The 56,302-nt window shown below is 69.8% G+C and carries 53 protein-coding genes (2 of these 53 only partly in view); 26 read left to right on the top strand and 27 right to left on the bottom strand.

Translation table 11 applies throughout. From position 1 onward, the window contains the following. Positions 1-465, bottom strand: partial view of an esterase-like activity of phytase family protein gene (locus tag AC3EO4_RS36145; RefSeq protein ID WP_431899920.1) — the 5' end (the start) only. The gene continues 654 nt to the left of window position 1, outside the view; the window shows 465 of its 1,119 coding nt (coding positions 1-465); it begins with the start codon at positions 463-465; its stop codon lies off the left edge, out of view. Positions 466-834: 369 nt separating this feature from the next. On the opposite strand from AC3EO4_RS36145, the gene AC3EO4_RS36150 reads away from it, so the two are divergent. Next, positions 835-1,797, top strand: coding sequence for an NAD(P)H-dependent flavin oxidoreductase (locus tag AC3EO4_RS36150; protein WP_431899921.1), 963 nt, complete (start codon positions 835-837; stop codon positions 1,795-1,797). A gap of 325 nt (positions 1,798-2,122) precedes the next feature. Beyond that, the gene (locus tag AC3EO4_RS36155; protein ID WP_379573251.1) at positions 2,123-2,596 is read left to right on the top strand and encodes a hypothetical protein; all 474 of its coding nucleotides are present in this window, start codon (positions 2,123-2,125) and stop codon (positions 2,594-2,596) included. 356 nt (positions 2,597-2,952) lie between these two features. Here the strand turns inward: AC3EO4_RS36155 and AC3EO4_RS36160 are convergent, their stop codons facing one another. After that, entirely contained in the window at positions 2,953-3,561 is a 609-nt protein-coding gene (locus AC3EO4_RS36160) for a cysteine hydrolase family protein (RefSeq protein WP_379573250.1), read from the bottom strand. A gap of 69 nt (positions 3,562-3,630) precedes the next feature. Further along, positions 3,631-4,614 (bottom strand): GlxA family transcriptional regulator, encoded by a 984-nt coding sequence (locus tag AC3EO4_RS36165; RefSeq protein ID WP_379573249.1) that lies wholly within the window; start codon positions 4,612-4,614, stop codon positions 3,631-3,633. A gap of 173 nt (positions 4,615-4,787) precedes the next feature. Between AC3EO4_RS36165 and AC3EO4_RS36170 the strand changes: the two genes are divergently transcribed. Next, positions 4,788-5,591, top strand: a complete 804-nt coding sequence (locus AC3EO4_RS36170) for a metallophosphoesterase (RefSeq protein WP_431899924.1) — start codon at positions 4,788-4,790, stop codon at positions 5,589-5,591. A gap of 93 nt (positions 5,592-5,684) precedes the next feature. Here AC3EO4_RS36170 and AC3EO4_RS36175 read toward each other — a convergent pair whose 3' ends face one another. Continuing rightward, complete coding sequence (locus AC3EO4_RS36175) at positions 5,685-6,122, bottom strand: hypothetical protein (RefSeq protein WP_431899926.1); 438 nt, start codon at positions 6,120-6,122, stop codon at positions 5,685-5,687. Between AC3EO4_RS36175 and AC3EO4_RS36180 the strand changes: the two genes are divergently transcribed. Then, complete coding sequence (locus tag AC3EO4_RS36180; RefSeq protein ID WP_431899927.1) at positions 6,102-6,821, top strand: Gfo/Idh/MocA family protein; 720 nt, start codon at positions 6,102-6,104, stop codon at positions 6,819-6,821. The two genes, AC3EO4_RS36175 and AC3EO4_RS36180, sit on opposite strands and share 21 nt — an antisense overlap. A gap of 164 nt (positions 6,822-6,985) precedes the next feature. Here AC3EO4_RS36180 and AC3EO4_RS36185 read toward each other — a convergent pair whose 3' ends face one another. Together AC3EO4_RS36185 and AC3EO4_RS36190 are read right to left on the bottom strand one after the other, a co-directional pair. Beyond that, positions 6,986-8,536: a carboxylesterase/lipase family protein gene (locus tag AC3EO4_RS36185; RefSeq protein WP_379573245.1), complete on the bottom strand. Its 1,551-nt coding sequence runs from the start codon at positions 8,534-8,536 to the stop codon at positions 6,986-6,988. 262 nt (positions 8,537-8,798) lie between these two features. Continuing rightward, complete coding sequence (locus AC3EO4_RS36190; protein WP_431899929.1) at positions 8,799-9,809, bottom strand: helix-turn-helix transcriptional regulator; 1,011 nt, start codon at positions 9,807-9,809, stop codon at positions 8,799-8,801. A gap of 62 nt (positions 9,810-9,871) precedes the next feature. Between AC3EO4_RS36190 and AC3EO4_RS36195 the strand changes: the two genes are divergently transcribed. The 4 genes from AC3EO4_RS36195 to AC3EO4_RS36210 all read left to right on the top strand — a co-directional run bounded on the left by AC3EO4_RS36195 (position 9,872) and on the right by AC3EO4_RS36210 (position 13,688). Next, complete coding sequence (locus tag AC3EO4_RS36195) at positions 9,872-10,315, top strand: mycothiol transferase (RefSeq protein WP_431899930.1); 444 nt, start codon at positions 9,872-9,874, stop codon at positions 10,313-10,315. Next, entirely contained in the window at positions 10,312-11,412 is a 1,101-nt protein-coding gene (locus AC3EO4_RS36200) for a winged helix DNA-binding domain-containing protein (RefSeq protein WP_431899932.1), read from the top strand. Before AC3EO4_RS36195 ends, AC3EO4_RS36200 begins: the two co-directional genes overlap by 4 nt. A 244-nt stretch (positions 11,413-11,656) precedes the next feature. Next, entirely contained in the window at positions 11,657-12,691 is a 1,035-nt protein-coding gene (locus AC3EO4_RS36205; RefSeq protein ID WP_431899934.1) for a hypothetical protein, read from the top strand. A gap of 160 nt (positions 12,692-12,851) precedes the next feature. Further along, positions 12,852-13,688, top strand: a complete 837-nt coding sequence (locus tag AC3EO4_RS36210; RefSeq protein WP_379573240.1) for a class II glutamine amidotransferase — start codon at positions 12,852-12,854, stop codon at positions 13,686-13,688. Positions 13,689-13,719: 31 nt separating this feature from the next. On the opposite strand, the gene AC3EO4_RS36215 is transcribed toward AC3EO4_RS36210, so the two are convergent. Then, positions 13,720-14,634, bottom strand: coding sequence for an SDR family oxidoreductase (locus AC3EO4_RS36215; protein WP_379573466.1), 915 nt, complete (start codon positions 14,632-14,634; stop codon positions 13,720-13,722). Positions 14,635-14,871: 237 nt separating this feature from the next. Between AC3EO4_RS36215 and AC3EO4_RS36220 the strand changes: the two genes are divergently transcribed. The 4 genes from AC3EO4_RS36220 (at position 14,872) to AC3EO4_RS36235 (ending at position 20,651) form a co-directional block, all read left to right on the top strand. After that, positions 14,872-15,036: a hypothetical protein gene (locus tag AC3EO4_RS36220; protein ID WP_379575450.1), complete on the top strand. Its 165-nt coding sequence runs from the start codon at positions 14,872-14,874 to the stop codon at positions 15,034-15,036. 704 nt (positions 15,037-15,740) lie between these two features. Further along, the gene (locus tag AC3EO4_RS36225) at positions 15,741-18,257 is read left to right on the top strand and encodes a proprotein convertase P-domain-containing protein (protein WP_431899936.1); all 2,517 of its coding nucleotides are present in this window, start codon (positions 15,741-15,743) and stop codon (positions 18,255-18,257) included. 88 nt (positions 18,258-18,345) lie between these two features. After that, positions 18,346-19,617 carry an MFS transporter gene (locus AC3EO4_RS36230; RefSeq protein WP_431899938.1) on the top strand — a complete coding sequence of 424 codons (1,272 nt, stop codon included), beginning with the start codon at positions 18,346-18,348 and terminating at the stop codon, positions 19,615-19,617. Continuing rightward, positions 19,614-20,651, top strand: coding sequence for a TolB family protein (locus AC3EO4_RS36235; protein WP_431899939.1), 1,038 nt, complete (start codon positions 19,614-19,616; stop codon positions 20,649-20,651). Before AC3EO4_RS36230 ends, AC3EO4_RS36235 begins: the two co-directional genes overlap by 4 nt. On the opposite strand, the gene AC3EO4_RS36240 is transcribed toward AC3EO4_RS36235, so the two are convergent. Both AC3EO4_RS36240 and AC3EO4_RS36245 read right to left on the bottom strand, forming a co-directional pair. Beyond that, on the bottom strand, positions 20,624-21,574 hold the full coding sequence (locus AC3EO4_RS36240; protein WP_431899941.1) for a hypothetical protein: 951 nt from the start codon (positions 21,572-21,574) through the stop codon (positions 20,624-20,626). The two genes, AC3EO4_RS36235 and AC3EO4_RS36240, sit on opposite strands and share 28 nt — an antisense overlap. Before the next feature lie 27 nt (positions 21,575-21,601). Beyond that, positions 21,602-22,489 (bottom strand): TrmB family transcriptional regulator, encoded by an 888-nt coding sequence (locus AC3EO4_RS36245; RefSeq protein WP_379575451.1) that lies wholly within the window; start codon positions 22,487-22,489, stop codon positions 21,602-21,604. A gap of 925 nt (positions 22,490-23,414) precedes the next feature. Between AC3EO4_RS36245 and AC3EO4_RS36250 the strand changes: the two genes are divergently transcribed. The 3 genes from AC3EO4_RS36250 (at position 23,415) to AC3EO4_RS36260 (ending at position 25,747) form a co-directional block, all read left to right on the top strand. Beyond that, positions 23,415-23,609, top strand: a complete 195-nt coding sequence (locus AC3EO4_RS36250) for a helix-turn-helix transcriptional regulator (RefSeq protein WP_379575452.1) — start codon at positions 23,415-23,417, stop codon at positions 23,607-23,609. Further along, positions 23,599-23,979, top strand: a complete 381-nt coding sequence (locus AC3EO4_RS36255) for a hypothetical protein (protein WP_431899942.1) — start codon at positions 23,599-23,601, stop codon at positions 23,977-23,979. The genes AC3EO4_RS36250 and AC3EO4_RS36255 overlap by 11 nt, the downstream gene beginning before the upstream one ends. Positions 23,980-24,283: 304 nt before the next feature. Beyond that, the gene (locus AC3EO4_RS36260; RefSeq protein WP_431899944.1) at positions 24,284-25,747 is read left to right on the top strand and encodes a serine hydrolase domain-containing protein; all 1,464 of its coding nucleotides are present in this window, start codon (positions 24,284-24,286) and stop codon (positions 25,745-25,747) included. Between the two features lie 810 nt (positions 25,748-26,557). Here AC3EO4_RS36260 and AC3EO4_RS36265 read toward each other — a convergent pair. From AC3EO4_RS36265 to AC3EO4_RS36290, 6 genes are all read right to left on the bottom strand, one after another. Then, the gene (locus AC3EO4_RS36265; RefSeq protein ID WP_431899945.1) at positions 26,558-27,568 is read right to left on the bottom strand and encodes a TerC/Alx family metal homeostasis membrane protein; all 1,011 of its coding nucleotides are present in this window, start codon (positions 27,566-27,568) and stop codon (positions 26,558-26,560) included. 862 nt (positions 27,569-28,430) lie between these two features. Continuing rightward, positions 28,431-28,964 carry a hypothetical protein gene (locus AC3EO4_RS36270; protein ID WP_431899946.1) on the bottom strand — a complete coding sequence of 178 codons (534 nt, stop codon included), beginning with the start codon at positions 28,962-28,964 and terminating at the stop codon, positions 28,431-28,433. A gap of 194 nt (positions 28,965-29,158) precedes the next feature. Continuing rightward, a complete protein-coding gene (locus AC3EO4_RS36275) occupies positions 29,159-30,316 on the bottom strand; it encodes an alpha/beta hydrolase family protein (RefSeq protein WP_431899947.1) in 1,158 nt (385 codons plus the stop codon). 12 nt (positions 30,317-30,328) lie between these two features. After that, entirely contained in the window at positions 30,329-31,750 is a 1,422-nt protein-coding gene (locus AC3EO4_RS36280) for a S41 family peptidase (protein WP_431899948.1), read from the bottom strand. After that, complete coding sequence (locus tag AC3EO4_RS36285) at positions 31,747-32,808, bottom strand: ABC transporter permease (RefSeq protein ID WP_431899950.1); 1,062 nt, start codon at positions 32,806-32,808, stop codon at positions 31,747-31,749. Before AC3EO4_RS36285 ends, AC3EO4_RS36280 begins: the two co-directional genes overlap by 4 nt. Then, the gene (locus AC3EO4_RS36290) at positions 32,805-33,695 is read right to left on the bottom strand and encodes an ABC transporter ATP-binding protein (RefSeq protein WP_431899952.1); all 891 of its coding nucleotides are present in this window, start codon (positions 33,693-33,695) and stop codon (positions 32,805-32,807) included. The genes AC3EO4_RS36285 and AC3EO4_RS36290 overlap by 4 nt, the downstream gene beginning before the upstream one ends. Before the next feature lie 176 nt (positions 33,696-33,871). Between AC3EO4_RS36290 and AC3EO4_RS36295 the strand changes: the two genes are divergently transcribed. Then, positions 33,872-34,528, top strand: a complete 657-nt coding sequence (locus AC3EO4_RS36295) for a response regulator transcription factor (RefSeq protein ID WP_431899953.1) — start codon at positions 33,872-33,874, stop codon at positions 34,526-34,528. Positions 34,529-34,531: 3 nt separating this feature from the next. Beyond that, on the top strand, positions 34,532-35,749 hold the full coding sequence (locus AC3EO4_RS36300; protein WP_431899955.1) for a sensor histidine kinase: 1,218 nt from the start codon (positions 34,532-34,534) through the stop codon (positions 35,747-35,749). A 1,283-nt stretch (positions 35,750-37,032) separates the two neighbouring features. Here AC3EO4_RS36300 and AC3EO4_RS36305 read toward each other — a convergent pair. The 4 genes from AC3EO4_RS36305 to AC3EO4_RS36320 all read right to left on the bottom strand — a co-directional run bounded on the left by AC3EO4_RS36305 (position 37,033) and on the right by AC3EO4_RS36320 (position 41,244). Next, complete coding sequence (locus AC3EO4_RS36305; RefSeq protein WP_431900012.1) at positions 37,033-37,626, bottom strand: LuxR C-terminal-related transcriptional regulator; 594 nt, start codon at positions 37,624-37,626, stop codon at positions 37,033-37,035. A gap of 53 nt (positions 37,627-37,679) precedes the next feature. Beyond that, positions 37,680-38,837 (bottom strand): sensor histidine kinase, encoded by a 1,158-nt coding sequence (locus tag AC3EO4_RS36310; RefSeq protein ID WP_379575702.1) that lies wholly within the window; start codon positions 38,835-38,837, stop codon positions 37,680-37,682. Further along, a complete protein-coding gene (locus tag AC3EO4_RS36315) occupies positions 38,837-39,658 on the bottom strand; it encodes a hypothetical protein (protein WP_379575459.1) in 822 nt (273 codons plus the stop codon). Before AC3EO4_RS36315 ends, AC3EO4_RS36310 begins: the two co-directional genes overlap by 1 nt. Before the next feature lie 716 nt (positions 39,659-40,374). Continuing rightward, positions 40,375-41,244 (bottom strand): LysR family transcriptional regulator, encoded by an 870-nt coding sequence (locus AC3EO4_RS36320; RefSeq protein WP_431899957.1) that lies wholly within the window; start codon positions 41,242-41,244, stop codon positions 40,375-40,377. A gap of 75 nt (positions 41,245-41,319) precedes the next feature. On the opposite strand from AC3EO4_RS36320, the gene AC3EO4_RS36325 reads away from it, so the two are divergent. From AC3EO4_RS36325 to AC3EO4_RS36335, 3 genes are read left to right on the top strand one after another with little or no spacing between them, the layout of a single operon-like run. Further along, positions 41,320-41,967 (top strand): hypothetical protein, encoded by a 648-nt coding sequence (locus tag AC3EO4_RS36325; protein WP_379575461.1) that lies wholly within the window; start codon positions 41,320-41,322, stop codon positions 41,965-41,967. Beyond that, a complete protein-coding gene (locus AC3EO4_RS36330) occupies positions 41,964-42,467 on the top strand; it encodes a hypothetical protein (protein ID WP_431899959.1) in 504 nt (167 codons plus the stop codon). Before AC3EO4_RS36325 ends, AC3EO4_RS36330 begins: the two co-directional genes overlap by 4 nt. Before the next feature lie 54 nt (positions 42,468-42,521). Beyond that, entirely contained in the window at positions 42,522-42,821 is a 300-nt protein-coding gene (locus tag AC3EO4_RS36335) for a hypothetical protein (protein ID WP_431899960.1), read from the top strand. A 93-nt stretch (positions 42,822-42,914) separates the two neighbouring features. Here the strand turns inward: AC3EO4_RS36335 and AC3EO4_RS36340 are convergent, their stop codons facing one another. Together AC3EO4_RS36340 and AC3EO4_RS36345 are read right to left on the bottom strand one after the other, a co-directional pair. Further along, positions 42,915-43,037: a hypothetical protein gene (locus AC3EO4_RS36340; RefSeq protein ID WP_431899962.1), complete on the bottom strand. Its 123-nt coding sequence runs from the start codon at positions 43,035-43,037 to the stop codon at positions 42,915-42,917. Between the two features lie 323 nt (positions 43,038-43,360). Next, positions 43,361-44,230 carry an SDR family oxidoreductase gene (locus AC3EO4_RS36345; RefSeq protein WP_431899963.1) on the bottom strand — a complete coding sequence of 290 codons (870 nt, stop codon included), beginning with the start codon at positions 44,228-44,230 and terminating at the stop codon, positions 43,361-43,363. A gap of 77 nt (positions 44,231-44,307) precedes the next feature. Here AC3EO4_RS36345 and AC3EO4_RS36350 point away from each other — a divergent pair, with 77 nt between their 5' ends. Both AC3EO4_RS36350 and AC3EO4_RS36355 read left to right on the top strand, forming a co-directional pair. Continuing rightward, on the top strand, positions 44,308-44,886 hold the full coding sequence (locus AC3EO4_RS36350) for a TetR/AcrR family transcriptional regulator (protein ID WP_431899965.1): 579 nt from the start codon (positions 44,308-44,310) through the stop codon (positions 44,884-44,886). 532 nt (positions 44,887-45,418) lie between these two features. Further along, complete coding sequence (locus AC3EO4_RS36355) at positions 45,419-46,099, top strand: GNAT family N-acetyltransferase (protein ID WP_431899966.1); 681 nt, start codon at positions 45,419-45,421, stop codon at positions 46,097-46,099. Here the strand turns inward: AC3EO4_RS36355 and AC3EO4_RS36360 are convergent. Further along, positions 46,077-46,376 (bottom strand): hypothetical protein, encoded by a 300-nt coding sequence (locus AC3EO4_RS36360; protein WP_431899967.1) that lies wholly within the window; start codon positions 46,374-46,376, stop codon positions 46,077-46,079. The two genes, AC3EO4_RS36355 and AC3EO4_RS36360, sit on opposite strands and share 23 nt — an antisense overlap. Between AC3EO4_RS36360 and AC3EO4_RS36365 the strand changes: the two genes are divergently transcribed. Beyond that, the gene (locus AC3EO4_RS36365; protein ID WP_379575703.1) at positions 46,354-46,437 is read left to right on the top strand and encodes a hypothetical protein; all 84 of its coding nucleotides are present in this window, start codon (positions 46,354-46,356) and stop codon (positions 46,435-46,437) included. The genes AC3EO4_RS36360 and AC3EO4_RS36365 overlap by 23 nt on opposite strands. Positions 46,438-46,481: 44 nt before the next feature. Here AC3EO4_RS36365 and AC3EO4_RS36370 read toward each other — a convergent pair whose 3' ends face one another. From AC3EO4_RS36370 to AC3EO4_RS36390, 5 genes are read right to left on the bottom strand one after another with little or no spacing between them, the layout of a single operon-like run. After that, positions 46,482-47,429: an ABC transporter permease gene (locus tag AC3EO4_RS36370; protein ID WP_431899969.1), complete on the bottom strand. Its 948-nt coding sequence runs from the start codon at positions 47,427-47,429 to the stop codon at positions 46,482-46,484. Beyond that, entirely contained in the window at positions 47,426-48,343 is a 918-nt protein-coding gene (locus AC3EO4_RS36375) for an ABC transporter permease (protein ID WP_379575468.1), read from the bottom strand. Before AC3EO4_RS36375 ends, AC3EO4_RS36370 begins: the two co-directional genes overlap by 4 nt. Continuing rightward, complete coding sequence (locus tag AC3EO4_RS36380; RefSeq protein ID WP_431899971.1) at positions 48,336-49,862, bottom strand: sugar ABC transporter ATP-binding protein; 1,527 nt, start codon at positions 49,860-49,862, stop codon at positions 48,336-48,338. The genes AC3EO4_RS36375 and AC3EO4_RS36380 overlap by 8 nt, the downstream gene beginning before the upstream one ends. Then, the gene (locus AC3EO4_RS36385; RefSeq protein ID WP_431899973.1) at positions 49,849-50,910 is read right to left on the bottom strand and encodes an ABC transporter substrate-binding protein; all 1,062 of its coding nucleotides are present in this window, start codon (positions 50,908-50,910) and stop codon (positions 49,849-49,851) included. The genes AC3EO4_RS36380 and AC3EO4_RS36385 overlap by 14 nt, the downstream gene beginning before the upstream one ends. 13 nt (positions 50,911-50,923) lie before the next feature. Then, entirely contained in the window at positions 50,924-53,440 is a 2,517-nt protein-coding gene (locus AC3EO4_RS36390) for a PA14 domain-containing protein (RefSeq protein ID WP_431899975.1), read from the bottom strand. A 143-nt stretch (positions 53,441-53,583) separates the two neighbouring features. On the opposite strand from AC3EO4_RS36390, the gene AC3EO4_RS36395 reads away from it, so the two are divergent. The 3 genes from AC3EO4_RS36395 to AC3EO4_RS36405 form a co-directional block, all read left to right on the top strand. Then, the gene (locus AC3EO4_RS36395; RefSeq protein WP_379575472.1) at positions 53,584-54,384 is read left to right on the top strand and encodes a DeoR/GlpR family DNA-binding transcription regulator; all 801 of its coding nucleotides are present in this window, start codon (positions 53,584-53,586) and stop codon (positions 54,382-54,384) included. A 48-nt stretch (positions 54,385-54,432) separates the two neighbouring features. Beyond that, a complete protein-coding gene (locus AC3EO4_RS36400) occupies positions 54,433-55,923 on the top strand; it encodes a sugar ABC transporter ATP-binding protein (protein ID WP_431899977.1) in 1,491 nt (496 codons plus the stop codon). A gap of 309 nt (positions 55,924-56,232) precedes the next feature. Continuing rightward, positions 56,233-56,302, top strand: the start of a protein-coding gene (locus AC3EO4_RS36405; protein ID WP_431899978.1) for a hypothetical protein. 803 nt of this gene lie beyond the right edge of the window; 70 of the gene's 873 nt are visible here — the first part of the coding sequence; it begins with the start codon at positions 56,233-56,235; its stop codon lies beyond the right edge, outside the window.

Consider the following 56,302-nt stretch of genomic DNA (forward strand, 5'->3'; position numbering starts at 1 on the left):
TGCCCAGCGGACGAAAAGATCGGAGACCGGAATATCGGGGTTTCTCTCGTCAGGCCGATCCCCTTCATGACCCCAGAGGAGCCTGCCGCTCCACCGGTCGTAGCGAATGGTTTCGGGATCGGCGGACTCGGGCAGGCCGTAGGCCGGATACGGGCTCCCGTCGGAGCGCAGCAAGGTGGTGGCCCCGTCGATGTGAACCCCGGTGAACGCGCCGGTCGCCGGATCGATGTCCAGCCGTCCGGTGTAGAAACGAGCCGGCTGGTAACGCCAGCGGTCGTCGGAGATGAAGTACCACGTGCCGGTGCGCGGGTCACGGTCGATGCCGGACAGGCCGCCGAGAGTGGTGCCCTCGACCTCCATCTTGTGCGGCAGGCGCTGCTCGCCGAGGAAACGGGTGATCCTCAGCTCGGCCTGCGGATCGGCGGCGGCCGAGGCCGGCGCCGCGTCGACGACGGCGAAACTCATCACCGCCGCACATGCGACAACGATTCTTCCGATTTTCCGTGAATTGCGCACGCGATTCTCCCCCATCCCTGAAAGTGGACGGAATTATGAGACCGCGAATTCGCGTGAATGTCCACGCGGATTTAATTGCTAATTCCGGATTGCGGTAATTCGAGAAGCGAAAAGGGCCACACTGCGGCCGTCGATACCCGGACAAGCCGCCACCGTCGGACGGCGGCGAGCAGGCCGCCGCTTCCCAGAAGGGAAGCTCCGATGGCCACATGCCTGGCCGCGTGCGGCGGCACGGCAGGTGATCTGCTTGGGGGCGCCTGGTTCGTGGAGTGATCTGGTTAACAGTTCTGTACGCCAGATATGGGGGATGATCACGCTATGGCATTGTCGACGGCGTTCACGACATTGTTCGGTGTGCGGCACCCGATCGCCCTGGCGCCGATGGGCGGGTCGGCCGGTGGCGCGCTGACAGCGGCCGTCTCTCGCGGCGGCGGGCTCGGACTGCTGGGTGCCGGGAACGGCGATCGGGACTGGATGGCCCGCGAGCTGCCGATCGTCGCGCAGGGCACCGAGAAGCCGTGGGGCGTCGGCTTCCAGAGCTGGGCGATCGATGGCGACGCGATCGAGCGGGCACTGGAGTACGGCCCACGGGCGGTGATGCTGTCCTTCGGCGACCCGAGCCCGTTCACCGAACGCATCCGCCAGGCAGGAGCGACGCTGATCCTCCAGGTCACCGACCTGGAGGAGGCCAGGCAGGCGGTGGACCTGGGCGCCGACGTCATCGTGGCGCAGGGGACCGAGAGCGGTGGGCATGGCGCGCGGCGCGGACGGTCCACGTTGCCCTTCGTGCCCATCGTGGTGGACCTGGCGGCACCGGTGCCGGTGCTGGCGGCCGGAGGGATCGCCGACGGCCGCGGCGTGGCCGCCGCCCTGGCGCTGGGTGCCGCCGGGGCACTCATCGGCACCCGCTTCCAGGCCACGGCCGAGACCCTGCTCGCCCCCTCGATCGCCGCGGCGATCGTCGCAGGGCGCGGGCAGGACACCGAGCGCAGCAGCATCCTGGACATCGCACGAGGCTCCCGGTGGCCGGCGAAATACCCGGCCCGCACGCTCGGCCACCCCTACCTCGATCACTGGCGTGGTCGGGAGGCCGAACTGGCCGCGGACCCCGATGCCAGGCAGGCCTACCAGGACGGCGTGGTGCGCGGCGACCTGCCTCCGCTGCCGGTGTGGGCCGGCGAGGCCGTGGACCTCATCACCGACCTGCCGCCCGCGGCCGACCTGGTCGCCACTCTGGCCAGGCAGGCCGAGGACGCTCTGGCCCGAGCGGGCAGGCACTGACCGCGACGCTCTGCCATGAGCGGCGACCGTCAGGCCCTCCTGCCTGACGCCTCGACCGTCCCGTCACGGGTCGGCCGCGTCGGCCACTCCCCCGCCGAGCCCGTCGAACGTCCGTGTTCGCCGGCTCGGCACAGAACGGCGAGCCATGGCCTCACCGGCGATCTGCATCTGAGAGAAGAGCCAGGGTCGCTTTTTGGGTGTTTTGTCCATTGATGTCAACCCTTGAGAAGTTACTGTGCGTTACTTAAGGTAGTGAATCGTCACGGCCGGTAATGATGGCGATTGCGTGCGAACGTGCACGTCCCTTCCAGCGAAAGGCGCCTTCATGGTCGTCAAGAGCGTCCCGACAGGTACGCAGTTGATCACCCATTCCGTCAGCGGCCGCTACGTCACCCCCGAAGGAAACCACGATCTGGACCTTCAGGTCCGGCTCTGGCGCGCGGCCCCCACGACCTCGGTCAAGACAGCCATGTGGGAGATCATCCCGCAGGCCTCCGAGGGGAACCATCACCTGGTCCGCATCAAGAACGCCGGCTACAACCGCTGCCTGACCCTCAAGGAGGTCAAGCAGCGCGCGCCCGTCATGTTCGCCGAACGCGACGATGACGACGACAACCAGCTCTGGCTCATCATCCACGCCGACCCGGCCCAAGCCGACTTCCTCATCGCCTCTCCCAAGAAGCCCAACCTCGTGATGGCCCCCAGAGAGGGCCACCAAGATGTGGAAGCCCTCCTCGAGATGGAGGAGCAGGGCCCGTGGACGGACCAGTTCTGGCGCTGGCGCGTCCCGCGCACCTGACCCGCGGGCCTGTCAGGAGATCAGTCCCTGACCGGCCATGAAGGGCGTGAAGCCGCCCCTCTTAGGCAGGCTTCACGCCCCTGCGCCGGCGCTCACCCCTCAGACCCGTCAGCCGCACGCGTCCTTACGCAGGCTTCACGCCCCTGCGCCGACGCCCACCCCTCACACCCGTCAACCGCACGCGTCCTTACGCAGGCTTCACGCCCCTGCGCCGACGCCCACCCCTCACACCCGTCAACCGCACGCGTCCTTACGCAGGCTTCACGCCCCTGCGCCGGCGCCCACCCCTCAGACCCGTCAGCCGCTCGCGTCGCCGGGAAAGGCCAGGCGCGCGAGCATGGCGGTTGCCCGGCGCCTCACGCGGGCAGGAGATCGGCGGTGGGCACCACCAGGCCGAACAGGTCGCCGATCGTGGCCAGGGCCGCGTCGTGCAGGGTGTCGGCGGACAGCAGCGCGCCGTCGGGGCCGGAAAGCGGGCGGGTGGCGCAGGCGTCGGCGACGACGGTGGGGCGGTAGCCGAGGTTGAACGCTCCCTGTGCGGTGAAGGCGACGCACATGTGCGTCATGAAGCCCGCCAGGATCAGATCGGGGCCGGCGTTCAGGTCCGTCAGGATCTTGTGCAGGTCGGTCTGGTGGAAGGCGTCGGGGAACGTCTTGACCACGACCGGTTCACCGTCGCGCGGAGCGACCTGTGAGCTGATGGCGCCGATCTCGGCCCGAACGTCGTAGGGGGTGTCGCGACCGCCGTCGTTGACGACGTGGATGACGTGGGCTCCGGCGGCGCGGGCGCGTTCCAGCAGGCGGGCTCCGGCCGTAAGAGCCCGATCGGCGCCAGGCAGGGCCATGACGCCGGTGCGGTAGGTGTTCTGGTAGTCGATCAGGACCAGAGTCGCGTCGGCCAGGCGCGCCAGGTCGGCAGGCAGGCCGATGACCTGGCGGAGGGTGGGCGAGGCGGTGGTGCTCATGGCGGGATTCCTTTCGGTTTTCGGGCAGGCTCGCGCCGCCGCGGGTGTGCGGCGAACGAGGTGAAGGGGTCAGGCCATCGTGTGGAATCGGCGGCGGTAGGAGCCAGGGCCGGTGCCCAGGCGGCGTCGGAACGCGCGGTGGAGGGTCTCCACCGAGCCGAGCCCACTGTCGGCCGCGATCTGCGGCAACGACAGGTCGGTGGTCTCCAGCAGCCGTCGCGCCACCTCCACCCGGGCGGACTCGATGTAGGCGGCCGGCGTGGTGCCGGTCTGCTGCCGGAACACGCGGGTGAACTGGCGTTGACTCAGCCCCATCCGAGCCGCCAGCTCCGTGGTGGTGAGCTCCTCGGCGAGGTGCTCGGCGATCCACAGGCGCAGGTCGTCGATGTCGCGGCGGCCGGAGGCGGCATGGGCCAGGGGGACGCTGAACTGGCTCTGACCGCCCTGGCGTTTGAGGTACATCACCAGTTCGCGAGCCACCGCCAGAGCCGTCTCCTCGCCATGGTCCTCAGCCACCAGAGCGAGGGTCAGGTCCAGGCAGGCGCTGATGCCCGCGCCCGTCCACACCCGGCCGCTGGACCGCACGAAGATCGGGTCGGGGTCGACCGTGACGTTCGGGTGGTCGGCGGCCAGTTGCGCGGCGGTGGACCAGTGGGTGGTGGCGGTCAGGCCGTCCAACAGCCCGGCCTCGGCCAGGATGTGCGCGCCGACGCACACCGACGCCACGCGTCGGGTGGACGGAGCAGTCCGCCGCACCCATGCCACCACCTCGGAGTCCGTCAGGGCGCGCGGCCCATCAGGCGTGACGTCCACGGCACCGGGGACCAGCAGGGTGTCCACCTGGTCGCCGACCTCGTCGAACCTCAGGTCGGCGACCAGGCGCACCCCGGCGGCCGTGGTGACGTGTCCGCCATGGGGGCCGGCGAGCCGCACGTCGTACAGCGCGCGGCCACCGATCCGGTTGGCCAGGGCGAACACCTCGGCCGGGCCGGTGACATCGAGCAGGTCGACGTTCGGGAAGAGCGCGATGACGACGCGGTGCGCAGCGGACATGATCTGATTGTCGCCAACCGCGCAGCGTGACCGCAACGACAGTTATCTGTCACATACGGACATCACCGCAGCTCCATGAGCATGGCGTCGGCGAACTCCCTGCACTCGCCGTCGGCCGGGTTGCGGATCGCCGATGACCGGCCCGGGCAAGTCCACTGGTAGCCTCCCGGGCCATGTCGACCACGAATACCCCTCTGTACGTGGCTGCTGACGTCCACGGTCATCGCTCCGAGTTCCGCGAAGCGCTCCGCGACTCGGGAATTGTCGACGGCCAGGGACGGTGGTCCGGGGGCAACGCCCGGCTGTGGCTGCTCGGCGACTATGTCGATCGCAGTCCGGATGGTGTCGGCGTCATCGAGGATGTCCAGAGGCTGGCAGGTGAGGCGACGGCCGCCGGCGGCGAAGTAGGGGCGCTGCTGGGCAACCACGAGGTGCAACTACTCGCCGCTCACCGTTTCGGCGCCGCGCCCGTCGCAGGATGGGATGAACCCGGCGGCTTCCGAGGCGGCTGGGCGCGCTTCGGCGGCTGCGAGGAGGACCTGCGTCGGCTCTCCCCGGAGCACATCGCCTGGATAGCCGATCTGCCCGCGGTCGCGCTCGTCGACGACTACCTCCTCATCCACTCCGACACTGTTCGCTACCTGGAGTTCGGATCGACCGTCGCGGACATCAACACCGCCGTGTCCACCACTCTGAACTGCTCGGACCCCGCCGTGTGGCTTGAGTTCTGTGGCCGCATGAGCGACCGGGGGGCGTTCCGCGACGCCGAGTCCGCGCATGCGGACGATCCCGTATCGATCATGCTGCGCACGCTGGGCGGCGACGTGCTCGTGCACGGGCACAGCACGCTCACGAAGTACTTCGGCGTGGCCCCCGAGGACGTCCGGGACGTGGTGAGGTACGCCGATGGCCGGGTCGTCGGCATCGACGGCGGAGTCTACGAGGGAGGCCGTATCCTGCTGACCCGCCTTGGCTGAATTGACGCTTGAGTCTGTTGGTCGCGCACGCCGCCGGGTGACGCTGCCGAACCGGGCGGTCGGCCGACGGCGCCTGGACGAACCAAGGCCCGGTCAGTCCGGAAAGAGGGTGCGCAGGGCGAGGTCGGCGACCTCGCGGAGCTCCTGGCGCGTACGGCCCGCGGCCGCCTGGACCGCGATGCCGTCGGAGATGGTGTGGACGAGCCGGGCCAGGGTGGCCGGGTCGTGGCCGGAAGGCAGGTCGGGAGCTCGCTCAAGGCGCCGGCGAAGGGCCGCCTCCCCCGCCATCCGACGGGCCAGGGCCAGCTCGCGGACGGGGGCGGCGTCGGGTCCGCATGCGTGGACGGTGCTCACATTCAGGCAGCCAGGGGGCGTGCGCGGTCCGGCAGTCAGCTCGACGGCCCCATGGATCAGGCGCTCAACGACCTCCCGGACGGTGGCCGCCGCCAGAGCCTCGCCCGCGAACGCTCCGGGACCGCCGACGTAGCGGTCGAGCGCCTTGGCGACGCCGTGTGCCTGCAGGGTTGCCACTCGCCGGACGCGCGGTTCGTCGCGGACCTGGTCGCCGACGGGAGGATCGGCCGCCTGGAGTCGGCGATCATGGTGGCCTCCGGCGGTCCGCTGGGCGGGGCAAGCATCTCCCCCGAACTCGCGTGGAGCACCGAACCCGCGGGCGGCACGTCGGTACTGACGATCATGGCAGGTCATTTCCTGCCGACGCTGGAGCAGATGGCGGGCCGTCTGGTGGAGGTGACGGCAAGACTTCCCCGCTTCCACGACCGGGTCGCCGTCGCAGGGACCGGGCAGACTGTCGCCAACCGGGTGCCCAGCCAGGTACTGCTCCATGGACTCCTCGACAGCGGTGCCATCGCCTCCGTCGCGGTGCACGGGAGCAGCGGAAGCCCCGACGGGTTCTTCGTGAAGCTCGTGGGCTCCGAGGGCACGCTGACCATGACACAGCCCAGACCGGGTGCCTACATGCACTGGACCGACTGGGACATCCGGTCCGGCGGCGAGCGGGTCGCCGTCCCTGACACGTACCGGACGGTTCCCTTCGACCCGGCGGCCGGACCGGTGGCCAACGTGGCGGGGCTCTACCAGGAGATCGCCCGGGCGCTCGCCGAGGGGCGCCCCGCGTACCCCGACTTCCACGCCGCCGCGCGCCATCACCGGGTACTCGCGGCGATCGAACGCGCCGCGGAGAGCGGCGGCACGGAGCAGGTCTCATGACGGGCGCTCAGTGCGCTGGTCGACCCCCGCTCACCCTGCGATGAATACCGGTGACACCCCGCGGCCTCGGAGCGGCTTGGACCCGACGGCGGCACGAGAGGAGCGCAGGGGTTCCGGCCTCCGGCGCGCACCGCGCACGCCGGAGGCCGGAAGTGTGCTGCCGGTCAGCTCGGGTTGAGCTCGTTCTTCCAGATCTCACGCTCGTCGCGGCGCGGGTCGTGGACGATGACGTTGTCCGGCTTGTTGTCGCGGTAGAAGGTCATCACCGGGCGTTCGGTGGTGTTGTAGGGAGCCCACTGGCCGAGCTCACCGGTCTTGACGAACTCGACCCAGCGTCCGTGCAGGGCGTCCGCGAGACCCTGAGGCGGGTTCGGACCGGTGAACTCCGCGCTGTCGGGATTGTCGAGCGTGTCCCACGCGAAGGGGAGCGGAAGGCTGTGGCAGGCGCCCAGCTTGACGCGGAGGGTGTTGGGCGTGGTGGGTGACCGCCAGCCGAACTCGAAGACGTGGGTGGTGGCAGGCGCCTCGCCGCGAGCCTCGGCGACGCGGTAGGTGGGGATGCGGAACATGCGGTCGGTCAACGTCGCGCAGGCGATGCCGGAGGGAGCGTTGCGGACGTACGGCTCGACGCTGGTCTCGGCGTAGCGGTCGTAGAAGCCGGCCGGGGCACCGTAGACCTCGGTCCTGGTCCTGAACGGCGCCGCACCTGGCCAGCCCACCATGGGAGTGGGAACGACGAAGGTCCTGAACTCCTCGACCGTGGTGCCGATCAGCAGCGGCACGTCAGCGCCCCGGCCGTCGGCGATGGCCTCGATCGGCAGTTGCGGAACCACCTCGCCGTCGATCACCGGCATGAACGACATGCCGCACGAGGCGATGGTGCTCGCACCGTACCGCTCGGGGTCGGCGCTGGAGGTGACGTCGTCGCTCACCTCGCCCTGCGCCGCTATCAGGGCGGCGGTGTCCACCGCGGCGAGCGCCTGGGCGGTCGGCTCCACACCCAGCCGGGTGGCGACGGCGGCGGTGATAAGCGCGGCGTCCTCGAGGGTCTGGCCGATGTGCGCGGTGCCGCTTTCGACGATGGCCTGGTGGAACAGCTCCCGGCCGAGGGACAGCAGGGTCAGCACGCTCATCGCGCCGGCGGACTCGCCTGCCACGGTGACGTTGCCGGGGTCGCCGCCGAAGCCGGCGATGTTGTCCCGCACCCACTCCAACGCGCAGATCTGGTCGAGCAGGCCGCGGTTGGCCGGCACCGGGGCGTCTTCGATGTAGGCGAAGCCGTCCACCCCGAGGCGGTAGTTGATGGTGACGCAGACGATGCCGTCGCGGGCGAAGGTGGCGCCGTCGTAGGTCGTCACCGCGGAGGAGCCGGTGGTGAACGCGCCGCCGTGGATCCACACCAGCACCGGCATCGCGGCGTCGGTATCGGTGGCGCTGGTCCACACGTTCAGGTTGAGGTAACCGTCCCCGGGGATGACCGGGTTGCGGAACAGCTCGCCGAGCTTCCCCTTGAGCGGCGGCTGCGGCGGGGTCGGCCCGAACTCGTGAGCGGGCAGCGGTGCAGTCCATGTGTCGGGCGGCACGGGCGCGCCGAACCTGTTCGGCCCGACGGGAGCGGCGGCATAGGGGATCCCGCGGAAGGACGCGATCCCGTTGTCGATCAGCCCCGATACCGGGCCATAGGCGGTCGGAACCTCAACGGTGGTGGGCGACATGACACTCCTCGGCCGGGACAGGGCGGTGCACGCTCGCACAGGGCCGGCCGTCCCCCCGAGCATCGTCCAGGCCGCCAGCTGCGGCCAGGCATCACGCCATTACCCACCGTGACGCACGTTCATCTCGGAGTGCCGAAAATGATGATCTATGGTTGCGCGGTCTTTCCACGGAGGTGGTGCGCTCCCCGTCGTGGTCGACGTGCCAGGGTCCAGGGCCCGTGACCGGATGGCACGGTTGGGGGGCGACCGTGGCCAGGAAGGCTCATGGGGCAGGGGGCGGCGGGGCGGGTGCGTCGGCCGCGGCGTTGGCGTAGCGGCGGGCCAGGTGCGCGAAGGCGTCCTTCAGCTCGGCCGGGCCGAGGACCTCGATGTCGGCGTCGAACCTGCCGATGCCGGCGGCCAGGCCGGGCCATGACCACGAGCCCAGGACGAGTCGGCAACGGTTCGGGCCGAGTTCCTCGACGACTCCGTCGTGGGCGTAGCGGGACACGGCGGCGGCGGGCAGGTGCAGGATCACCTCGCCGCGGCAGGGCCAGTCGCCGGCGCCGCCGGAGCCCATGAACCTGGCGGCCACGAAGGCGGCCACCTCGCCTCCAGGCAGCTCACGCGGGGTGAAGCGGGGTCCTGTGGGGGTGCGCGGGGTCATCCGATCGACACGGAAGGTGCGCCAGTCCTCGCGGTCGAGGTCCCAGGCGACGAGGTACCAGCGCCCGCCCCAGGTGACGAGGTGATGCGGCTGCACCCGGCGTGGTGGGGCCGGCACGCCGTCGTCGTCCACCCCGGGTGCGGGGGTGTAGTCGAAGCGCAGCACCTCATGGGCGTGGACGGCGGCGCTGAGTGCCGTGAGCACGCTGCTGTCGACCTGGGGGTTCGGTCGGATCGTGGGCCGCTCGACGGCGCTGACCTGGAGGGTGTCGATCCTGCGGCGCAGCCGTACGGGCATGACCTGCCGGATGGTGTTCAGCGCGCGCGCCGCGGCTTCCTCGATGCCGGCACCGGTGGTGGTGGCGATCTGGAGAGCGATGGCCAGAGCGACGGCCTGCTCGTCGTCGAACAGCAAGGGGGGCAGCTCCGTGCCCGCGTCGAGCCGGTAGCCACCGTCGGGCCCCTTGAAGGCCACGATGGGATAGCCGAGCTCGCGCAGGCGGTCGACATCGCGGCGCACGGTGCGCGGGCTGACGTCCAGCCGCTCGGCCAGCAGCGCCCCCGGCCAGTCCCGGCGCGCCTGGAGGAGCGAGAGCAACGACAGCAGTCGCGCTGAAGTCTTCGGCATGGTCCCCATATTGCCCTGAGAAGCGGACACTCCCTGGCCGCTTCCCCTGCGACCGTAGTCGCGTGCCAGTCAACGACGACAACCCGAAGGGCCCGAACCCCGTGACCGCCACCACCACGCCCCCTTCCTCCCTCGACGCCGAGCGGGGCGACCTGCTCGCCGCGCTCGCGACCGCGCGATCCGCCCTGACCACCACCGTCCGCGGGCTCAGCGACGAGCAGCTCGGCGAGCGCCCGACGGTCGGCGCGCTGTGCCTGGGCGGGCTGATCAAGCACGTCGCGTCCATCGAGGAAGGGTGGATGCGCTTCGTGGCCGAGGGCCCGTCGGCGATGCGCTACGACCTGCCCGACGGTGTCACCTGGGCCGACCTCGCGGCCGGTACCGCACGTGAGGTCCCGCAGTGGGCGATCGACCATCAAAGCGACTTCCGGATGCTGCCGGGCGAGACGCTTGCCGGGGTTCTCGCGCGTTACGAGCGGGTCGCCGGCCGTGGCAGGAGCCGGTGACCGTTCTCGACACCCGGGCGCTCAACCGCGCGACGCTCGCCCGGCAGTTGCTGCTCGACCACGCCGACGTGCCGGTCCTCGACGCTGTGGCGCACCTGTGCGGCCTGCAGGCGCAGGAACCGCAGGAGCCTTTCGTCGGGCTCTGGTCGCGGCTGCGCGCGTTCGACCCGGCGGTGCTCTCGGACCTGCTGATCCGGCGGAGCGTGGTGCGAACCCACCTCATGCGCCGCACCGTCCATCTCGTCACCGCCGACGACGTCCTGGCCTGGCGGGCCCGCCATGACCTCATGCTGCGCCAACGGGTGCTCGGGACCTACCGCCGCGAGCTCGCCGGGGTAGACCTCGACGAGCTCACGGCGGCGGGCCGGGCGGTGATGGCCGACGACGAGCCCCGCTCGATGACCGAGCTGGCACGGGCGCTGGCTGAGCGCTGGCCTGAGCCCGGACCGCGGGCGCTGGGCGAAATGCTGATCGCCGCTCTCGTCCCGGTGGCGCAGCTGCCGCCACGCGGGCTGTGGCGCACGAGGGCAGGAGTGCGCAACGCCCTGCTGTCCTCCTGGCTGGGGCGCGAGATCGACCCGCCGGCCCCGAACGGCTCCGACCCGGTCGGCGAAGCGCTGGTGCGGCGCTATCTGGCCGCGTTCGGCCCCGCATCCGCGGCCGACCTGCGCGCCTGGTGCGGCCTCACCGGGCTGCCCGCCGCGGTGGCCGCGATCCGCGAGGAGCTGGTCACCTTCCGCGACGAGCGAGGCCGGCTACTGCTGGATCTCCCCGACGCGCCGCGCCCCGACCCCGGCACGCCCGCCCCTGTACGGTTCCTGCCGGCGTTCGACAACGCGCTCCTCGGCTACCACGACCGCAGCCGGATCATCGACACCGCCCACCGCGGCCTGTCGGTGGCCGGTGCTCGCGTCGTCCTTGTCGACGGCCGGGTCGCCGCGACGTGGAGTGTCCAGGCCGGCACCGTGATCGTCACCCCGCTGCGCCCCTTCTCTCGAGCCGACCGCGCCGCCGCAGGCGAGCAGGGGCAGGCGCTGGCGTCGTTCCTCTCCGACGGCGACAGCCGCCGCGTACAGATCGCCGCCTCTCCCCGCTGAGCGACACACCCGGCGGGGCCGGTCCGCCGGTCGGCCGGCCCCGCGGGGAGAGTAGACCCGATCGCGCTCCCGATGGCGGCGTGGGATGTTTTCAACCACGCCGCCATCCGCGTCAAGCTCTTGTTGACATTCGGCCCACAGGGGCTCCACGACCCGGCAGTATGGCTGGGCGAGCCTTCCGGTGCAGACCGGATATCGGCGCTCGCGCACCATCGGCAACGTCCGCAACTGATCGGGAGACTTCATGCGCGCGATTCCCTCCATCGCGGCGGCGGCCCTCACCTTACTTCTCACCTGCACGCTCGCCCCCTGGCCTGCTGCCGCCTCCACCGCCGCCCTGCCCGGTGGCAAGGCCACCTATGTCGTCTCGCAAGGACATCTGAAGGCCGCGTCCAACCAGAACTGGGTACGGCTCGGCAGCTACCGCTTCGCCGCCGACGGCACGGTGACCGCGAACCTCTATCTGTGGTGGCAGCGCCATCCCGAGGCCAGGCAGCGCACCGGCACCACCCCCGACTCAGGCTGTACCACCAAGGCAGGCGGTTCCGCGTCGCGCCCCCGCATGTGCGAGGTGCTCACCGCCGGGGGCTTCACCGGCGCCCCCGACGAGAGCCGCACAGGGACGTACACCGTGTCCGGCGACGTGGTGAGCATCCGGTGGAAGATCGCCCAGACGTGGACCGAGCAGTGGTACGTCCGGCCCTCCCCCGACGGCACGCTCGCTCGTCTGGACCTCAAGCACAGCACCCTGGCAACCCACGGTTACGGCTACGGCAGCAACGCGGCGCTCGGCACCCGGCGCGCGATGAGTTCGGTCAAGGCGTTCTCCGGCGCGCTCAGGCAAGATCTGACGAGCTGGGCGGGCGGCAGGATCGTCACCTCAGATAATCAGAGATTCGCCCATTCCTCCTTCCGCACCTGCGCCAGCACCACCTGGTGCCTGACCTACTTGCAGCCCTCGTCCGCGGGCGCCTGCCAGAAGTCGGGCGGCTGCCCCAAGTACGGGGGCGGAACGAGCGCGAACGTGAGTTCCATCCAGTACTACCTCACGAAGATCTCCAATTCCGATCGCCGTGACACGTTGTGGCACTGGTGCACGTGCCTGGCCATGGAGCGCGGCGAGTTCTGCTACACCGGCAACTCCCACGTCAAACCGCTTATGCAGATCATCGACGACAAGGGCGCCTTCCGCGGGTGGGTCGGCGCCGAAGCCTCCTTCTCCACCGGTGCAAGGGGCGCGGACATGATGGCCGTGTTCCGCATCACCGACTTCCGCTGACCAGCCGTCCTGCCAGAGCGTCGCCCGACTGACTTGCGCGGCGCCCTGGCAGGCCGACCCGCTCCCGCACCGACACCGCGCGCTCATCCCGCCGCGCCATGCCGCCGTCCTCAGGGGGTACGGCTGAGGTCGTACGACCTGATGAGGGAAGGTGTGGCCCATGTGCCGATGGCTCGTTTACTGGGGGACGCCCGTGCTGCTGCGCGACGTGCTGTACCGTCCGGAGCCGTCGCTGATCGACCAGAGCCTGCGCTCACGGATGGGCGTGGAGACGACGAACGGCGACGGGTTCGGCGTCGGCTGGTACACCGGTGACATCGCCACCCCGGCGATCTTCCGGGATACCGGCCCCGCGTGGAACAACCGCAACCTGCGGGAGATCGCCGACCATGTTCGCTCGCCGCTCTTCTTCGCCCACATCCGCTCGTCGACCGGCACGGCGGTGCAGCAGACCAACTGCCACCCGTTCCGTCACGGCCGCTGGATGTGGATGCACAACGGCTCGGTCGCGGGCTTCGACCGAGTCCGGCGGGGGCTGAGCATGGCCGTCGACCCCGCCCTGTACTCCTGCATCGAGGGCACGACGGACTCGGAGGTGATGTTCTATCTGGCGCTGACGTTCGGCTTGGACGACGACCCGCCGAGGGCCGTGGCCCACATGGCCGGCCTGGTCGAACGGCTCGGCCACGACCACGGTATCGAGTTCCCGCTGCAGATGACGGTCGCGACGTCGAACGGCGAGCGGGTGTGGGTGTTCCGCTACTCCAGCCGGCGCGAGTCACGCACGCTGTTCTACAGCTCGAGCGTCCAGTCCCTGCGCGCGCTGCATCCCGAGGTCGCGTGGCTGCGCGGGCTGTCCGGCGACACCCGCCTGGTCGTGTCCGAGCCACTCGGCGACCTGCCGGGAGTGTGGAACGAGCTCCCGGAGAGCAGCTACGGCGTCATCCCGCCCGACGGGGAGCTGCTGGCCGCGTTCGAAGTCGCGCAGCTCACCTAGCCGGGTGCCGCGCGGCGGGGGCCGGGGCGCCTCACCGGTAGCCGGTCGCGTCCGCAGGCTTGCCAGGGTCCTGGACCTCGACCAGGTACCGCCAGCAGTCCGGCTGCGAGCCGTCCAGATCGGTGAAGCCGTACTCACGAGCGAGTTGCCCGCTGGACAGCGACTGTCCGCTCCAGCGCAGCACATCCGGGTCCGTGGCCAGGGCGGCGACGGCTCTGCCGACGTAGCGGGGCGTCTCCGAGATCACGAAGTGCGGTTCGCGTGCGGTGGCATCACGCCAGTTCTCCTCCCTCACCCCGAACAGGTCCAGCATCAATTCCGACCTGAGCCAGCCCGGACTCAACGTCACCGCCGCGCAGCCGTACTGCCGCAGCTCGTGCGCCTGCGCGAAGCCGAGCCTGATCACCGCGCTCTTGGCGTGGTCGTAGAAGAAGGAGACGCGGTAGTTGTGGTCGTTGTACTGCTTGGTCCCGTCAGTCATCTCGACCACCAGGCCGCCCGGACGCTTGATCAGCAGGGGCAGTGCGTAGTGGCTGGTGATGATGTGCGTATCGATGGCGAGTCTGAGCAGCCGCAGCCCGCCGTCGAGATCGTGCTCCCACAGCGGCGTGTCCCACTGGGCCAGCAGCTCGCCGCCCCAGATGTCGTTGACCAGCACGTCAAGCCGGCCATGGTCGCGCTCGATCCGTTCGACGAGGGCACGTACCTGCTCGCGTTCCAAATGGTCGACCTGTACGGCGATCCCCTTCCCGCCGGCCTCGTCCACCAATGCCGCGGTCTCTTCGATGGTCTCGGGCCGCGCGTACTCCGACTGGCTCGCACGTGTGGTCCGACCGGTCACGTACACCGTCGCCCCCGCCGCGCCCAGCTCCGCCGCGATGCCCCGTCCGGCACCTCGCGTCCCTCCGGCGACCAGCGCGACCTTGCCCTTCAACGTGTTGTGCATGCTCCCGAAGCTAACGGCGATACCCGACAAGGGCTGTCATCTTTTAGCTCGCCCGTTCACTGCCGCGTCGTGGACCGCCGGACGGGCGCCCTGCGCCTAGCTCGCCCGTTCACTGCCGCGTCGTGGACCGCCGGACGGGCGCCCTGTGCCGGTTGCCGACCCCATCCCAGGACGTGTTCGGCCGATCAGCGGCCGGCCAGGCGGGAGACGCCGGCCGCGTGTTCCAGGATGCGGGCGTTGACCAGGTCCTTCCTGTACGGCGCGCTGACCGCGCTCCTGCCCACCGACGAGGAGAGCCGCCGCATCGTTCTGGCCTACACCGCCCACGTCACGTTCACCCTGACCGGCCCCGACCAGGCGGCGGCAGGCGTGTCGTACGCCAACGCCCTGCGGACGTCGTGACAGAGCGCCGGACCCGTGCCGGTGCCGGGTACACCGGGTCGTGCCTGAGGACGGTGTCGTCGTCGTGATGGTCCGGGAAGCGGGCGGGCGAAACGCGGACAGGCTTGAGGAGACTCACAGGTCAAGCGCCAGGTGTCGGCGAGGTTCCTGGCGGTCGGCGGGACGCCGCGGGCGCGCAGGTCCCGCGTGTCCTTGAGGACGACGATGTAGCGGTCGGGGACGGCGGTGCCGGGGTCGGCGGCGGCGATGAACGTGCCCGGAGGGGACGAGGGAGGCGGGGCGAGCGCGGCGCCAGTCGAGGCCGCGAGTGTCACCGCGATGACGGCTCCGGTGGCCCAGGGGCGGCTGGGTGGTCTCATGGGGTGAAGGTCCTGCCGAACCCGGTGAATGTGGGGGCGGCAGTGCCACTGGCACCAATACGCCACCACCCAGCCAGCAAATGGCCACAAATGCCCTCAACAGGGGCTTCATGGGGACAGAGCGCTTGGGCTAACGGCGCCAATTCACGGAACGGCAAGCGTTGGCCCGACCACCGGCCGGCCGCTCTTCTTGCTGACCTGCCCGCCGGCCGCCCCGGCATTCACTGAATGCTGTCAGGCCGTCCGACACGGCCATTGACTCGGCGCGCGCGGCGGGTAGCTTTCCGATCACCGTCGGGCCCACGGAGACCGCACGACACGCCATCCCCGAGAGGAACGCCGTCCGTGATCCCTTACCCGAAACGCCACCGGCTCGTGTCCGGTACGGCCTGCCTGGCCATGCTGGCCGCGGTGGGCGCGGGACCCGCCCAGGCCCAGGCGGCCCACCCCCAGCAGGCCCCGCCGGCCCAGGCTCGCGCCGCCCAGGTCCCTGCGGCTCAGCAGCCCCCTGTCGCGGCCGCCGTCCCGCAGCTGGCCGAGAGCGGCGCCGGCACAGGCAGCGTCACCGTCTCAGGATCGTCGGCCGGTGCCGCCACCCGTCAGGTGTGCGGCACCGGCGCCGCGTGGCTGCGCCTTCGCTTCACCGTACTCGACTTACGCGGCAAGGACAGCCTGACCGTCACCGGCTCCGCGGGCGGCAGCCTGCGGTTCACCGGGAACGCCTGGCGCGACAGGGCCTTCACCACCCGCGCTCTGCGCGGCGACTGCGTCACGGTGGAGCCGCGCTTCAGCGACCCGGCCAGTGCCTACGCCGTCGACGGCTACCAGGCCGGTACGCAGCCTCTGGAGGCGGCCGAGGTCGTGGTGGCCGGAGCGGGAGACATCTGCGGCAGCGCCTGCGCCGACACCGCCAAGCTCATCACCGGCACCATCAAGCCGGCCGCTGTGTTCACCACCGGCGACAACGCCTACGAGAGCGGAAAACTGAGCGAGTACAACGGCGCCTACAAGCAGACCTGGGGCGCCTTCTTCGACAAGACCTATCCCACCCCCGGCAACCACGAATACAAGACCAGCGGCGCGTCGGGATACTTCGACTACTACGGCGCCCGCGCCGGCGCGCGCGGGAAGGGCTACTACAGCTGGGACATCGGCGACTGGCACTTCATCGCGCTCAACAGCAACATATCGATGAGCGCGGGCTCGGCTCAGGAGCAGTGGCTGAGGCAGGACCTCACCGCCAACACCAAGCCGTGCACCGCCGCCTACCTGCACCACCCGCTCTACAACGTCGGCAACCACGGCGCCGCCACCGACACCAGGCCGCTGTGGAAGGCCCTCTACGACCACAAGGCCGACCTGATGCTTGCCGGCCACGACCACAACTACCAGCGGTGGGCGCCGCAGGACCACCAGGGCAACGCCGACCCGAACGGCGTCAGGGAGATCCTCGTCGGCACCGGAGGCCGCAGCTTCTACTCGCTCAGCTCCAGCAATCCCCCCAACTTGCAGGCCAAGAACGCCAACACGCACGGCGTGCTCAGGCTGACCCTGTCCAGCAGCGGCTACCGGTTCGACTTCGTGCCGATCGCCGGCCGTACGTTCACCGACAGCGGGTCGGCCACCTGCCACAAGGCGGGCTCGACGACACCCGACTTCGGGCTGAGCGCCCAGCCGTCGGCGCTGAGCGTCGCGCCCGGCGCCTCAGCGACCTCGACCGTGCGGGTCGCGAGCCTCGACGGCTTCGCCGGTACGGCCCAGCTCACCGTCTCCGGCCGGCCGTCAGGCGTGACCGCGACGATCTCGCCCGCCTCGGTGACGGTCGGCAGCGGCGGTACGGCCGAGGCCACGCTCACCGTCTCGGTGGCCGCGGGGACGCCGGCCGGCAGCCACACTCTGACCGTCACCGGCACGTCGGGCTCCCTCACCCGGAGCGCGGCCGTCGGGCTCACCATCGGCGGCGGTGGCGGGACGACGGTCTTCTCCGACGACTTCGAGACCGACAAGGGCTGGACCGTCAACCCCGGCGGCTCCGACACCGCCACCAGCGGCCGATGGGAACGCGGTGACCCCGAGGAGACCAACGAGTCAGGGGTCAAACAGCTCGGCACCACGGTCAGCGGCGTCAACGCGCTGGTCACCGGGCGGCTGGCCGGATCAGGCCCGGGCGCGCACGACGTCGACGGCGGCGTCACCAGCGTCCGCTCCCCCGCCATCCCGTTGCCTTCGGGTTCGGCCACGCTGAAGCTGTCGCACACCTTCGCGCACCGTGACAACTCCGGCCCCGACGACTACTTCCGCGTCAGAGTGGTCGGCGCGAGCTCGACGGCCACGGTCCTGGAGAGAACCGGCACCGCCTCCACCGACCTGGACGGCGAGTGGAAGACGTTCACCGCCGATCTGTCGGCCTTCGCCGGGCAGAGTGTCCGGATCCTCGCCGAGGCGGCCGACGCCGGAACGTCGAGCCTCATCGAGGCGGCGATCGACGACGTGGAGATCACCTCCTCCGGCGCAGGAGGAGCCACCTTCCGCAACGACACCGAGTACCCGCTGCCGGACCGCGGCAGCGTGGAGAGCCCGATCGCGGTCACCGGCCAGGCGGGCGACGCGCCCGCCGCGCTGCGGGTCGACGCCCGCGTCTCCCACCCCTACCGCGGCGACCTCGCCGTGGAGCTGGTCGCTCCGAACGGGCGCACCTTCCCGATCAAGGCGGCGCACAGCAAGGAGGACGGAGCCGACCTCACGGTCGCCACTTCCGTGGACGGCTCGGGCACGGCCGCCGACGGGCAGTGGCGGCTCCGGGTGAAGGACACGTTCGACCAGGACCACGGCGTCCTGAAGGCGTGGAGCCTGACCTTCTGATCGGTGCCGGGTGCGGGACGGCGACCCCGTCCCGCACCCTCGCCCGCCACGTCCATCTCCTCAGCTCGTGTCCCAGGAAAGGTGAACCGTGTATCTGTCCACGACCAGGGCCACCGGGAGCCCCGCCACGGCGGCCGGGCGCCTGAGATCCGCACGCGTGCCCGCCACCGTGGTCGCCCTCGGCATGGTGAGCTTCTTCACCGACGTGTCGGCCGAGATGGTGACGGCGTTCCTGCCCATGTACCTGCTGTACGGCCTCGGGTCAGGCCTGCTGCACCTCGGCCTGCTCGACGGCCTCTACACCGGAGCCAGCGCGCTGCTCCGGCTGGCCGGCGGCCATCTGGCCGACCGGTCCGCACGGCCCAAGGCGGTGGCCATGGCCGGCTACGGCCTGTCGGCGGTGAGCAAGCTGCTCTTCCCGCTGGCCGGCGGGGCGGTCGCCGGCATCGGCGCGGCTGTCGCCGTCGACCGGGCGGGCAAGGGGCTGCGGGCGGCTCCTCGCGACGCCCTCATCACGGCCGCCACGCCTCCACGAGCGCTGGGCGCGGCCTTCGGCGTGCACAGAGCGCTGGACACGGCCGGGGCGCTGCTCGGCCCTGTGGTGGTGTTCGCGCTGGTGGCGGCCGTCGGAGACGCCTACGACGCGGTCTTCGTCACCAGCTTCTGCCTGGCCATGATCGGGGTCGTGATCCTGGCGTGCTTCGTCCGTGACCGGCCCCTCATGCCCGAGGCCGGGCTCGTCCCCGGCCGTGCCGGGCGACCACGGCTCTCCCTCCGGGAGGGCCGGCGGCTGCTGTCCAGGGGCCCTCTGCGCCGGGTGACGGTGTACGCGACCACGCTGGGGCTGGTCACGGCCGGAGACGCCTTCGTCTTCGTCGGTGTGCAGCGGCAGACCGGGCTCGGCGCCGCCACGCTGCCGCTGCTGCCGCTGGCCACCTCGCTGGTCTTCCTCGTCGCGGCGGTTCCGCTGGGCAGGCTCGCCGACCGGGTCGGCGGCTGGAGGGTGTTCGTCGCCGGACACGCGCTGCTGGCGGTGGCCTACGCGCTCCTCGCCGCCGCGTGGCAGGGGCCGGCGGTCGCCCTGTGCGTGCTGTTGCTGCACGGGCTGTTCTACGCGGCCACCGACGGGGTGCTGATGGCTCACCTCGCTCCTCACCTGCCCGAGGACCTGCGTGCCAGCGGCCTGGCCATCACCCAGACCGGTCAGGCGCTGGCCCGCATGGGCGGCACGATCGCCTTCGGCGCACTCGCCGCGGGCTGGGACCTGCGGGCCGCGTTCGCGGTCTTCGCCGCGCTGCTCGTCGCAGTCCTCTCGCCCGCCTGCATGTTCCCGCCCCGCGCCGAGGAGGAGCTGTCGTGAACGACCACCACCGCAGGATCGTCGCGGGCCTCTGCTCGATCGCGGCGCTCGTCGGCGCGGGCGGCGGCTACGTGGCCTGGGCGATGGCACGCAACCAGCAGCCGGCCGCGGCCGGCCTAACCACAGCGGGCTCGGGCACAGCGGGATCGAACACAGAGGGATCGGGCACGGCAGGGTCGGGCACGCTCTTGTTCCTGGACCACGGCAGGAGCCTGGCCCAGGTGCCGGTCACCGATCCCGGCGCCGCGCCGCTCCGCCGCGGCCGGACGTGCCTGCGCGCCTACACCGCCGCCGGCACCACGGTCTGCCTCCGGACGGTCGCCGTACCCGCCGGCTTCGAGGCGGCGTTCCTGCGCGGGGACCGGGAGATCGCCGAACCCGTCCGCGTCGACGGCACGCCCAGCAGGGCCCGCGTGTCCCCCAGCGGGCGCCTGGCGGCCTGGACGGTCTTCCGTACCGGAGACTCCTACGACCCCGGCGGCTTCGCCACGACCACCGGCGTCTACGACACGAGGACGGGAACGCTGCACGGCTCGCTCGAGGACTTCACCGTCATCGTCGACGGCAAGCCGTACCGGCGGGAGGATCGCAACTTCTGGGGTGTGACGTTCGCCGCCGACGACCAGACCTTCTACGCGACGCTGGGCTCCGCCGGCCGGATCTGGCTGCTGCGCGGGAACCTGGCCACCCGCACGCTCACCGCGATCGGCCGTGACGCGGAGTGCCCCTCGCTGTCGCCCGACGGCAGGCGCCTCGCTTACAAGAAGCGGGCAGGAACACGCTGGCGGCTGCACGTCATGAACCTGGCCTCCGGGCGGGAGATCCCGCTCGCCGAGCGGGCGGAGGTGGACGACCAGGCGGCCTGGATCGACGACACGACCGTCGCCTACGCGAGACCTGACGGCGAGGCGGGCGTCTCGCTGTTCGCCGTGCCCGCCGACGGGACGGGTGCGCCGCGCCTGCTGCGCCGCGACGCCACCTCGCCGTCGGTGGTCCGGCCGTCCGGTCAGTCCCACTCCCAGGCGACCCCGTGAATGCCGGGCTCAGGATCGAAGACCGTGTAGGTGGCCGTGCCCGTGCTCCCGATCCACAGCTCCTCCGTCGTGACCCTGGGGTGCGCGACCGACGGCTGGTAGAAGCCGCGGCACAGCGCCGGCAGGACCGCCGGGTCGAACACCACCTCCACGGTCAGCTCCCTCGCACCCGGCACCACCCTGTGGGCGGTGTACAGGTCGAGGTGGCCGGGCGGGAAGGCGAGCACGTACTCCGCCACCGTGGTCGCGCCCTGCGGGAGGATCCGGTCGAGGATCATCTCGTGGACCTCGAAGCCCGTCTCCGGGTCGCTCCTGACTCTGCCGGCCCGCCACCCCCTAGCGTGCTCGATCACCGGACCCGGCACTCCGGCCATGTGGAAGCGGTGCACCATGAGCGCGCGCCTGACCTGGGGACGCCTGGCCTCCAGGACCACCTGTGCGAAGACCGAGCGGATCTGCCGGTGCGCGTCGAGCCGTACCAGCGAGCTGCGCCGGCGCTGGAGCAGGTGCGCCAGACAGCCCGGGGTCGCCTCCACCTGCGCCAGCACCCGCACCAACCCCTCAGGCCTGGCCCAGGACCGGTCCGGCCGCGGCAGTCCCCGCTCCTGGTTGCCGGTCCAGCGCCCGCGCGGCCGCGGCGGCCCGAGCAGGCCGACCAGCGACTCTGCCGGGACGCCGAGCACCTGCTCCAGAGCGCGCAGCGCCCGCAGCGACTCGGCGCGTTCCGGCTGCGTGCGCCCCGACTGCCAGTAGCTCAGCGCCGTCCTGCTCACCGTGATCCCCTGCTCGCGCAGGCGATGCCGGAGGCGGTCGAGGCTCAGGCCGCAGGCCTGGATGGCCAGCCGCAGCGCGACGCTGAACGGCCCGGCGGCCAGCGCCTCGTCGCGGGACCTGCGTAACTCGTCAGGCGACCGCTGGTTCACCGCCGCGCTCCCTTCCACCGCACCGGGCTACAGCCAGCCCCGCTGCGCGGCCGCGACGGCCAGCTGGAACCTGCTGGTCGTGGCCGTCATGGCCATGAGCTGCTCCAGCCGACGGTAGAACGTCCTACGGCTCATGCCCAGGCTCTGGGCCGCCCTGGCGTCGCTGACCCCGGCGTTGAGCAGGACGAGCAGCCTGCGATCGGCCGCTCTGATGGACGGTCCTGTCCCGGCCGCCAGATGCAGCGGGATGGCCGCCTTCCAGCAGATCTCGAACAGGCCGACCAGCGCCTCCAGCAGGCCTCCCGAATAGACGATCGTCAGCGTCGCGTCCTGCCCGTCTTCGGGCCTGGTCAGCCACGCCAGATCCCTGTCGAGAATGGTCATGTTCACCGGCAGTTCCACCGCGGCCCGCGCCTGTTCCCCTGCCTCCACGCATGGCGTGACGTTCTGCTCCAGATACCCGGGCAGTTCCAGCGACTCCCTCGCGTAGACCACCCGGTAGGCGACACCCCTGCCGAGCTGCTCGATCTCGGCCCTGTTGACGGCCCCGAACAGGTGCGGCGGGCGGTCGAGCCGCCGGATCTCGTGCCGGACTCCGTTGACGAGTTGGCGGATGCGCAGTTTCACCGCCGGGCCGGTGACCACCTCGACCGGCGACTCGACGTCCGTCCTGCGGACCGACCTGCGATGGGTCTCGAAGGCGTGACCCACGGCGATGCGCGCCCGCTCGACGTCGGCCTGCCGCCGCCGTACCAGGGCGTCGAGGCCCACCTCGGGCACGACCGCGCGGAAGCAGTCGCCCGCGTCGTGCCGTCCCACCAGGCCCCAGGTGGTGAGCTCCTTGAACGCGGACCGCGCCTGCTCGGGTCTGATGTCCAGAGCTTCGGCCAGCGATGCCTCGGTCGCGTGCCGCATCGAGAGCAGGTGAACATAGACCCGAGCCACTTGGGGCTGTAAGCCGAGAATGACCAGGTGACTGCACAGATCATCCGGTTCCACGCGATCACTATAAGTAGTCCGATGGCCATATGTCGGCTATTTCAGCCGTGAGAGGGTGTGCCGTACCGCCTCGCCTGCCGTCGCCGTGGCCGGCGGTGGTCCGCCAACGCCTGGTCGGCCGCATTCAGGGCGAAACGCCTGGAGGCGCTCCAGCCTGGGCCGGGCGACCGCGGGGAGCCGGTGGTGGCGCTCGGAGATCCCGGGCAGCGGCCACATGGCGCGGGCGAGCGCGACAGGGTCGCCCCAGGGCTGAGCAGCACCTCATGAAGATCACCCCGTCCCGGAATCGCCGATCAGACACAGCGGCAGATGCTTGCGGCGTCGCGGCCGGGGCCCTGGCGCTCCCGCTCGGTCCCCTCTGACGCTCGTCACCGCGTCCCTCGGGATGCGGTGACGCAGGTCGCTCCGCGCGTCGGCAGGCAGGGCGCGAGGGAGGCACGTTCCCGGGGATCCCGGCGGCCGGCCGCCGGGGATCGCCTCCGGCGTGCCACAGCTCCTCTCACAGCCTGGGGGTCGAACCGACCGAGCACCGGACGCGCCGCCACCCGGACGGGCGGCCGTTGTTCACCGGGGCGATACCGACGCCGCCACCTGGGCGCCGGGGATTCTCCCGTCGCCGAACGTGGCCGTCGGCGATGGGCCGCCGCAGGCGTGTCCGCTGCGGCCTGCCCCAGGCGTCTCAGCGGCGGGCCGCCACACGCGTTGGCGGCGGCCACCTCGCGTGTGCGGCCCATGCCGGTCGACCACGTGCGCGTGCTCGCGAAGTAAAGCTCGCTTGACATCCGAGCGGTGTCAAGGATACTTTCCATCAGAGGGTCGAGGTAAAGGGAGCTTTACGTTTGTGGACAACGACATCAGAGAGTTGCGCAACGCCGCCGGGCTCTCCCAGCAGGCCCTCGGGGAGCGTCTCGGTGTCTCCAGGCAAACGATCAATGCCATCGAGCAAGGCCGATACGACCCTTCGCTTCCGCTCGCCATCCGATTGGCCCGGTTCTTTGGCCGATCCGTCGAGGAGATCTTCCACTGTGACGACTAACCGCTGGTTCTTCCCGGTGATCTGCCTCCTGCTCGGCCTGCTGATGGGCGTGCCGGTCATGGCCCGCGGTGACGTCGTCGTCGGGCTCGCGCTCGTCGGGGTCATGGTCGGTTACGCCACCTTCCTGCTGCTGACGCGCAAGCGCAGCGAGACCACCGCCATGCTGAGCGGGGAGTTGGGCGACGAGCGGCGCAGGCTCAACGAGCTGCGCGCCCGCGGCGCCATGGCCCATGTGCTCAGCACGGTGCTGATCGGCGGGTTCTTCGTACAGCTCTGGCGCGGGGAGGATGCCACGCCGTTCGCCCTCCTGGCAGCCGTCGCGGGGGTGTCCCATGTGGTCGCGCTCGTCTACTTCTCCCGTCGCGGCTGACCGCCAGAGCTGACCCGCCGCGTCCCGGCTGCCATCTCCCGCCGCGCCCTGGCGCTCCCCTGTGGCCGGTATCCGCCGAGCACGCATACCGCCTGGCCGGGGTGGTCAGGCGGGCGACCCCGCGCCGCCTGCTGGGAGGAGTCGCTGTTCCCGCGCCGCTCACCGGGTGAAGGTCGCGGTTCCGTCGCTCGCGGACCGGCTCCGGTGGCGAGCCGTGCCGCGTGGCGCGGACCGTGCGGTACCCCCTGGGGCCGATCACAGCAGCCGAAGCGATTCGATCCGATCTTGAGAGGGGATGCGTTCCATGTTTCAGCGGAGTGGCCGTGGGCTGACACCAGGCCGGCTGACGTCCGCCCTTGTCGCGGCGGGGCTGGCCGCCGTCGTGGCCTTCGCCGCCGCGCCAGCGCCGCCGCGGCTGGGGTCCGCGACGACCGGCGATCAGGCGCTGGGCGAGGCAGTACGGCGAGCGGCCGGATCCGACGGCTACCGCGCGCTGTCCGTGGCGCTGATCGAGAACGGTGTCGTCCGCACGGCGGGCGTCGGCGACATGGGCGGTCCCGCGCCACGCCCTGTTGACGCGTCCACCCTGTTCGAGATCGGCTCGGTCGGCAAGGTGCTCACCGGCATGGTCCTCGCCGACATGGTCGCGAGAGACGGACTCGACCCGCGTTCTCCGGTAGCCGGTCTCAAGGGCTCGATCACCTACGAGGAACTGGCCAGCCACCGTTCCGGCCTGCCCAGGCTGGCCGGTGGTCTCGGCCCGCTGGTACGGGGGGCCGCCGCGAACTACACCCACGGCAACCCCTACGCCGGACAGGGCGTCTCCGACGTGCGCGAGGCGGCCGGCACCGCCGAGCTCTCCGGGCGCGGCACGGTCGCCTACTCCAACCTCGGCATGTCCGTGCTCGGGCACGCGCTCGGCGAGCGAGCGAGGCTGCCCTATGCCGATCTGCTGAAGCGGCGGGTGCTCGAACCGCTCGGCATGAAGGCCACCACCACCTCCACTCCGCCGGCGGGCAGGGCGCACGGGTACGTGGAGGCCGGGCACGAGGCGGCCCCATGGACGAGTGACGGCTACGCCCCGGCGGGCATCGGCGTCTGGTCCACGAGTGCCGACCTCGCCCTCCTGATCGACGCGATGCTGAAGGGCGGCGCCCCGGGGGCCGACGCGGCGACGCCCCGCTTCACCGACGACGACACCAGCCGCATCGGCTACGGCTGGTACACGACGACGACCGCGAAGGGCCAGGTCACCTGGCACAACGGCGGCACCGGCGGCTTCCGCGCATATGTCGGATTCGACCGCGCGGGCGGGCGGGGCGTGGTCGTGCTGGGCAACACCGACAAGGACGTCGACCACGTGGGCCTGCGGCTGCTCGGCCACGACGGGCCCCGGCCCGCGTCCGGCGATCCGCTCCTCCTCACGATCACCGCCGGGCTGCTCCTCGCCGCGCTCGTGACCTCGTGGGAGTTGGCGACCCGCCGCACGCCCACCCGTAACCGCCCCCAGGCCGACCGGCTCGGGATCGTCAGCGCGACGGCCAACGCCGCCCTGATGCTCTGGGTGGCCTGGTTGGCCGGAGCCTGGGGCACGGTGCCTTTCGCCCTGTTCATCCTCGTGGCGGCGGCCACCGCGGCGGGCACGGCCCTGCATGTGGCCCGCTGGCGAGAGCTGCCCACGGCAAGGCAACGCGGTCGCTGGCTGCCCACCGCCTTCGGCCTCGTCCTCAATGCGGTGATCGTCGCGCTCCTCGTCTTCGTGACCTGACACCTGCCGCCCGGGCGATGTCCCGGCGATGTCCCGGAGCGTCTGGACGGGTCCACGTGGAACAGGCCGGAGGCTCGTATCCCCTGGCGTGGCGGCGGGCGATGGATATGGAATCTCGACAGGGTCGTGGGGGTGTCTGCCGAGCCGCCCCTGATGGTCTGTTGGAGCGAGCGACACCCTCCTGCCGCTGTCGGACAGGGTCAAGCCGATCCGCGGCGCCCCCACCGCGAGCCCGGCGGCCGTCATGCCGACCGCGGCCACGACCACGACCACGACAAGTACCGCCGCCTGCCGCGGCACCGCGGGATCAAACCGGTCATCGCCTGCCGCGGCAACCCGCACGGATCGGGGCCGAGGCGGACTGCGCGGGGTCGTGCCGCCGACCGCGACGAGGATGCTGACCGTGTTCGGCGCACACCCCAGCCCATCCTGCAGAAGGCGAACGGGCGTGTCAGGTCGGCGGCGGTCCCCACCAAATCGTAGGCATCCTGGCGGACGAGGCCGTCGACGGCAGGCCCGAGCCGAGGCCGACAGCGAGCGACATCACGACTCTCCCTTCGCCTCGCGGTGGCATGCGATCACGAGGACGAAGGTCTTCCCGCACCCTGCGCTTCAGGCGACAGGGCCACCCCGCCGGGCCCTTGGGAAAGGCCGTGGTGACGATCGGGGTGACGATCGGCTGTCGGACGGCGGGTACTCCCCTCCGTGCTGTTTTCCACTATCCGCCCGGCCCGCCGCGGGGTCAACGCCGCAGAGGCCGGATGGGCTGCCACGTGACGTCACGCCATCGCGGCGGCCGCGAAGCCGAGATCAGTGTTGGTCATGCGCGGAGACGTGCCGGACAGAGCGGCGGTTGGCGTACACGCTCGTGACCGTGACGGTGACCAGGACCGCGACGATCACCGTCAGCGAGGCCATGGTCGGGATCTCCGGTACCCAGGTCCAGATGCCGTGGGCCCAGTGCAGGACGAGCTTGACGCCGATGAAGGCCAGGATGAGGCCGAGGCCGTGATTGAGGTGGCGCAGCTTGGCCAGAACGCCCAGAAGCACGAAGTAGAGCGCGCGCAGGCCCAACAGCGCGAAGGCGTTGGTGGCGAAGACGAGGAACGGGTCTTCGGTCACGCCGTAGACGGCCGGCACCGAGTCGACGGCGAAGACGATGTCGGTGGCGAAGACGGCCACGATGGCCAGCGCCAGCGGGGTCAGGGCGCGGCGGCCGCCAACGCGGACGATCAGCTGGGAGCCGCGGTAGTCGTCGGTGACCGGCATGAAGCGCCGCAGCAGCCGGATGGTGCGCATGGAGCCGATGTCGACTTCCTGCTCCTTCCCTCGCAGCGCCTCCTTGAGGATCTTGCCGGCGGTGACGATCAGGATGCCGCCGAACAGGAGGAATGCCCAGGTGCCGCTCTGCAGGACGGCCGCGCCGAGCGCGATGAAGATCGCGCGCAGCACCAGGGCGCCGATGATGCCGTACAGCAGGACGCGTTGGGCCAGCTCGGCCGGGACCGCGAAGGCGGTCAGCAGCAGCATGAACACGAACAGGTTGTCCACCGACAGCGACTTCTCCACCACGTACCCGGTGAAGAACTCCACTGCCACCCCCGACCCGAACGCCTGCCACACGTAGAGGCCGAAGACCAGGGGCAGCGCCAGGTAGAAGACCGACCATCCGAGCGCCTCCCTCATCCGCACCTCGTGCGGCCGCCGCGTCAGCGTGAAGTCCATCGCCAGGAGCAGCGCGAGTGCGGCCAGGGTGACGGCCCACAGGAGTGGTGAGCCGATGGTTTCGAGCTCGGTCAGTACAGTCGTCCGCCCGGACAATGGAGCCTCCTCGAACGCGTTTGGCTGTTCGAGGTCTCCTTCACCCGCATCAGGCGGGCGGCCGTCCGGGGACGCTGCTGGAGGTCCGTATTGACCGGGCCGGCGCTTGGGAAGTACTCCCCTCGCCTTTCAGGTTAGGCCAACCTTCGGGCACACTCCAACCGTTCATGAAGGATGGGGATCGTCGACCGCGGTCCGCGACATGCCGCGGACGTACGTCCCAGCAGCAGCCCGATGGTCCTCACACCTCCGTGCTGATCATGGAAGCCGGGGACGCCTCGACGTGTTGTGCGTTCGCGTGAGGGAAGGCCTCCGCCGATCGCAGAGCCGGGACACACCAGCGTGTCCACCAACCAGGGGGAAGTTCCAACCCTTCCCTCATCCGTGCAGACCGCCAGCGTCCGGGAGTTGTACGGTTGATTGATCGAGATTGATTACACTGACGGCTGTATTGCGCCTGGCCTCGGTGGATGGGGTGATCTTGGTCAATGGGCCGGGCGATCGACTTCCTCTTACTCGAGATGATCGGTTGACCCTTTCGGTCGTCCCGCCGCGTGCCATCGCCGGGCCCGACACGCCCGGACAAGAAGCTCAACAACCGTCGTTGTCAGCAGGTCATGGCGTTGAGCTGCGAGAGCATGGCCTTCATGAGCTGAGAAGGGGAGGTCCGCTGCTGTGGCACTTGCCGACGCGCCGGGCCGTACAAAGCCCACGGCACCCCGGACGCGACGACGGTCCGTCCCAGTCGCGGGTGCTGTTCGCCAGCCCATCCAGGCGTGGAGGACGCGACCGGTCGGTCAATCGCGAGACTTCGGTTCCCAGACGCCTTCGGCCACCAGTGTGTCCGTCCGGCGGATCACGCTCAACTGCCGCCGGTCTTGCTGGGGGTCATGCTCGGGATGTTCTGCGGCTGGTGCTGCTTGCAGGCCTGCTCGGCCTTCTTGAACCGCGGTGTGTTGGGGTCGTTGTCGTCGAGTTTGAAAGCGCCGCTTCTGTCGGGGTCGGGGAACGACGGCACGCCGTTGCTGCGCATGCACGCGGCGTACGTGCGTTTGTCCGCCGTGGACCAGTTCTCGTCGGTGTTGTTCCGCAGAAATGGAGTGGGCATGACGTCTTCGCAGGCTTCGACGGCCTTCTTGAACGTCGGGGAGTTGAGGTCGATCCCTTCTCCCATGCCCACGCCCGGCGCCGGGTCCTTGAAGTCCGGCACGCCGTTCTCGCGGACGCACTTGGCGAAGGCCACTGAGTCGGCCTGCTTAAGCATCGCGGACGTGCCGGATTCATGGCCGCTCCCGCAGGCAGCGCCGGCCAATGCGACGGCGGCCAGCGCGACGGCCGGCGCGATGCTCCTGCGCGAGCGCTTCTGTTTTGTGGCGTTTTCCATGTCGATCTCCATCGCGTTTGTGTTGGGGTCGCCCGGACGCCGGGGCTACCCAGGCGGGGCTGTTCACTTCTTGGGTGCGGGTGTGCCGTCGCAGCTGCTGCCGATGAGGCCCGGTCGGCGCGCGGTGTCGCTCTCTTTTCGCGTCTTCTGAGCCTGGGCGAGCTGTGGTCAACATCCCCCGGTGGCTTCAGGGAGCGTGTCGGGCATCAGGATTGACCGCAATTCTCCGGGCAAAGCTTGACCTCCGGGTACTGCGTTGACGGCTTGTCCAGGAGTGGCTGCCGTCGCGCCTTCAGGTGCTGGTCGAGGAAGGCCGCCACGTATGTGCGGGCGATCTCGGCGCTGCGCTTCGCGGGCAGGACGCCGTAGACGGGCTTGATGCCGAGAGAGGGCCCCACCAGCGGAATGTCAGTGAACGCCTGGTGGTCTGTATCCGTCACCACGATCCAGCGCTTCCACCCGGTCAGCAGCTTCCAGTCACGGTCCCACGAAGAGTCGCTGCCGCCGGGGACGTGCTGCCCCGAACCGATGAACATGAACGGCCGGGAGAATCCGCTCTTGGGGATCCGGGCGTAGGTGCTGCCGTCCATGTCGATCCCGGCACGTACGCGGGAGTCCTTCACCATGGCCGCCATGGCGCCGGACCCGCCGATCGACTGGCCGACCATCGCGATCCTGGACTTGTCGATCAGGCCGGAACCGTCCCACTTCGCTGGCAGCTGGTCGAGCACGAAGGAGACGTCGGCCGCCCGGCCCTGGACCACCCTCGTGCCGAAGCCAGGGTCGGTGTCGCTGTCGCACGCGAGGCACTCTGCGGCCCGACCATCGGACAAGGTCGTGACGTAGCTCTCGTAGGTGTGGTCGATCCCGGCCACTACGTACCCCCGGCTGGCCAGTTCCTCCGCCAAGGTCGTGAGTGAGCTCAACGGCTTGGTGAAGCCGGGAGAGAGCACCACCAGCGGAAGCTTCTTCCCCGCGGGTTCGGCGTCCTTGATGGCGTTCGTCCGCGTCTTGCTCAGCGTGTCAGACGGCACACCCGTGATCTCGGAGCCCTTCAGGAAGAGCTCCGACTCCTTCGGCGTCATGTACGGCGCCCGCTCCCCGTCCTCCTGCTCGGTTGGATACCACAGGGTGACCTTGAGCTCCCTGGTTTCGGCGTTGAGGTTCCAGGGATCGGGGCGGGAGGTGTCGTTCACATACAGGATGGTGGTGCCGACCGGATGGTCGCCGGTAGGCGCGGGCAGGACGGCCGGACCGGTGGGCGTGGCCGACGGGCTGGTAGCCGACCGGGGCGGCGTGGGCGCGGAGCAGGCGGACGCGGCGAAGACGACCAGCCCTGCGGCGATTGCCAGGATCTGTCTCATCGAGAGGTCCATTCACTTCTCCAGTAGGGTCAGCGCCTTGGCCAGGGCGGGGTCGCGCCCGGCGGCCGCGTCCTTCGGGGTCAAGGGCACATGGTGGTCGGGCGGCACGCCGATCCGGTCGAGCGTCTCGCGGTTCGGCCCCAGGTGATGCCTGGTGGGGAAGGCCAGCATGGTGTTGTTCCTGAGCTGGAACGGCTCCGAGGGGCCGGAGATGACACCGGCAGTCCTGGTGCCGACCAGCTGGCCGATGCCCAGGTCCTTGACCGCGGAGCTGAAGTGCTCGCACGCCGAGGCGCAACTGCGGTCGGTGAGCACCGCAAGCGGCAGGTTGAGCAGCTTGACGGTGCCGTCGGTCCGCAGGGCTTCGCACTTGGCGTCCACAGTGCACAGGTAGGCGGTGACCTTGCCATGGACGAAAGCACTCACCAGCCGGATCGCTTCAGTGGCGCTGCCGCCGCCGTTGCCTCGCAGGTCCAGCACGACACCAGTGAGCGTCCGGCCGGCGCGCAGCCGGGAGATCGCCTTGAACACCCTGTCCCCGGCGTCGGGAGCGAACCCGCGCAACCGCACATAGGCGATACCGTCTTCCAGAAGCTTCGACGTCACCCCTTGCAAGGCGGCCAGATCCCGCTCGTAAACGCCGGGCTTGAGCGTCACACTCCAGCGGCGGCCGGTGCTCTGCCGCAAAAGCCGCAGCTCGACCGGTCCGGCTTCGGGGTACTGCGGGTAGAGCGCGGCGATCGCGTTAGTGGGCTTCCCATCGAGGAAGGGCGCTGATCCGTCGATCGATTCGATGATGTCACCCGGACGCACTCCAGTGGCCTGCGCCGCGCCGCCCTCCACGGTGGTGACGAACAGCGGGGGAAGCGCGGCGCCGGGGTTGCCGTTCACCTGAGGTCCGTTGACGCTCGCCTGAAGACCCAGGCCGTAGCCGTCACCGTCATAGTAGTCGGGGGGCGCCCCTCCGACGTCGTGCACCCACCTAGCGTGATTGTCGCCGAGGGCGGCCACGATGGCCTCAAGGGTGACGACGGCCAGCTTGTCGCTCAGGTCGGGAACCTGAGCGGTGACCTTCCGATAGACGGACTCGAAAGCGGTCCAGTCGGCTTCCCGGTCACCGGTCAACGCCGGCATGGTCGCCTCGGACACATCACGCCCGCTGAGGTTGAGTTCCCGCGTCAACGCGATGAACCCGGCGGTCAGCAGCGAGCGGGCGTCCAGCGTGGCGCCGCTGTAGTAGTTGCCCAGAATGCAGAAGTACGCCTGCTCGATGACGTCGATCGTGGTGGGCGTCTGTGCCGGAAGGCGGCCCTGAGGCGACGCGCAGACCGTACTGCCTGCCGCGCTCGACTCGCTGCGCGGCGCCGTCGGCGCCGTACAGGCCGCGGCCAGCAGGAGTGCGAGCCCGGCGGTCGCGGCCCTGTAGACGGTCATGACAGGCGCCTCCGGATCCACCAGAACGACAACCACGTCAGACCGATGGTGAGCAGGGCATAGATCCCGGTCTCGATCCACTGGAACAGCCAGAAGCGCTCAAGGGGCTGGTAGGTCACCTGCTGCCGGTAGCCGAGGCGGTTGACCTCGCCCAAGCAGCCGTCCCCGGCGCCCGCCGCCGCACTCCCCGGTGCGCAGGGTCCCGACGTCGAGGAGACATTGACGACGGCTCCGGCGCCGCCGCTGCCGCCGGATATCACGCCTCCGGATGGGTCGAGCAGTTCGTTGGTCAGGACCCAGGAACCCGGATGGCCGGGAACGGCCTCCCTCAAAAACAACCGCGGGGCCGCGCCTCCCTCCCGGGGGATGCTGAGGCTCTCCATGTTCACCATGCCGAGCTCGAAGGTCGCGGTCACCGGGACCATCAGATGGGGACGGACCATCGTCGGCAAGGCGAGCTGGATCGCTGCGAAAACGGCCAGGGTGAGGGCCATGGCGGGCAGCGTGCGGCGCACCACCATACCCACGGTCACGCCGAGAACGAAGGCGAAGGCCGCGTACCCCATCGGGGCGATGCCGCGCGCACCGAACACCAGGGGAGCCATCAGGGCCATGCCCTCGGCGGCCGACTCGTCCAGAGGGTCGGACCACCAGGTCACCATCAGGCCGCACAGGCCGGCGGCGGCCACGGCCACCAGCCCGGTGAGCCCGAGCTTGACCGCCAGCCAGCGGCCGCGGGTGATGCTCTGGTTCCACACCAGCAGGTGTGTGCCCGCCTCCAGCTCGCGGGTGATCAACGGTGCACCCCAGAAGAGCCCGACGAGGGCGGGCAGGATCAGCACGACGAGGGTCAGGGCCATGAACGGGAGGTTGTACTCGCCGAAGAAGCGGTTGTAGAAGTTCTCGCAGGTGTTGTCCGTGGCGCAGTCGGCGATCCCTGCGGAGTAGGCAGAGGCCAGTCCCGGGCCGGTCACGGCCAGAGCGACGGCGAGTACGCCGAGTACGGCGGCCATCATCGCGGCCGAGCCGCGGAACTGGCGCCAGGTCAGCCAGATCATCGCTGCACCTCCAGCGCGGCTCGCCGGTTGTCGGCGGTCTGCTTTTCCATGTAGGCCAGGACGAGGTCCTCCAGGCTGAGCCGGCTGACCGTCCAGGCGGGGTCGTGGATCGGGGCGTCGGTAAGGACCACGAATGTGCTCTGCTGCTCGGTGTGGCGCGCGGAGATCACGTGCTGGTCGGCGGGGACCCGGTCGGGGTCGCGGCGCGGGCCGGTGAGCCGGTGATGGGTGGCCAGCAGCCTGTCGACCTCCCCGGCCACCTGCACGCGCGATTCGACGAGCACGATCAGGTAATCGCATGTCCTTTCCAAGTCGGAGACCAGGTGGGAGGAGAGCACCACGCTGAACTGGTGCTCGACGGTGGCCTCCATCAGCCCCTGCATGAACTCGTGGCGGGCCAGCGGGTCGAGCGAGGCGACCGGCTCGTCCAGGATCAGCAGCTCGGGCCGTTTGGCCAGGCCCAGGGTGAGGGCGAGCTGGGCGCGCTGGCCGCCGGACAGCTTGCCCGCCCGGTGGGTGGGATCGAGACCGAGCCGCGCGATGCGCTCCCGCGCCATGATGGCGTCCCAGCGGGGGTTGAGCCGTGCCCCCAGTCGCAGGTGATCGGCGACGGTCAGTCCCGCGTAGACGGGGGTGTCCTGGGCGACGAACCCGACCCTGGCCAGCTGCGCGGGCGTGCCCGCAGGCCGGCCGCCGAGCACGGTGATGGCGCCCGCCGTCGGTTGGAGCTGGCCGCCGGCCAGCTTCAGCAGCGTGGTCTTGCCGGCTCCGTTGGGCCCCACCAGCCCGACGACGTGGCCCGCCGGGATGTCGACGGTGCACTCGCGCAGCGCCCAGCGCTTGCCGTATTTCTTGCCCAGCGCCTGGGCCTGCAGGACAGAAGTCACGCTATGTCCTCCTGAGTGGTGGTCCGAAAGGTGGTCATGAACAGGGCCTCGATGCTTTCGTCGTCTAGGCCGGCCCGGCGGGCCTTGCCAGCGATCACATCTACCGGCCGGCGCTTATCGGTGGGCGATCGGCGGACCATACGTGTCCCATATGCCGGTGTTGCGATACTGCCCGGATGCGTGTGCTCTTGGTCGAAGACGAGCAGCCCCTCGCCGGGTACATCGAGGCCGGGCTGCGCAAGCACGGCTTCACCGTCGATGTCGCCCTCGACGGCCAAAGCGCGCTGGACAAGTGCGAGATCACGCCGTACGAGGTGGTGGTCCTGGACCGGGACCTGCCGGTCGTACACGGCGACGTGGTGTGCCGCCGGCTCGTCCAGCGGGGGGTGTCGCGGGTGCTGATGCTGACCGCATCCAACGCCGTTGAGGACAGAGTAGGCGGGCTGATGCTGGGCGCGGACGACTACCTGGGCAAGCCGTTCGCGTTCTCCGAGCTGGTCGCCAGGGTGCACGCCCTGGTACGGCGCAGTGCACCGGCCCGCCCGCCGGTGCTGCGCGCCGCAGGCGTGACCCTGGATCCGGCCCGGCGGAGCGCCGAGCGGGACGGGCAGTTGCTGCGTCTGACGCCCAAGGAGTTCGGCGTGCTCGAGCAGCTGATCGCCGCCAGCGGTGATGTGGTCAGCGCGGAAACCCTGCTGGACAAGGTGTGGGACGAGTACGCGGACCCGTTTACCAACGCGGTCCGGATCACCGTCGGCACGCTGCGCCGCAAGCTCGGCGACCCGCCGCTGATCGAGACCGTCACCGGCGCCGGCTACCGAATTGGAGGATGAGGCGTGGTCCGACTCAGGATGGCCCGGCTGACTGCCCGGGCCCGGCTCACTCTGCTGCAGACCGCCCTGGTGCTGGCCGCCGGCGCCGCGCTGACCGGGCTAACCTACCTGCTGATGCGCCGCGGCACCTTCTTCACCCGCCTGGACCGGAGCGGCACTGGCCCATCGGGCACTCCCCCGCCGATGCCGACAGCCGTGGATCTGCAAGTTTTCGCCGACCGGGTGCAGACCGCCACTCTGTCCGCGCTGCTGCCCCAGGCCGTTCTGGCGCTCATCGTGGTGACCGCCCTGGCCGCCGTACTGGGCTGGTTGGTGGCCGGCCGGGTGCTGCGGCCGATCCGCGTCATCTCGTCCACCGCCCGGCGCCTGTCGGCCGAGAACCTCACCGAGCGGGTGCCGGTCACCGCTCCCGCCGACGAGCTGGCCGCTTTGGCGGGCACAGTGAACGGGATGCTGGACCGCATCCAGCGCGGCGTCTTCGAGCGGGACCGGATCCTGGACAGTCAGCGGCTGTTCACCGCCAACGCCGCCCACGAGCTGCGTACGCCGCTGACCACCGCGCGCACGGCGATCGACGTCACCCTGGACGGGGATCCCAGCCGTGCCGAGCTGCTCGCGATGGCCGGCGACGTGCGCGGCGCCGTCGAGCACGTGCAGCGTGTCCTGGACGGGCTGCTGCTGCTGGCGCGCAGCCAGGCCGGGCTCGCGGCGCGGGAGCCAGTCGACCTGGCCGCTGTCGCGGCCGCCGCCCTCAACGCCGCCGGAGCGCGGGCGGCCGCCGCCGGCGTCGCCGTACGATGCGAGCTCCGGCCGGCGCCGGTCAGCGGCGAACCGGTCCTGCTGGAACGGATGGTCGGCAACCTGGTCGACAACGCGGTCCGCTACAACGTGGCGGGCGGGCGGCTGGTCGTCGACACGGGTAAGGCGGGCGGGCGCGCCATCCTGCGGATCTCCAACACCGGCCGCCCGGTCCTGCCCGGCGAGGCGGAGACGCTGCTGGAACCGTTCGTGCACGGGCAGGGCACCCGCGTCCGTACCGACGGGCTGGGGCTGGGGCTATCGATCGTGCGCGCGGTCACCCTCGCTCACCGGGGACGGATCACGGTCGCCGCCCGGGCCGGCGGCGGCCTCGACATCACCGTCGACTTCCCGCAGAACCCGGTGACGAAGGACGCGAAATCGCAGGACACCGATTCGCTTCAGGAAATGACCCTTCCGTGAAGTTATTTGGTCTCGTGTCTTCCCAACAGCCCAGCTCGGCCGTTGCGCCTGCCGGATAGAATCGCCGCAAAATCACTTCACGAAAGGTTGTCGGCCTGTCGGGCGAGCTTGACCCGGCCGACGACGATCTTGGGGTGCGCTGCGAACCAGCCGCCGCTTGTGGCTGGCGGCGCTCTCGCACCTGATACCCCGCCAACGCTGGGAGAATGTATTCCCGATAACGAGATGACGGCAACCGTCGCCGTCCCGGACGGCCAACCACCGCGCCTGGGGTCAAGGCACTCATCCTGCGCATGGCCGCGGAGAACCCCCGCTGGGGCCATCGGCGCATCCACGGTGAACTGACCCGCCTCGGCCACAAGACCGCCGCCTCGACCGTGCGGAACATCCTGAACCGGGCCGGGATCGGCCCCGCTCCGCGCCGCAGCGGGCCGACGTGGAAGCAGTTCCTGACCACTCAGGCCGAGCACATCGTCGCCGTCGACTTCCTGCACGTGGACACCGTCAACCTCACACGCCACCCTACGCCGCGACCTCCTGGACTGGATGCTCATCCTCAACGAGCGCCATCTGCGCCGAACCCTCACCCGCTACTTGAGCACTACAACACGGCTCGGCCTCACCGCGGCATCGGACAGTTGTCCCCGTCGCAAGCGAAACCGGACGCCAACCCCCATCGACCTGGCCGGCCACCGAGTCCACCGCAGATCCATCCTCGGCGGCCTCATCAACGAGTACCGGGTCGCCAACTGAAACCGCCGAGAACCGGCAGGTCAGACACCGAAGCCTATTATTGAGCCCCATGGGGCGGCCAGGAGTTCCAGGACCTTGCCGCGCCGGTCGGGACTGGACAGCTACACGCGGACCGTGACCAGATCCAGTAGGCGAACAGCCACAAGGCGTGAGCTTGTCCGCGCTGGCGGACTCAGTCAAACCACAACTCAGAGGGTCATAACGGCGTCTTGACGCGGTACAGGGTGAGGATGTCGAGGTCAGCCAGCGGGTCGGGTGACAGGCGTGATCGTCTCGTTCTTCGGGGTCAGCTGGGGTCCGGGTTGGCGAGTCAGCCTCGATTTGAGCCGGATCATCCAGGCCGCCGCTGCGGCTCTCGTCCTACTTCAGCTGAAGCCCGGACGAATCCCACAAATATCCTGTCGCAGATCATCGCAAATGATCTTGAAAGCGAAGCCTTCGGCCCTATGCCATCGAGGCCGCCTCTCTGGCGAGACAGCGACTTCCGCCGCTATCGACTCTCCCGGATCTGGCCGCGATCCGTGCAGAGCTCATATGCGGGGCACCTGGCCGTGTTCGTAGGCCCATATGACCGCCTGGACGCGGTCGCGGAGCTGGAGCTTGGCCAGGATGCGACCGACGTGGGTCTTGACCGTGCCCTCCGAGAGGAAGAGGCGCCCGGCGATCTCGGCGTTCGTCTCGCCCTGCGCGATGTGCTGGAGGACCTCCCGCTCGCGGTCCGTGAGGGGAATGGACGGATTGGCCTGCAGCGGCAGGGTGGGGGCGACGTGGTCGAGCAGCCGCCGCGTGGTGGAGGGTGCGATGACCGCGTCACCCTCGTGCACGGTCCGGATGGCCGCCACGATCTCCTCGGCGGGCGCGTCCTTGAGCAGGAACCCCGAAGCGCCCGCACGGAGCGCGGCGAAGGCGTATTCATCCAGGTCGAACGTAGTGAGCATGATGACCTTGGGCCCAGCCCCGGTCCCGGCCAGGAGCCTGCGGGTGGCTTCCACACCGTCGAGGACAGGCATCCGCACGTCCATGAGCACCACGTCGGCGACGACCTTCCCGAGCCTGGTCAGGGCGTCGAGGCCGTCGCGCGCATCCCCCACGACAGTCATGTCGCCCTGAGCCTGGATGACCATGATCGTACCGGTACGGACGAGGTCCTGATCGTCCACCACAAACACCCGGATCGTCACACTGCGCCCTTCTGGTACGGCAAGCGGGCCGTCACCACGAAGCCCCGCTCCTCTGCGGCTCCGGCGAAGAGCGTGCCACCGACTGCCAGCACTCTCTCGCGCATCCCGGCCAGCCCGTTGCCCGGCGCCGTGCCCTCGGTCGGCACGGGAGCCCGGCCGTCGTCCGCCACGGTCACTTCCAGGTTCACCGGCGTCCACGACAATCTGACCGACGAGCTCGCTCCGCCGCCCGCGTGCTTGAGCGTGTTGGTCAACGCCTCCTGGACCACCCGGTAGAGCGCCAGCTCCGCCCCCGGCCCGATCGGCCGGGCCCTACCGGAGGTGGTCATGGTCACCGCGAGCCCGGCCGCGCGAGTCCGATCCAGCAGCTCCGGGAGTTCGGGCAGGCCCGGTTGCGGCCGGAGATCGCTGGCCTCGGGGCCGGCGGCGGTGTCCGCGCGGAGCACACCGACCAGGCCGCGCATCTCGGTGAGCGCTTGGCGTCCGGTCTCCTCCACCGTGGCCAGCACCTCGGTGGCGCGGTCGGGGATCAGTCGCCCACCTCTGGCCTGGGCGACGATGACGGCCAGGGCGTGGGCCACCACGTCGTGCATCTCGCGGGCGATCCTGGCCCGTTCCGCCAGGGTGGCCTGAGCGGCTGACACGCTGGCCTGTTCCTTGAGGAGCTTGACGTAGGCGAGCTGAGTCCTGCGGTACAGGCCAAGCCCCCAGGCCGCCACCACGATGGCCACCAGGAGACCCAGCAGCATCCACGGATTCGGTCCCAGATGGGCGGCCGCGACGCTGGAGTCTGTGGCGAACCTGGCCGCGGCCAGTCCCGCCCCCGCCAGTCCCACGACCACGGGTAGGTACGACCTGCCGTACGCGGTGCAGGAGTAGAGGGCGAGCGGGAAGATCACGACGGTCGGCAAGACGATGAAGAGCCCGGTCACGACTGCTTGTACGGCCAGCGCCACGGCGATCACAAGGAATGCGCGCAGGTCCCGGCGGAAGGCGAATGCCACATGCGCCAGCAGGCAGGCCGCCACCAGGATCGCTGCCCGCTCCCCTGGCAGCGACAGCACCGCCACCACGACCGAGAGCAGGAACAGCGGTACCCCGACCACGAACGCGGCCACAGCGTCGAACGTGTGCGCCCCCGCCACCCACCGCATCACCGCGTGAGCACCCTGGCGGTCTGCCGCTGGTAGGCCAGGGTGGCTCCGGCCACCGCGAGCCCGAACAGCAGCCAGCTCCCGTATACGCAGGAGACCATGACGACCGCTGAGGCGTCACCGAGCGGCACCGGCCCGTCGGTCACGCCCATGAGCTGCGAGAGGGTGCCGAACACGGACATGCTCCCCATGGTGCTCAACATAGCGGCTCCCGTCCAACCGCCGAACAGCACCAGCCTGCGCGGAAGCCGCCTCCCCCATGCCTGAACAAGGGCCAACGATCCGATCGCCCCGATGGCCAGCATGATCAACTCGCCGTACGGAAGTCCCTCGGAGTAGTCGGCGGGGCGCAGGAACGACCCGCCCAGCGACCAGTACAGCTTGACCGTCGGATAGATGAACCCGAGCGCGAATGCCGTGTAGCCGAGCCACGGCCCGCTCGGCAGCTGGGTGCGCCGCAGCACCAGCGTCCCAACGAGCCCGGTGGCAGCGAGACTGAGTGCTCGTCTCGCCATCCCAGGCCCGTCCACCCGGGCGAACTCCCCGGCCGGTATCTCGGTCACCACGAAGAATGCGCGGAAGCAGTCGAGCACCAGGCCACCCGCCGACCAGAGCAATAGCACCGACGAGAGCCAGCCCACGACGATCGGCCGTTCGAAGACAGCGAAGCCCGCACCGGCCAGGGCTGCGGCTGCCGTCACCCAGTGCGGTGCGAACCCGGTGGTGTAGGACAGAGTCGGCAGCGCGTCTGTGGCCAATGCGGCGATGAACGTGAACACGGACGCCGTCAACGCCGCCATTTGGAGTCTGGATAGTCGCATGCCTCCAACGATTCCGCCCGGGAACGGCTGCCGCGTCTGCACCGAGTCCACCAAGGAGGTGACTTGCGAGGTATTGACAGATCCGTGTTACAGCTCCAGGACCCCTGGGTTCGTCGACCGTGACGACCTGGCCGTAGCGACAGGGCCTGATGTGGCCGGTGCTCGTTGTAGTGGCGCCCGTATTCGGCCAGAACCTTGTCGCAGGTGCCGCTCACCGTGAACTAGCAGGTGATCGAGGCACTCCCGCCTGAGCCTGCCGACGCACCGCTCGGCGAAAGCGGTTGCCCATGGCGAGCGCGGCGGAATCTTGAAGACGTGTGCACATCCGCGCCGGCGAGCACCCCGTCAAATCCCCAGCCGAACTTGCCATGCCTGCCGTGAGCATGCCTTGCTCGCGTACCGGCACCAGCTGCTCGATGGTGTCGATGCGCCACTTCAGGCCCTGGTGCGCTTCGTGGTAGAGGGCCCAGGTCCGGTGGATCGCGGCGGTGCCCTGGCGGCCGACCCAGTCCTCGCCCGCCTCGGCGATGGCCGCGTCGAGCCCGGGGCGCGTCCTGGTCAGGGCCTATTTCCCGCCTCCATCCGGCGGATCAGATCCCCACGAACTCCCCCATGAACCCTCCCAGAGGGTGTGGTTACGGGGCGGAAGTCAAGCACACCGGCGGTTCGGGGTAGACGCGTTCGAGATTCCCATAAACAACCGGAATCACGGGCCCTCAGCGGAACAGGGAGCGGAAGTTGCGGACCAGCGGGTTCGGGTCGCCGGTGCGCCAGGTCAGGTCCAGCGTCACCACCCGGGTCGGTGGGGCCAGGGGGCGGAAGGCCACGTCGCCACGGCGCAGGCGGGCCACCGACTCAGGCACGACGGATACGCCGATCCCCGCCGCCACCAGGCCCACGATGGTCTGCATCTGCACGGCCTCCTGCACGATCCTGGGCTCGAAGCCCATTGCTCTGATGATCTGGTCGTGTAGTGCGGGTCCGTGCCGGCGGGGGAACATGACGAACGGCTCGCCGGCGAGGGCGGTGGGCGGGAGTGACGCGCGCGGAGCGAGGGGGTGGTCGGTGGGGAGGGCGGCGAGGAGCAGTTCGCGAGCCACGGTGTGGGTGGTCAGGACCTCGGCGGCGGGTCCGGCGAGCGGAGCGTGCAGGAGGCCGACGTCGAGCAGGCCCTGCCGGAGCTCCTCGGCCTGCTGTGCGGTGGGCAGCTCGCGTAGCTCGACCTGGACGCCGGGGTAGCGGGCGCGGAAGCGGCGAAGCACGCGCGGGAGAGTGAGGTTGGTCGCCGAGCCGACGAATCCGATCAACAGCCGGCCTGCCTCTCCCCTTCCGACCCGGCGGGCCGACTCGGCTGCGAGGGCGGCGTGGATCAGGCTCGCACGGGCCTCGGCGACGAACGCCTCGCCCGCGGGGGTGAGGCTTACCTGCCTGGTCGTGCGTTCGAACAAGCGCACGCCCAGCTCGTCCTCCAGCTTGCCGATCTGCTGGCTGAAGGGTGGTTGCCGCACGCCCTCGCGGAGCGCGGCCCGGCCGAAGTTGAGCTCCTCGGCAAGAGCGACCGCGTAGCGCAGCTGCTGAAGGTTCATATGTCACTGATATTAATCGGCCCGGATTTAGCTCTGGGTCGGGTCTAATCGTGTCGGGTGGTGAGGATGGCTGTCATGAAGTCGATGATTGTCGGAGGCGCTGCCGTACATCTCCTCCTCGGCACGTTGCATCACGGGTGGGAGGACTTCAGGACGGAGCGGCCACTGTACGTGTCCGGGACGGTGACGGAGGTCAGGTGGGGCAACCCGCATCCGGAGGTGCGGCTGCGGGTGGCCGCCCCGGTGCGGTTGCCGTCCGGGCTGGCCAGGCGCTCCATCCCGCCCGAGCTGGAGGAGCTCGGTGGTCGGGACGTGTTGCGGCGTGCCCAGCCGTTCGACGGTCGGGATGCGGAAGTGGTGCTGGTCCTTGCGCCGGTGGAGCGGCTGACCGCGTGGGGTATGCCGGACGAGGTGGAGGAGGGTGAGCGGCTTGAGGCCGTCGGGTATGTGCATCGCGAGCATGCCGACGAGATCCGGCCGGAGCTGTTGGTCAGGCAGGACGGGCGAGCGATCAGGCAGCGCTCGGTCCCGTTGCCGGAAGGCCCGCCGCCGGCCGCCGCCTCTTCCGGTTCGGCGACCGAACCCGCCGAGGCTGGCCCGGCTACCGGCTCCGGCAACGCCGGTTCGGGGCCGCTTCCCTGGCTCGTGGGGGGTGCCCTTCTGGTCGGCGGTGCCACAGTGGTGGCGGTGCGGGCAGGGAGGAAGGGCGGCAACGGCCGATGATGCCGGAGGCGGGCGGCTGGGTGGACGTGCTCATGTGGCTCGAGCAGACGTGGCCGGCCGAGTTCGTCAGGGTGACGCCGTGGGTGTATTCGTCGTTGGAGATCGTGCACCTGCTGGGGCTGGCGCTGCTAGTCGGCCCGGCCACCCTGTTCGATATGCGGCTGCTCGGTGCGGGCCAAGACGCTGTGTCTGTGGTGGCGGCGGCGCGGCGTCTGCTGCCGGTCGCGCGGGCCGGGTTCGCCGCGGCGGCGCTGTCCGGGGCCGCGATGTTCGCGGCCGGGGCCCGGGAGATCGCGGGCACCGGTGCCGCGCCGGTCAAGCTGACCCTGCTCTTGGTAGCCGGGGTCAACGTCGCGCTGTTCCACCTCGGTGTCTATCGCAGGGTGGGCGAGTGGGACGGCGTCCGTCGCGCACCGGTAGCGGCCAGGGTGGCGGGCGCCGTCTCGCTCGTCACGTGGGCAGGGGTGGTCGCCTGCGGGCGGCTGATCGCCTACACCTGAGCAAGCGTCCGGTGGCGTCCACCCCGATCGCCTGCACCTGAGCCGGCCCCCATCGTGTCCTCCCCGATCGCCTACGCCTCGGCCGCCATCCGATCCCGGCTGAACACTGCCGACAGCCTGTTCCCCTCGTGGGATCGCAGCATCCCGAGCAAGGACAAGACGACCTGGCGCGACCCGGCCGTTGCCGACGCCTATGTCAAGGCGGCCCTCGCCTCCGACCCGACCAGCGCGAGCCGTACCCATGCCAGCTTCCGCTCACCGTCTGGCGCTCTGGAGGACAGCTTCTATCTCGCGCCAACTCTGGGACGCCAGCCACATCACTGCGCCGACGCTGATCCTGCGCAGCGAACGTGACTTCCGGAGCCGTCCTGAAGACGTCGTGACCCTTCAGCGTCACTTGGTGCACGCCGAGGAAGTCAGGGCGGTGGAATTGCCTGACGCCACACACTACGTGCACCTCGACCGTCCCGAGCGCGGCCCGCGGCGGCCCGCGCGGTTGGGGTCGTCGGGACGCCAGGCCAGGTCGAGCGTGACGACTTTCGTGACCCGGCCGAGCGGGCGGAACACCATGTCCGCCCGTCCTACCGTGGGAACGGACTCCGGCACGATCGCCCTGCGCCCAGCTATGACGTGGGCAAAGCCGTCAAACGTGGACTCACCATGGCCGCTCGACAACGGTCCGGAGGAAACAGCGTTAGTAATGGAATGGGCCAGGCTGCTGGCGGGCACAGATCGTCGGGCGCAAGTACTGAAGATCGGGCAGCGGGGGTTCGTGGGCGCGGGACACTGGGTGTCCGCCGAGGGGATCGCTAGAAAGGCGGGTCTCGCGACCTTCGGAAGGCCGACGAGTGGTCATGGTCTACGCCGGCAGGGTCCGTCGGCGTTTGCGAGCATCAGCTCGACTGGAAGAACTGCCCGGAGTTGGCGGCCAGGAACTGCGCGAACGTTCTGGGTTCGCGGCCGCTCAGTTCCCGCACCACGGTGGTCGTCGGCTCCAGCCTCCCGGTCGCCACCTGCCGGGAGAGCTCAGCGACGTCTTCGGCGAAGTGGTCCGGCAGCCCTTGTGCCCTCAGCGCGGCTGCCAGCTCTTCAGGAGTCAGGTCGATCTGCTCGACGGTACGGCCCAGCGTGGTCGAGAGCTGCTGAGCGATCTCAGCCTGAGTGAGCGCCCGCGGCCCGGTCACCACGTACGTCCCGCCTTCGCCGTCCGGACCAGTCAGCAGGGCGGCCGCGCAGGCGGCGATGTCGTAGCAGTCGACATATGACACGCCGGCGTCGCCGTACGCGCCGATGAGCTTGCCGTCGGCGGTGAAAGTACCGGCCCCGGTGACGAAATTCTGCATGAACCCGCTGGGCTGCAGAATCGAGCAGGAAAGCCCGGACGCCTTGAGGTATTCCTCAATCTCCCAGTGCGCACCCTCGGCCAGCCGCCCGCCCCGGTGGGCGTGCCAGACGGAGATCTTCACCACCCGGGACACCCCGGCGGCGCGGGCCGCATCGATGGCGGCCCGCTGCTGGCGGATCATCGGCTGCTCGCCGTCCACCGGCTCAGCGCCACCCGCGTTGAGGAACAGCCGGTCCACGCCCTTCAGCGCAGGGCCGAGCGAGGCGGGATCGTCGAAGTCGCCCACCACGAAGTCGCAGCCCAGGGCTTTCCCCTTGGCCTCATCGCGCACCATCGCCCGGAAGGGGATGCCGCAGTCGAGCAGGAGACGGACGAGGTGCGTGCCGATGGAGCCGGTGGCTCCGGTGACCAGGATCATGAGCGCCTTCTTCCGGTAATCTGAGGCTGCCTCGAGAACATATACTGAGGATGCCTCGAATTACCAGTGGAGTCAGCATGACCACCGCCCGCAGGCCCCGAGCAGACGCCCGACGTAATTATGAGCGTGTTCTGGCCGAGGCCGACGCCGCCTTCCGTGAGCGCGGGGTCGAGGCCAGCCTGGAGAGCATCGCGCGCGCCGCGAGCGTGGCTATCGGCACGCTCTACGGCCACTTTCCCACCCGTCGGGCGTTGGTCGGCGCGCTGCTGCGGGAGCGCAACGACGCCCTTTTCGAACTGGGCGACAGGCTCATCGCTCAGCCGAGGCCGGACGCGCTGGCCATCTGGATCCGCAGCGTTACTGAACACGCCGCCACCTACAGCGGCCTGGCCGCCATGCTGGCGGACGGCCTGGATGACGAGAATTCGGAACTGCACGCCTCCTGCGCACGCCTGGCGGAAATCGGCGACCGGCTTGTCGCGCTGGCCCGCGAATCGGGCATCGTACGCTCGGACGCGACAGGCGCGGACGTGACCGCACTCACCACCGCCGCCGCCGCGCTCCACGACCACCTGTCGGCAGCCGACGCCGACCGCCTCATCACCGTCACCCTCGACGGCCTCGCCAGAACGGCTCGCTCCCCGGTCACCAGTTGATGTCGCAGAAAGATCAACCTCCCGGCGCCCGCCGTAGGCGATCACATCGAGGCCGTCGGAACGGTTGTGAAAGCCGGTCGCACGCTGAGCGTGGGTGTTCGGCGTCCAAGACGGGCGCAGGTGGCTGGTTGCGACTGGCCAGCAGACGCCGATGTGCGTGAAGAAGCGCCCCGAACAGCCTGTACCGCATCAAAATTCATCGCACAGAGCTGACCCGGCAGTCCGCCACTTTGGCGCCATGTGGCTCGCACACCCCAGGGTCATGGATGCATGGTGCGCACCAACGGGTCAGCCGCGCTCGGTCCGTACTCGTTCGCCCCGGGACGTACCGACAGGTCCCGTCACGACCTGGCACCAAAACGAACCCAGTGCGGGACAGACCGACACTAGATGACACCACCGATCAGTAAACGATCTTTCTTCTCATCCGACGGCCGCAGACATCCGGTCTGCGTAAGGTGTCAACCCGAGTCGGCATCTGCGGGCCGTTGACTGTTTATTCATGTGGGAGTCCGATGCCAGACTGCCGATCATGAGTAGTGGACAGTCCTCTGTCGTCATCCGGCCCTACGGAGATGGGGATCGTGATGCCGTCGTCGCGCTGGCCCCACGCCTGACCGAGGGCGTCGCGGCCTGGCGGGATGCCGACGCCGTCGCCGTCGCCGTGCGCGGCTGGGTCACCGGCTCCCTTGACCAGGGTGACAGCGACAGCCACGGTGTGCTGGTGGCGGTTTGCAGTGGCCGTGTCGCGGGCTTCGTCACCATGACCACCCGCCGGCACTTCACCGGCCAGATCGACGCCTACATCGGCGAACTTGTCGTCGCCGCCGAGGCGGAGCGCATGGGCGTCGGGCGCGCTCTGGTGGAGGCCGCCGAATCCTGGGCATGCGACCGGGGCCTGCGGCACATCACATTGGAAACCGGTGGGGCCAATGTCCGAGCTCGGAGCTTCTACCGGGCGCTGGGTTACGCCGAGGAGGGGGTACGGCTGACCAAGCCGGTATCAGCCGGCGATCAGGCAACCTCAGCAGTGCCCGATCTCGGCCGCCCATCTACGGCAGGAAACGCCGCGAACTCGTCGTCAACCTCGCGTCCTGGAGGCACTGTCGAGCAGAACAAGCCAGCCACACACTCAGGCGAAGATCAGGTAGAGCAGACGACGGGCCTTCACTCCAGATCTTGGACACAGGTCATGCGGCATCGGTCAGAGTAGTTGATGTCGCGATGAGGCTGTTCTCGTAGGTGATCGGGCCGCGCTGTCCGAGCCGGGAATGGCGACGGCGAATGTTGTAGCGGTGGAGTCGGCGATGCCGGCCTTGCGGCAGGCGTTCGGCGAACGCTGCGCTGGTATGAATGCGTCCGCCATCCTCGCCTACCTGAACGCCAACAGCGATATCGCGGCCGCCTCCCATCGGCTGTCCGTGCACCCCGAACACGATCCGGAACCGGCTTTCCCGCGCCGAGGAGATCTTCGGGTTCGATTTCGCCAACCCGGACGAGCACCTGGTGATGTGGCTGCGGTTGCGGCTCGGCGACCAGCTGGGCTGGTGAGCCCTATCGGCGACGGCGGGCGAAGGGGCTCCAGGGGCGGTCAGCTACCGCTGGGCCTTGCTGAGCAGCCGCTGGGCGACAACGACCAACGCCAGGAAGGCCCCGCTGACCACCTGCTGGATCGAGGAGGTGAGGTTGCCGACCTGGTTGATGAGGCTCTGGATCACGCCGAGTAGCAGCACGCCGGCGACGGTTCCGGTCACGCCCCCCGCTCCCCCGGTCAGGAGCGTGCCGCCGATCACCACGGCGGCGATGGCGTCGAGTTCCATGCCGATGCCGAGAATGGTCACACCGGAGGACAAGCGGGCGGCGTTCAGTGCCCCTGCCAGGCCCGCCAGCAGCCCGGACATCAGGTAGACGTAGATCTTGGTGCGGGCGACGGGCACGCCCATGAGCGCCGCCGCCTGCTCGTTGCCACCGATGGCGTAGACGTTCTGCCCGAATCCGGTCCGCTGGAGCAGGACCATCGCGGCGAGCGCGAGGGCGATCGTCAGATAGACCGGATAGGTCAGGCCGAGGATCTCACCCTGCCCGAGCGCGGCGAAAGCAGGATTCTTCACGAGATAGGTGGTGGCGCCCTCGTTGGAGATCGTCAGCATCATGCCCCGCACACCGAGCAGCCCGGCCAGCGTGACGATGAAGGGAGCCAGGCCCGTCCTGGCGATGATCAGACCTTGGACCAGGCCGACCAGGCCGCAGACCGCGAGGGGCAGCAGCAGAGCCACGGCGAAGCCGTACTGGGAGCCGAAGGCCGCCAGTACCCCGCCGAGCACGAACAACGAGCCGACCGACAGGTCGATGCCGCCGCTGATGATCACGAAGGTCATGCCGATCGCGACGACGGCCAGGAAGGAAGAGGAGACCACGATGCTCGCGGCGTTGTCCGGGGTCGCGAAGGAGTCGAAGCCCAGGGTGCCCACGACGACCAGCATCCCGAGCACCATCATCGCGCCGTGGTGCTGGAGCAGGCGGCCGAGCTGTTCGCGGTTCATCGCTTGCCACGCTCCCTTGTCAGGTAGACGGCGGCGAGGATGATGACCGCCTGGACCATCTGTGTCCACGACTGGGGCAGGTTGTGCTTGATCAGCGTGGCCGACAGCAACTGCATGAGCAGAGCCCCCATCACGGTGCTGGCGACCCTGATCCGCCCGCCGGACAGCGGCGTGCCGCCGACCACGACCGCGGTGATCGCCGACAGCTCGATGAACATCCCGAGGGAGGTGGGGTCGCTGGCCTGCAGCCGGGCGGTGGCCAGCACCCCTGCCAGCGCGGCCAGCACCCCGGAGATCACGTAGACGAGCACGAGAACCCGTTTCACCGGGAGTCCGGAGAGCTCGGAGGCGGCCCGGTTGCCGCCGATCGCGACCACCTGCCGGCCGAACGTGGTCCTGCGCACCAGGAAGGCGAGCAGGAGTGTCAGCACGGCCGCGATGATCACGATGAGCGGGACGCCGAAGAGCGCGTTGCTGCCGAGGGCGATGAGGTCGGGATTGCGGAACTCGACCAGTTGCGGCACCAGCACGTTGGCCAGCCCTCGCACCCCGACGAGCAGGGCCAGCGTGGCCACGATCGGCTGGATGCCCACGTAGGAGACCAGCACTCCCCCGGCCGCGCCCGCCACGGCCCCGCCGATCAGGGCGACGACGATGGCGACGGCCGCGCCGTACCCCAGGTAGAGGGCGGTGAGCGCGGCGGCGAGGGCCATGACCGAGCCGACGGACAGGTCTATGCCCTTCGTGCCGATCACCAGCGCCATGCCCAGCGAGACGATGACGATGGGCGTCACCTGGACGAGCTGGGTACGGAAGTTGGCCACGTCGAGGAAGTGCGGGGTGAACAGCACGTTGAACACCAGCAGCGCGAGCACGGCCGCGTAGACGCCGTAGTCGCGGATCCACCTAGTCATCGGCGCGCTCCGCGATGGCCGCCATGATCTTCTCCTCGGTCACGTCGTCGCCTGACAGTTCGCCGACGACCGTCCCCTCGCGCAGGACGAGGATCCGGTCCGCCCCTTCGACCAGCTCCTCCAGGTCCGACGAGATGAGCAGCACGCCCAGCCCCTCCTCGGCGAGCTCGTCGATGAGGGCCTGCACCTCCGCCTTGGCGCCGACGTCGATGCCGCGTGTGGGCTCGTCGAGGAGCAGGACCTTGGGGCGTACGGCCAGCCACCGCGCCAGCAGCACCTTCTGCTGGTTGCCTCCGGAGAGCTCAGACACCGCCTGGTACGGCGAGGCCGCCTTGATCCGGAGCCTCTTCATGAAGATCTCCACCACCCGGTCGATCCTGGCGTCGGAGACGACCCCCGCCCTGGCCAGCGCGGGCAGCGCGGCCAGGGCGATGTTGTCGCGCACCGAGAGCCCGGGGATGATGCCCTCGGCCTTGCGGTCCTCGGGGAGCATGCTGACGCCCGCGCGGATCGCCGCCACGGTCCTGCCGGTGGGCAGCGGCTGCCCCGCGACGAGCACCCGCCCGCCGTCGAGGGGCAAGGCGCCGACGATGGCTTTCGCGGTTTCGGTACGGCCGGCGCCCAGCAGCCCGCCGAGCCCGACGACTTCGCCGGGCCGGACGGAGATGGTCACATCGGTCAGCACGTGGCGCCGGGTGAGGCCGCGGGCCTCGACCACGGGCGCACCGCCCACGCGGTCATGGTCGCGATTGAACCGAGTGAGACCACTGCTTCTCACCTCGGCCAGGTCGCGGCCGAGCATGAGCGAAATGAGCTTGAGCCGATCGAGGCCGGCCAGCGGCCCGGTGTGCGCCACCCGGCCGTCGCGCAGGACGGTCACGGTGTCGCACACCCGGTACAGCTCGTCGAGCCGATGGCTGACGTAGATCACGGCGATGCCGGCCTCGCGCAGCCGCCCGATCACGCCGAACAGGGTCTCGACCTCGCGCGGCTCCAGGGACGAGGTCGGCTCGTCCATGATGACGACTTTGGCGTCCACGGAGACGGCCCGGGCCAGGGCGACCATCTGCTGGGCTCCGACGCCGAGGCTGCGCAGCGGCCGCCTGACGTCGGTGTCGATGCCGTATTCGCGCAGGATGCCGCGGGCCTCGCCGTACAGCCTGGCGGTGTCGATCACCCCGAGGCGGCCGCGGGGCTCGCGGCCGAGCAGGAGGTTGCGCGCGACGCTCATCATCGGGACAAGGTTGACCTCTTGGTAGATGGTGGAGATTCCGACTTTCTGCGCGTCCAGCGGGGTGTCGAAGCCGACGGCGGCTCCGTCATAGGTCAGTTCTCCCTCGTCGGGCTGGTAGACGCCGGTCAACACCTTGATGAGAGTGGATTTGCCGGCGCCGTTCTCACCCACGAGGGCGTGCACCTCGCCCGCGCCGAGGGCGAGGTGCACGTCGTCCAGCGCCACCACTCCGGGAAAGCGCTTGGTGATCCCCCGAGCTTCGAGCACGGCTTCAGTACGCTTCACCGAGCGAGTCCTTGGCGTTGGCCTGGTCGTATTCGCGGTCGGAGATGATCACCTTGTCGGCGATGCCCTCACCGTCGAGGAATTTCTTCGCCGTCTCGAAGGCCAGCGGGCCGAAGCGCGGGTTGGACTCGATCACCGAGTGGAGCCAGCCGTCGACGATGGCCTGGACCGCGCTCCTGGTCCCGTCGATGGAGACGATCTTGATATCGCCCGGCTGATTGCCCGCGCCCTTCAACGCGGTCACGGCACCGAGGGCCATCTCGTCGTTCTCGGCGTAGATGCCGTTGATGTCGGGGTTGGACTGGATGAGCTGCTCGGTGACCTGCTGGCCCTTCTCCCGGGCGAACTCGCCGGTCTGCTCGAAGCTGATCGTGACTCCGGGTGCCTTCTCCTTGAGCCGGTCCTTGAAGCCATTGGTGCGCTCGGTGGTGACGTTGTTGCCCGGCGCGCCGAGCAGGATCGCCACCTTGCCCTTGCCGCCCAGCGCCTCGATCATCTTGTCCGCGGCCCGCTTGCCCTGCTCGTAGAAGTCGGAGCCGATGAAGGTCAGGTAGTCGGTGCAGGCCTTGGCGTTGATCTTGCGGTCGACCGTGATGATGGGGACCTTCTTGGACGCCGCCTGCTGCAGGACCGGCTCCCAGCCGTCGGAGTTCAGCGGGGCGATCACCAGGAGCTTGGCGCCCTGCGCGATGAGCTGCTGGACATCGGTGATCTGCTTGGAGAACTGCGACTGGGCGTTGGTCACCTTCAGGTTGGCGATGCCGAGCTTGGCCGCCTCGTCCTTGATCGACTTGGTCTCGGCGATGCGGAACGGGTTGGCTTCCTTCTCCGACTGGGAGAAGCCGACGGTGGCGCTCTTGAGGTCGAACTTCTCGCCGCCGAACTGGCTCAGCGTGCAGGTGGGGCCGGCCGTACCGGTGGGGGTCTGGACGATCTGCTGACCGGCCGTGCCGGTGGGGGCGGCGGCGGTCTGCGGCGCCTCGGCCTTGGCGCAGCCGGCCACGGTCACGAGAACGGCCAGCGCCAGGATGGTTGTGCGGGGGGTCATGGTGGGTTCCTTCCTAGCAGGCGGGCGAGATCTCGTCGATGAGCGCCCTGTTGGCGGCCCTGACCCGCGCGAGGTCGGGCTTGATGACCGCCCGGTCGTAGGTCATGAGCCCGTTGAGCTCCACCTCCACGTCGGTGGTCTGGGTGTAGATCGCCGCGCTGAGCCCTTCGCAGGCGTGCAGCCGCCGGAGCGTCCGGTCCATCTCGACGTAGCGGTTGGTCAGCGTCTCGGCGTCGGGTTCGACGCGGTAGCCCCAGCCGCCGCCGGAGTAGGTGTGGCCGAGGACGAGCAGGCCGAGCCCGCCGTATTCACCGAGGACCGAGGCCCTGGTCGCGCTCGGCGGGGAGACCGGCGCGGGGCCTGGGTACATGTGCCAGTCGATGACGTCGCCGTTGCCGCCGTCCTGGGCGCCGCAACAGTTGACGCCGCTCTGGTTGTCGACCAGCCGGGACGGGTCCCAGCTCTTGACCATGTCGGCCACCCTGGCCACCTCGTACTGGCCCCAGCTCTCGTTGAACGGCACCCACATGACGGCCGAGGGGCTGCTGCGGTGCTGGTCGACGATGCGCCTGAACTCGGTCTCGAACTGCGACTGGTTGGTGTTGCCCGAGGTCGAGGGCATGTCCTGCCAGACGAGCAGGCCGAGCTTGTCGGCGTGGTGGAACCAGCGGTCGGACTCGACCTTGACGTGCTTGCGCACCGTGTTGAACCCGGCCTGCTTGGTGACCTCCAGGTCGTAGCGCAGGGCCGCGTCGGTGGGCGCGGTGTAGATGCCGTCGGGCCAGTATCCCTGGTCGAGCGGGCCGAGCTGGAAGACCGGCTTGCCGTTGAGCAACATCCGCGTCTTGCCGTTGACCTGGCCGATCGAGATCTCCCGCATGCCGAAGTAGGACTTCACGCGGTCGTCGCGGGTCGTGACGGTCAGGTCGTAGAGGAAGGGGGTGTCCGGGGTCCAGAGCTTGGGGTTGCGGACCGGCAGGCTCAGCTCGGTGCCCGAGCGCCCGCTCGCCTGGCCGACGATCTTCGATCCGTCGCGGGCCACCAGCTCGACGCGGGTTCCTGCGAGGGGGGTGTCGACCGTCACCTTGAGCTTCTGGCCGGTCAGGTCGGGCACGGAGTCGACCGACAGGATCCGGTTGGGTGCCACCGGCTCTATCCAGACGCTCTGCCAGATGCCCGAGTTCGGCGTGTACCAGATGCTGCCCGGGGCGAGGCGCTGCTTGCCGGTCGGATGGTTCCCCTTGTCCGTGGGGTCGAAGACACCGACGATCAGCTCCTGCCGGCCGTTGCGCTTGAGCGCGTCGGTCACGTCCACGCTGAAGCGGTCGTAGCCGCCGCGATGGGTGGCCAGGCGGGTGCCGTTGACGTAGACGGTGGCCTCCCAGTCCACGGCGTCGAGGTGGAGGATGATCCGCTCACCGCGCCAGTTCCTCGGGACTTCGAAGGTCCTGCGGTACCACATCCGGTCCTCGTTCCTGCCGATGCCGGACAGGGCGGACTCGACGGGGTACGGGACGATGATGCGCTCGGTCAGGTTCTTGCCGATCGGGGGTTGCTCTCCCGCCTCGGCGGCGGCGAACTGCCAGGGGCCGTTGAGGCCGTGCCAGCGGTCGCGGACGAGCTGCGGGCGCGGATATTCGGGGTGCGGGTTGGCCGGGTTCACGTCCTTGGCGAACTTGCTGGCCAGGAGGTATTCGGAGCGGTTGAGCACGATCGCGCGGGGGAAGGTGCCCAGCGCGGTGCCGTCGGTGAACGCGATGCCGCCCGTGCCGTCATAGGAGGCGCGCACGCTGTTGCCCGCCTTGAGCGGGATCTTCTCGCCCAGTGTGAGGGTCAGGGTCGCGCCGGAGGAGGAGGCGGACTTGATCGGCCAGACCGACCCACCCGTGGTGATCTTGAAGCCGGTGTGGGAGGTGGTGGGCTTGAGCTCCTTGGCGAAGGTCAGGGTGGCGATGTCGCCTGACTTGCCGATCTCGGCCAGGGTGGGACCGGGCGGGTCGAAGCCCTCGGGCAGGTAGAACGCCTCCGTGGGCACGATGGCCTTGGCCAGATCGGGGCTCTGCCAGCGCAGGCGCAGGTTGGCGCCGCCGTAGTGCTCGAAGTACTCGAGCTTGACGTCGTACTTCCGCCCGGCTTCCAGGGCGATCGGGGTGCCGACCTGCTCGACGTCCCAGATGTCGCGCCAGTTGTCGATGATCAGCTGGTTGTCGACCCACAGGCGGAAGCCGTTGTCGCCGATCATGGAGAAGGTGTACGTCTGGGAGGCCGGGACCTCGATCCGCCCGGTCCACCGTACGGTGACGTCTTCCTCGCGGCCGGTCAGTTCGGTGAAGGTCGGGTTGAGATCGGAGAACTCGATGTTCGGCTCGACGACGGTCGCCTTGAGCTCGCCGAAGTCGAACCTGCCCGGGCCGGTGCTCAGGTAGTAGTCGCCTTTGAGGCCATGCCGCTCCGCCTGCGCCGTCGCCGGGGAGGGCAGCCACAGCATGCCGAGCAGGACGGCCAGGACTAAGGGGAGGCGTGTGATCACGGAACTGCCTTCCGATCGAAACGAGCGCCATCTCGACCAAAGAAAGCATCGTTCTGACCGTCAGGTCAAGAAAAACCGATCAGATTCGTTCTGAGATGGACACAGATGGGCAGACCTCGGTCCTTCGACTATGATCGGGCCACGTGAGCGACACGCAGAGTGAGAGCCGCAGGCCCGTGTTCGCCGCCGAGCGCCGCCAGCGGATCCTGGAGCTGGTCCGGGCCAACGGCGCGGTCTCCCTGCGCGAGCTCGCCCAGGCGGTACGCTCCTCCGAGGTGACCGTCCGCCGCGATCTGCGCGCGCTCGAGTCCGAGGGCCTGCTCAACCGCCACCACGGCGGCGCCACCATGCCCGGCGACCTCACCCGCGAGCCGAGCCACACGCAGAAGGCCGCCGCCGCCTCAGCCGAGAAGGCGGCGATCGCCGACCTGGCGGCCTCGCTCGTGGAGGACGGCGACGCGATCGTCATCGGCCCAGGCACCACCACGCAGGAGTTCGCCCGCAAGCTGACCAGGCACACCGAGCTGGCCGTGGTGACCAACTCCCTGCTGGTGGCTCAGGCACTGGCCGCATGCCCGCGCATCGAGGTGGTCGTCACCGGCGGCTCACTGCGCGGCACCATCCTCGCGCTCGTCGGCAGCGCCGCCGAGAGCTCGCTGGCCGGGCTGCGCGTGCGCCGCGCGTTCATCTCCGGCAACGGCCTGACCGCCGAGCGCGGCCTGTCCACACCCAACCTCCAGGTGGCCGCGGTCGACCGCGCGCTCGCCGCGGCGGCGGAGGAAGTCGTCGTCCTGGCCGACCACACCAAGATCGGCCACGACACCATGGTCCAGACGATCCCGGCCGAGCGCATCGCCCATCTGGTCACGGATGACGACGCTCCCCGCGACGTGCTGGACGACCTGGCGGGCAAAGGTGTAAGGCTGCACGTTGCCCAGACCTGACCGAATGTGATTGTTTCTTACTGTGGCCACCATCGGGTGGAGGCAACCGTGCTTCAGCTTGCAGGCGTTCTCAAGACATTCCAGGGCATCCCAGCTCTCGACCACGTGACGCTCGCCGTACGCCCCGGGTCGGTCCACGCTGTCATCGGCGGCAACGGGGCGGGCAAGTCCACCCTGGTAAAGGTGATCTCCGGCGTCTACCAGCCCGACGCGGGCCAGGTGCGCTACCTGGGCGAGCCGGTCAGGTTCGCCTCCCCCGCGCAGGCCAGACAGGCCGGCATCGCCACGATCCACCAGGAAAGCGGCCTCGTCCCCACCATGAGCATCGCCCGCAACCTGTTCCTCGGCACCGAGCCGCGCGGGCGGTTCGGGCTGATCGACTTCACGGCCATGCACGCCCGCGCCGACGAGCTTCTCTCCCTGTACGGCTTACACGTCAACTCCCGCCACCCGCTCGACTCCCTCACCCCCGGCGCCCAGCAGCTCGTCGCCCTGGCGAGAGCCGCCTGCGCGGACGCCAGGCTGGTCATCATGGACGAGCCCGCCACAGTCCTGGAACACGGCGAGCTCCAGACCCTCCTGGCCGCCGTGACCCGCTTACGCGAGGAGGGCCGGGCGGTGATCTACGTGACACACCGCCTGAAGGAGCTCTACGAGATCTGCGATCGGGTCACGGTCCTGCGCGAGGGCCGCGTGGTCCACACCGGCCCGTTGGTCGGACTCGACCGGGTTCGACTCGTCTCCCTCATGCTGGGCCATCCCTTCCACCCCCTGGACGCTCCTTCGGAGAGCTGGCCCGTAGACGAGCCCGCCGACCAGCCCGTCTTGGAGGCCAGGGGCCTCACCAGGCCAAACGTGCTCGCGGGAGTCTCCCTGGCCATGCGGCCCGGCGAGGTCGTCGGCCTGAGCGGCCTGCTCGGCGCCGGCCGCAGCGAAACGGCCAGGGCCATCGCCGGCGCGCTGCCCGTCGAGTCCGGCCAGGTCACCGTGTCCGGCACCGCCAGCAGGAAGTGGTCCATCCGCAACGCCATCCGAGCCGGAGTGGGCCTGGTGCCGGAAAACCGGATCACCGAGGGCATCGTCCCCGGCCTGTCGGTACGCGACAACATCGCCCTGGCCGCGCTCCCTCGCCTCTCCCACATCGGCATCGTCGCCGACGCCCAGATCGACAGGATCGTCTCCACCTTCATGAAACGGCTCGACATCAAGGCGGCCTCCCCCCGCCAGCCCGCGGGCGAGCTCTCCGGCGGCAACCAGCAGAAGGTACTGCTGGCCAGGTGGCTGGCCATGCAGCCCAAGGTCCTTCTGCTCGACGAGCCGAGCAGAGGCGTCGACCTGGCCAGCAAGAGGGAAATCCAGACCCTCCTCGACGAACTGGCCGTCGACGGCCTGGCGATCCTCCTGATCTCCTCGGACGTGGGCGAGCTCGCGGACAACTGCGACTCCGTCGTAGTGCTCCGCCACGGCGCCATCACCCACCAGCTCACCGGCCCCGACGTGACGGAGGACCGCCTCCTGGCAGCCCTCGCGGCCGGCTAGCGACAAGGGGACTCCGCCGAGCCGGTCTCGTCGGCCTGCGTTCAGGTCGACGATTCCGGCTGGATCGGTGATCGGATCTGGGAAGGCGCGTAGCGGAGCCGCCTGGCCCAGGGCTTGACGGATCGACTGGGCGAAACGGTGCGCAGCTGCCCTCGATCCCCTCCTCAAGGTCCCGCCGCCAAGCGAACCCGTCATCCGCGCTGGTCCGCAGCCTCAGCACTTTCCGCGCTTCGAGCGGATTCCCGGTGCCGCGCACGGTGGTCTCCGGCCACGATGCTGGATAGCCGCTTCGCTGAGATCGCTGGGCACATGGTCAGGCTGGGGGCCGCATCGGCTGACAGGGCCTGGTTGATCGTCGAGAGCGCGTCGCCCATGTCCC

It is taken from the genome of Nonomuraea sp. bgisy101 (assembly GCF_057708945.1).

Excerpts from the sequence above, each read along its gene's own strand:
- AC3EO4_RS36150 (WP_431899921.1), top strand. The coding sequence starts at position 835 with ATGGCATTGTCGACGGCGTTCACGACATTGTTCGGTGTGCGGCACCCG.
- AC3EO4_RS36155 (WP_379573251.1), top strand. The coding sequence starts at position 2,123 with ATGGTCGTCAAGAGCGTCCCGACAGGTACGCAGTTGATCACCCATTCC.
- AC3EO4_RS36160 (WP_379573250.1), bottom strand. The coding sequence starts at position 3,561 with ATGAGCACCACCGCCTCGCCCACCCTCCGCCAGGTCATCGGCCTGCCT.
- AC3EO4_RS36165 (WP_379573249.1), bottom strand. The coding sequence starts at position 4,614 with ATGTCCGCTGCGCACCGCGTCGTCATCGCGCTCTTCCCGAACGTCGAC.
- AC3EO4_RS36170 (WP_431899924.1), top strand. The coding sequence starts at position 4,788 with ATGTCGACCACGAATACCCCTCTGTACGTGGCTGCTGACGTCCACGGT.
- AC3EO4_RS36185 (WP_379573245.1), bottom strand. The coding sequence starts at position 8,536 with ATGTCGCCCACCACCGTTGAGGTTCCGACCGCCTATGGCCCGGTATCG.
- AC3EO4_RS36190 (WP_431899929.1), bottom strand. The coding sequence starts at position 9,809 with ATGCCGAAGACTTCAGCGCGACTGCTGTCGTTGCTCTCGCTCCTCCAG.
- AC3EO4_RS36205 (WP_431899934.1), top strand. The coding sequence starts at position 11,657 with ATGCGCGCGATTCCCTCCATCGCGGCGGCGGCCCTCACCTTACTTCTC.
- AC3EO4_RS36210 (WP_379573240.1), top strand. The coding sequence starts at position 12,852 with ATGTGCCGATGGCTCGTTTACTGGGGGACGCCCGTGCTGCTGCGCGAC.
- AC3EO4_RS36215 (WP_379573466.1), bottom strand. The coding sequence starts at position 14,634 with ATGCACAACACGTTGAAGGGCAAGGTCGCGCTGGTCGCCGGAGGGACG.
- AC3EO4_RS36245 (WP_379575451.1), bottom strand. The coding sequence starts at position 22,489 with ATGCGGCACGCGACCGAGGCATCGCTGGCCGAAGCTCTGGACATCAGA.
- AC3EO4_RS36260 (WP_431899944.1), top strand. The coding sequence starts at position 24,284 with ATGTTTCAGCGGAGTGGCCGTGGGCTGACACCAGGCCGGCTGACGTCC.
- AC3EO4_RS36270 (WP_431899946.1), bottom strand. The coding sequence starts at position 28,964 with ATGGAGATCGACATGGAAAACGCCACAAAACAGAAGCGCTCGCGCAGG.
- AC3EO4_RS36275 (WP_431899947.1), bottom strand. The coding sequence starts at position 30,316 with ATGAGACAGATCCTGGCAATCGCCGCAGGGCTGGTCGTCTTCGCCGCG.
- AC3EO4_RS36280 (WP_431899948.1), bottom strand. The coding sequence starts at position 31,750 with ATGACCGTCTACAGGGCCGCGACCGCCGGGCTCGCACTCCTGCTGGCC.
- AC3EO4_RS36285 (WP_431899950.1), bottom strand. The coding sequence starts at position 32,808 with ATGATCTGGCTGACCTGGCGCCAGTTCCGCGGCTCGGCCGCGATGATG.
- AC3EO4_RS36295 (WP_431899953.1), top strand. The coding sequence starts at position 33,872 with ATGCGTGTGCTCTTGGTCGAAGACGAGCAGCCCCTCGCCGGGTACATC.
- AC3EO4_RS36305 (WP_431900012.1), bottom strand. The coding sequence starts at position 37,626 with ATGGTCATCCAGGCTCAGGGCGACATGACTGTCGTGGGGGATGCGCGC.
- AC3EO4_RS36310 (WP_379575702.1), bottom strand. The coding sequence starts at position 38,837 with ATGCGGTGGGTGGCGGGGGCGCACACGTTCGACGCTGTGGCCGCGTTC.
- AC3EO4_RS36315 (WP_379575459.1), bottom strand. The coding sequence starts at position 39,658 with ATGCGACTATCCAGACTCCAAATGGCGGCGTTGACGGCGTCCGTGTTC.
- AC3EO4_RS36320 (WP_431899957.1), bottom strand. The coding sequence starts at position 41,244 with ATGAACCTTCAGCAGCTGCGCTACGCGGTCGCTCTTGCCGAGGAGCTC.
- AC3EO4_RS36325 (WP_379575461.1), top strand. The coding sequence starts at position 41,320 with ATGAAGTCGATGATTGTCGGAGGCGCTGCCGTACATCTCCTCCTCGGC.
- AC3EO4_RS36330 (WP_431899959.1), top strand. The coding sequence starts at position 41,964 with ATGATGCCGGAGGCGGGCGGCTGGGTGGACGTGCTCATGTGGCTCGAG.
- AC3EO4_RS36340 (WP_431899962.1), bottom strand. The coding sequence starts at position 43,037 with ATGGTGTTCCGCCCGCTCGGCCGGGTCACGAAAGTCGTCACGCTCGAC.
- AC3EO4_RS36345 (WP_431899963.1), bottom strand. The coding sequence starts at position 44,230 with ATGATCCTGGTCACCGGAGCCACCGGCTCCATCGGCACGCACCTCGTC.
- AC3EO4_RS36350 (WP_431899965.1), top strand. The coding sequence starts at position 44,308 with ATGACCACCGCCCGCAGGCCCCGAGCAGACGCCCGACGTAATTATGAG.
- AC3EO4_RS36355 (WP_431899966.1), top strand. The coding sequence starts at position 45,419 with ATGAGTAGTGGACAGTCCTCTGTCGTCATCCGGCCCTACGGAGATGGG.
- AC3EO4_RS36370 (WP_431899969.1), bottom strand. The coding sequence starts at position 47,429 with ATGAACCGCGAACAGCTCGGCCGCCTGCTCCAGCACCACGGCGCGATG.
- AC3EO4_RS36375 (WP_379575468.1), bottom strand. The coding sequence starts at position 48,343 with ATGACTAGGTGGATCCGCGACTACGGCGTCTACGCGGCCGTGCTCGCG.
- AC3EO4_RS36385 (WP_431899973.1), bottom strand. The coding sequence starts at position 50,910 with ATGACCCCCCGCACAACCATCCTGGCGCTGGCCGTTCTCGTGACCGTG.